The sequence below is a fragment of the Erythrobacter sp. JB1-4 genome (assembly GCF_057365025.1).
On the sequence record NZ_CP200292.1, the window covers coordinates 3042600 to 3099274 of the forward strand.

Sequence of the window (56675 nt, forward strand, 5' to 3'; positions counted from 1 at the left end):
TGCGCGTGGTCGACCCCGCGTGCGGTTCTGGCGTCTTTCTCATCATGGCTTTCGACTATTTGAAAGCGGAATTGCACAAAGCGAATACCAAGCTTGCCGAGCTTGAGGGCAAGGGCATGGCGGGAGGCCTGTTTGACCCGGACAGCGAGATCCTGACGAACAACTTGTTTGGCGTGGATGTGAATTCAGAAAGCGTGGAGATCGCCAAGCTATCGCTTTGGATCAAGACGGCGCGGCGCGGGAAGGTGCTCGACAGCTTGGATGCGAACCTGCGCGTGGGCGATAGCCTGATCGAAGACAGCTCTTATGCGTACCGTGATGAAGGCTTTGTCTGGAAAGAGGCGTTTCCCGACGTTTTTGCCGAAGGCGGCTTTGATGTTGTGCTGGGCAATCCGCCTTATGTGCGCATGGAGCTAATAAAGCCCATGAAGCCATGGCTGGAAAAACGGTATGAAGTGGTCTCAGACCGGGCGGACCTTTACGCCTATTTCTTCGAGCGTGGGATTAAGCTGCTCAAGCCCGGCGGGCGGTTGGGTTATATCAGCAGCGCCACGTTCTTTAAGACCGGGTCTGGCGCGCCCCTACGCGATTTCCTGCGCAAGAACGCGTCAATCGAAAGCGTTGTCGATTTTGGCGATCTCCAGATATTTGAAGGTGTGACAACTTATCCGGCAATCCTGACCATGAGGGCAGGGGGACCACCACAGGCGCACAATCTGCAATTCTGGAATATCGAAACTCTGCCAGAAGATAGCTTTGATGATGCATTTTCAGATGCGCGTGAGCCCTATCCTCAGCAGGCGCTTGAGCGCGGTTCGTGGGAGCTTGAATCTCCAGCCTTGCGCAAGCTTCGGGCGAAAATCACCGATGGAAAGCGGACACTGAAGGAACTCTATGGTGCGCCGCTTTATGGGATCAAAACTGGCCTCAATGAAGCCTTCGTGATCGACACACCGACAAAGGAGCGGCTCTGTGCGGCTGATGCTCGCTCTGTAGAACTCTTGAAGCCCTGGCTCGAAGGAAAGGATTTCAAGAAGTGGCGCACCGAACCAAGGGGGCTATGGGTCATCTACATTCCGATTGGGCGTATAAAGATTGATGACTATCCGGCAATTCGTGATTGGCTTTTGCCGTTCAGGAATCGTCTCGAAAGGCGGGCGACAAAGCAAGCATGGTTTGAGCTGCAGCAAGCTCAAGAGGCGTATACGGCTTCGATGGAGAAGCCTAAGATCATTTATGGGCATTTTCAGCCGGAACCCCTTAACAGCCTTGAGCTAACTGGCGCTTACTCAAATAATAAGAGCTACCTCATCCCAACATCCGACAATTGGCTCTTGGCGCTGATGAATAGCAGGCTTGGCTGGTTTAGTTTCATTTCGCGCACGACAGCGGTTAGGGGGTTTTACGAAGCTACTGCGCAACATATAGAAAAATTGCCAACCCCCGAAGCTTCCGACACTGTCAAAGCCGCGTTGGGCACGCTCGCTGAAACCGCTCAAACCGCCGCTGAAAAGCGTTACAAGCTCCAACAAAGCATCACCCGCCGCATCCCGGACCTTGCCGCTGATCCAGCCCCTGATAAACCAGCGCCAAAGCTCTCCACAAAGCTAAAAGAGTGGTGGGCGCTGCCCGATTTTGCCGCTTTCCAGAAAGAGGTCAAAAAGTGCCTCAAGGCTGAAATCCCACTCAAACAACGCAGCGAATGGGAAGACTGGATCACCCAGACCCGCGATGAGATCGGCGCGCTCACCGCTAAGATCGCTCAAACAGAAGCCGAGATTAACACGCTTGTCTACGAACTCTTCGATCTAACCCCAGAGGAGATCGAATTGCTGGAAGCCAATATCTAAGTAGGCATAAGACACAGCCTCGATCACTATCCCCTCAATGGTGCCGCAGCCTTGCTTGCACAAAAGGCATGCACCCCCAAAACCTACGAACGCCTACAAAAGGGGTTTGAGCATTGGGAACCCATGTGTTCGCATGAAACAATGCAACTGGTACGCGCGCACTGATGCAAACCGTAACACCTCCGATTGGGGCTCAATGGGCAGGTTCAAGACCAGATTTCTCTAAAGGCCTCAGGCCAACACTTTGGCGCCTAACGATTTTTAGAGAAAATGTGGCTCCGAGTTGGAGTATAACTCACCAGGCTTAACCTTCGGAAATATTGTTAAAAAAATGGAAAAGGCGGCCTTCTAACAGTAGCGTTCCCCCAGTTCGTCCCCCGTTGCGTTCTTGTGGAGGCGATAATTCTCTGGATTTGAAATGATAGCGCGAACGATGGAACAATAGGGACTTAAAGTGTGTCGTAGTCTTTAAAGCCCCTCGATTTTTTCATGTCGATCAGTCTCACACTGGCTGTGATCGTTGAGCGCCTCGATCACTTTGCAATTCGCCATTGCTCCACCACCGCAGATTGTCGAGATACGCTCAAGCTCATTTTCTAGGGATTGAAGCTGTGAGATACGCTGTCTGATCAGGGCAAGCTGTGTTTCGGCGATTTCATTGACCGTCGAACAGTCCGTTGTCGGCTCAATTTGAAGGTCGAGCAACTCGCGGATGCTATCTAGAGAGAAGCCGAGATGGCGGGAGTGCCGGATGAAGGTGACCCGCTGAAGGTCTTCTCCTCGATAAATCCTTCTACCTCCAGCGCTACGCTCTGGCTTAGTGATCAATCCAACCTTCTCATAGTAACGGATCGTCGTGATTTTCACGCCTGATTGCTTCGAAAGCTCACCGATAGACAAAGATTGCATAGAGTTATAACTTTCCGCTTGCTTCTACAGTCACTGTAGCTCGTATCAACCTGCCTGTCATCACGACTCAAGGGAAAAGAGCAATGTCAGGCTGCTGCGAAGAGAAAGTGTTTGATGGGCTGTCGCCCGCCTACAAGCGCGCCTTGATTGCGGTTATCGCGATCAATGCAACAATGTTTGTTGTCGAAATGTGGGCTGGCATCACTTCTGGCTCGCAAGCGCTAAAAGCGGATGCGTTGGACTTTGCAGGCGATGCGGCGACTTATACGCTTAGCTTGGCTGTCATCGGCGCATCTGTTCGGACAAGAGCGATGGCCTCGCTTGCGAAGAGCGGATCGTTAGCGATCATCGCTGTCGCTGTGCTGGCCATGACCGCATTGCGATTTGCGGAAGGTGTGCCTCCCCAAGCGCAGACTATGAGCCTCGTCGCTTTACTCGCGCTGGCGGCCAACGTCGCGAGTGTCATCATCCTGCTCAAGTGGCGCGATGGCGACAGCAATGTCCGCTCGGTTTGGTTGTGTTCGCGCAATGACGCGATTGGCAATGTTGCTGTAATCGCGGCTGGCTTTCTTGTTGCCGCAACCGCGAGCGCTTTGCCGGACCTGCTCGTGGCGCTTCTGCTGGCAGGACTGTTTCTGCGATCATCTGTTTCCATCGCTCGGCAAGCATTTGCGGAACTGCGTTCAGGCGAGGCGCAACCCGCGTGCGCGAACGAAGGACAATGAGATGACACATAGCCAGAACAGCCGCATCAAGTCGTTCCTGCAAGACCAATATCGCAGTGCGCGCAGTGCTGAAAATGCTGGCAAGATCGAAGACGCTTGGGATCACTTGGAGCGAGCGCATATCGTCGCCCAAGGGTTGTTCGCACCGCACCTCTACTCGCATTGGCGGATGCTCGCACTTGCTGCAAAAACTAGAGACCTGCGCGAGATTATGGGTCAGCTAGCGCGGCTTGCTCTCGCACCTCTCGGCAATCTCACAGGTCGGCTCCCTGTCGGTAACACAGGCCGCTCCGATGTTAGCGCCTTTGATCACATGGATATTCCATCTGACCTCAAAGCCATTCTTGAAAATCAACCAAAATAACTCCCCAATCAAAGAAACGCTCAAAGGACTTATCGTGACCCCTCGACTTCACACCTTCTCCATACTTTGCGCACTTCCCTTGCTTTCGTTGGCAACCGCGAGCCTAGCGAATGATCATGGCAATTCTTCGCCCCAAGACGAGGGCAACATCGCTCATAAGCACACCGAAGGCCACGACGAGCACGAGGATCATGGGCACGAGGATCATGGGCACGAGGATCATGGGGCTGGGGACCATGATCATGATGGACACGGGCATGAAGACCATAAAGGGCACGATCACGGCGATCACGGCGATCACGGCGATCATGAGGCACACCAGGGTCATGGCGGGCATGGCGACACTTCCGGCATTGTTGTCAGAGGCACTCGCGTTCCGCGCCGGGTGAAGGATCAACCAATCAGGGTTGAGGTCATCGCAAGCGAAGAGATTGTCGAAAAGACCATCATGCGCCCCGGCAACATTGCCACCCTTGTGAATGAAACAGGGGGAGTTCGGGTGCAGGTGACTTCGCCAGCGCTGGGTGCGGCCAATATTCAAATTCAGGGTCTAGAAGGTCGCTACACTCAGCTCTTGGCGGACAACCTTCCACTCTTCGGCGGGCAGGCCTCGGCCCTCGGTCTGCTTCAAATTCCTCCAACTGATCTTGAACAAGTTGAAGTCATCAAAGGATCTGTTTCTGCTCTTTATGGCGCGTCTGCGCTTGGCGGTGTGATCAATCTTATATCCAAGCGACCGGGCAGCGCATTCGAGGCCGAAGTCTTAGCCAACATCACCTCGCGAAATGGGCAGGATTTCACATCGTACCTTGCGACACCTGTGTCCTCCAATCTTGGCGTTTCGCTGACCACAGGCGCACACTTTCAGGCGGCGCAAGATATAGATGGCGACGGTTGGGCTGACATGTCTGGCTTTGATCGCTTCGTCGCGCGTCCTCGCTTTCAATTTGATGGTGAGGATGGCTCTTCCGTCTATCTTACCTTTGGGGCCATGACCGAAGAACGCGTGGGGGGTACCCTGCCCGGACGTACGGTTCCTGACGGCACAAGCTTCGTGCAAGCACAAGATACAGACCGCTTTGATGCGGGGCTGACATTCAGCAAGCCTCTTTCAGCGGATGCAACGCTATCTGTGCGCGGCTCCGCGATGCAGCAAGACCATATCCACCAATTTGGCGATGTAGTGGAAGATGATAAACATGTGGCGTTGTTTGGCGAAAGTTCTGTCACGATCATTGACGGCGCGACATCGCTTGTTGGCGGAGTAGCGTTCCAGTCTGACCGCTATCGCTCCGATACTTTTCCAGCTTTCGACTACACTTTCGACGTGCCCGGCATCTTTGGGCAAGTGGAATATGAGGCATCCCTAGACCTTACCCTTGCAGCGAGCGCACGTGTCGATTTCCATAGCGAATATGGCACACAGTTTAGCCCTCGGTTTTCCGCTCTATACAGGCCGGGTAATTGGACAGTGCGTGGGGCGTTCAGCCGTGGGTTCTTTGCTCCTACACCCTTCGTAGATGAAATTCAGGCAGCGGGCCTATCTCGATTGGAGCCACTCTCAGGCCTTGAAGCTGAGACAGCTCAAACCGCATCATTGGACGTGTCTTATACGGATGGTCCGTGGGAGGCCAACGCGACCCTCTTTGGTGCCAACATCGAGAACGCAACGCGGCTGGACGAGATAGGCCCTGACAGCGTTCAGATCGTCAATATTGACGGCACAACAAACGTACGCGGGACAGAGCTTTTGCTGCGTTTCAGACGCAATGGCTTCATGATCACCGGTAGCTATGTTTATGCAGATGCCACTGAGCCGAACCGGTTTGGACTGGGCCGCAGCCAAGTGCCCCTAACTCCCAAACATACCGCTGGTTTCGTTGCTATCTGGGAGAAACACGATAGCCACCTGCTTGGGTTTGAGGCGTACTACACTGGGACGCAGGCGCTCGAAGACAATCCATTCCGCGAAAGGTCGCGCGACTTCTTCTTTCTGGGCCTCTTGGGTCAAATAACGCGCAGGAATGTGAGCTTTTTCCTCAACGCTGAGAACCTGCTGGATATTCGCCAAACCCGCTATGATCCGCTTTTGTTGCCGCAGCGAGCGCCAAGCGGAGAATGGACTGTTGATGCTTGGGCACCGCTCGAGGGCTTCACTTTGAACGGCGGCATTCGGCTCAAGTTTGGTGGATAGCAGGTAACCTCAGCATCATGTGGCTTGAATGGGTTCTCTTTGGCGTATCGCTGAGTTCGATCACTTCGATCTTTGCGCTCGCTGCTATTGCCGCTTTGCGCAGTGAGTTTCAGTTTTTCCCGCCGCCAAACAAGCGAAGCTGGCAACATCGGATATTCATAACGCTCTTCCGGCTCTTCCTTTACCCGCTCGTTGCGCTGACGGTTATTTCCTTCGAGCCGTTGAGCAATGGTGGCTGGGCGCTGCACTATGGCATCGGTGGCTTCTTGCTCTTGGTCGGTTTCGGACTGGCGGTTTGGATTACGCTGCAAATGGGTTGGCGCAATGCGTTTGGAGAAAAACGCGGATTGGTCACAGGCGGTTGGTTCAAGTTCAACCGAAACCCGGTCTATGTCGCAACTTGGGTGGGGCTCCTAGGCTGGGGTCTGATTGCAAACCAGTGGCCAGTGACAATCCTACTGTTGGCATGGGCGCTTCTCTATGTGCTCGCACCATTCGTAGAAGAGCCTTGGCTCGAAGCTCAATATGGCGCGGCGTATCGTGACTACAAAGCAAAAACGCGGCGGTTTTTCTGATGAATTGGCAACATCGTATCGCAGCCTCGTATCCGCTCATCTCGGGTCTGATCTTCCTTGGTTTGGGATTGATCACGCTCTTCCGACCGGAAATCCTCGAGTACTACGGCATCGGTGCCGATAGCGGCTCAGCACGAACGGCAATTCGCGCAATGATCGGAGGCGGGGAGGTCGGAATTGGGATTGTCATGCTAGGTGGGGGGCGATTGGGCTTCTCGGTCAGTCAAAGATGCACCTTGGCTGCGACGATCTTCTTTTGTGTGGGTCTCGCAAGGCTATTGAGTGCCGGTTTTGAAGGTGATCTGCATCCCACGAGCCAACCACTCAGGGAAGCTTCAATAGAGCTCCTATTGGGCTTCTATGGGGCGTTAGCGGCCGCCATGAATCAAAAGGCCAAATCGAGTCGCTGAATTTGGAATGCTAGCAAGCGGGCGGTTCTTGTTCATGTCACTTCAGAACGCCCTTTCTCCCCCGCCAAGCCTTAGAGCCATAGTCATCATTTCGATTGAACATAGGTCATCTAGGTATTCGAACTCCCTTAGATGCCGTTCAAATGTCTTGTGGTGCATTCCTTTGGGGCGAGAAATGAAATTCCCCCAGCCTTGCTCGCATCCCAGCTTCTTCTGGAGCCGGAACAAAGCTTCAAATGGTCGGTCTCGTGATGAAAGGCGCTGCGATTGGTAACCCAACTGCCAAGCTTGCCGTGAAGCAAAACGATCGCCGCCCGGAGGGAGGTATAGCTTGCCAACCCGAACGCCACGATAAGGGCAGATCATCCACCATCGCTTGCCACCATAATTTGGCCGAGTATGGCAAAGCCGCACAGTTTGTTTGACGTGCTCTTTGTCCTCGCCATCGCCTCGCGTGTAGGACAGCTTGAGCTGTTCTTCGCCTTGCAAGTGCATTCTCGCGACATAGCTGATTGAGCCGCTAGGCTGCCCGCCGCAACTCCAATGTAGAGTGCTTTGTGTGATTGCGCCTTCCTTGGCGTAACCGCTTCTTAGCATCCAAGCTAAATCAATCCGCATAGAAGCATCCGCCGTTGGTCGCCCTCCATAACGACCGGAACCAAATCCACCCATTTCAAGCCTGCCTTTCAGCTCTCGAAGTCTGAGATTTTCCTAGATCATTAGCCAATTCATCCCTCTCATGGGGTTCGCTTCGCTTTTGAGTTTTTCCATTCTGTGCAGATCGACGCTTGCCTCTCGCTGTCTTTGGCCCGGTCGAATGTCCGCCATGCAATTTGCATCGACCTGAGCGATACAGGTCTCGGCGCTTGCAGGCGGTCCCCGCGCGGGTTCTCGCGCCACAGGTTAGGTCGGTCAGGATCGATGGAAAGTCGCCGCCACGATCGCACCATTGCCGCCAAAGCGCTCGCTTTTCATTCTCAGCAGTCATTGCCCCTTTTTTCTGCCTTACGCTTCGACTGCGTGTGCATGCTGGGAAAAGGAATCACGTTTGCTCTTGGTGGCTCGTCAGATTTGTTGTGCGAACCGTGGGGCAGTGCCTTTGCCATCCAGACGGCCGCCTCTCTGAAATGTGCCTCTGCCTTCATAGTCAGCCCAAGCCTCCCATTGATTGCCAAGGGTCAGACCAATTGTCTTGTTCATTATCCGGACCCTCCTGAAAGGAGGGTGGCTCGTGCGTAGGAGACTTATAGGAATCGTTGATGTCTCGTTGAAATGACGTTCAACTCAGCGTTGAACTACCGTTGAAGTCAGCAAACCTCTTGTCTGCGGTTGCAAGAAGTTCTGGAGCATTCTCAGAAATAATGCCCCGAAACGTTTCAACCATGCTTGGTGCGTCTTCAATCAGGTCTTTCCACCAGCGAGAGGCGTTGAGAGTTCTGGCGCGATGTCGCAAGCGAGGGATACCGACAACCGTGGCTTGGCGCGCCAATTTATCGGCTGGGACAGTGAACCAATGAGGCCCATTGGCCTCCCATCTTTCAGCATACTCGACTGGGTTATCTGCATCGCTCGAAAGTGCACTCGCAGCTCTTGTTGCATAACTACCGACGATGGACTCCAGCTCATCCCAAATCACCTTGCTATGCCGAGAGACTGCGATTGGATAGATACGGTTAGCATCGTCTTGGTCATCTTCCTTGAGGTAGTAGGCCCATTCTAGTGCGCCAGAATCTTCTAGGATTTTGACCCGTTCGAAGAAGTCAGCTGCCCCGTTTTCGCCTTCATCTTCTTCTTCATGGGTCGGCTCACGCCAATGATGGGAAAGTGGTCCGCTTTGAATGCGACAAACCTGATGCTTCATGTGAAACTTCCAAATTTGCAAAGAGGCAGTTGCCCCAGCCTTTTCCCGCGAAAACTTTGTCCAGAGAAAGCTGTCATCTACGCCACCATGTTCGGCCAAGTTTTGAAGCGCGTAGAGATCAACAAGCAGCTGGAAGGCCAAGGGGTCGCGCGACATCCGGATGCGTTCAATTACCGATGCTATATTGGTAGCATTCTTACCGAAAGCCTCGCCAACCAACTCCATGGGCAGGAACGCTTTAACCAGCGGGCGCTTGCGTTGCGCATGGAGCTTTCCATCCTTATCGCGAACAAGCCAACCGTCAATTTCCCCAGTGGTCGCAGCGCTTTTCTCCTTGGGCGTTGACGGAAGTTGACCGCTCTCGATCATGCTTACCACTGCCTCAACATGCTTCCGCATTGGTTTGCGTGTTTCAATTGGAGGCAAGTCAATCCTTGGCTTTCGGGTCCCTTTGCCAGAAAGCCATTTCAATAAACCGGCGCTCTCAAGCTTCTTCATTGCCGTGTCGGCCTTGCGCCAATTCAATGAAGTTCGTCTATTGATTGCCTCTCGCGACCATGTGCTAGTGCGATTGTCAGCACCGGTCCCAGCCGCTAGAACAAGATACGCGGCAGCGACATCTACGCCTAGCTCACAAACTAATTTGAATGTTGGAACATCAACCAAAAAGAGATGCCCAAGGTCTTTCGTGCGCTTTCCTTTCTGTGGCGTAGATTGACTGTCAGGCATCTTAAGCCGCAATTCCATCGGTTCCAGCTTCTGCAAGCTTGTTGATGCTTGCGACCTTTACCAATCGCCTTGTGCCTATCGTGACGCATTCAAGCGTGTTGTCCGAAATAAGCTCGTAAGTTTTGGTCTTACCGATACCAAGAGTACGCGCTGCATCTGCAATACTGCAAAGCACGGGTTCCATTTTCAAAGTTCCTCATATTTGTCCCCGCTTGCAACCGCACAAGCACGCCGGAACATGTGTGGAACTTCTTATACAGTATAGGCGAGTCGCTCGCCACGTTCGCGCCAATCCTTCCACAAGAAAGTCGGGGAAAACTGGAGGCTTAATGGGTTCTTTTCAAGTCAAATGCTACTAGGCGCGAGCGGGCATCGAAATAACGGTAGATTCTCCTCGCTCCAGAGAGAATTTCGCCCACGCGTTCATCATTTCACGCCTTTTGTCGAAAAAGTCAGTGCGGCGATAAGCCGCCTCAACTGCCTTCGCCACAGTGTGCGCCAAAGCGGCTTCGGCTACTTCTCCCGGCTGGCTTGTCTGCTCAGCTGCCCAATCACGAAATGTTGAGCGGAAGCCGTGGACAGTGCAGGGCACTTGCATATCCCTGAGCACTTTTGTGAGCGTCATATTGCTAAGTTCTTTGCCCGCACCAGAGGGGAATACCAAATCGGTTCCGGCTTGCTTCATTTTGGCCATATGGCGCAGCAACTCGACTGCCTCCGGTGATAACGGGACGCGATGCAAACGGCGAGCCTTCATACGCTCGGCTGGCACAGTCCAAACTTTTGCATCGAGGTCGATCTCGCTCCATTTAGCACCGCGAACCTCGCCGCTCCTTGCAGCCGTTAGAATAGCCAGCCGAAGGGCTAACGCTCCCATTCCGCGCTTGTCGGCAAGACGCTGCATAAGAGTAGGGAGCTCTGAGTAGGGAAGGGCCTCAAAGTTTCCGCGCTTCGGTTGCGCGGGAAGCCGATCAGCCACCGCTGGACCTAGCGTTCCAATAAACAACGCGCCATCGGGCCGAGCAAAGCGAAGAGTGCGGATTATCAGGCTACGCACTTTTCGTGCGGTTTCGGGCTTGCTTGTCCAAATGGGCCTCAAGCACTGAGCAATGGCATCAGCATCGATGCTTTGGACATGCAGCTTTCCTAGAGCTGGAAAAGCGTAAGTCTTGAGCTGTGATAGGCTTTGTCTGCGCTTGGCATCAGAGATTTTTGCATCGGCAGCTTTAGCTTCAAGGAAGCCAAGGGCAGCTTCGCGGAAAGTGCGCGTCATTTCCTTTGGTGGTCTAAGCGCCAAGTGTGGGTCACGCCCAGCGACTAAAGCTGCCTTTACTAGTGCCGCCTTCTCGCGTGCTTCCCCAAGCGGAACGGCTCTTAGGCTGCCGATACCAAATTCGCGCCTTGCGCCATCATTTTGGATGCGAGCAATCCAGCTCGCCTTTCCAGATTCTGCGCACAAATAGGATCAATCCGTCGCCATCATGGTGCTTTCCCGGCTTCTTCGCCGCTGCCCGAATGTGCGCCTGTGTAAGTCTGCCCAATTCACCCTCGCAGTTAGAGGTTCTCAAATTCCCCCATTTAGTCCCCCATCAATAGCGCGAAATGGCACGGCAAGCAACGAACGCGAGCGCGCCGCTGCGGATAAGTTTGCCTAGAGAATTGGAGGGTTTTCCGGTTGCGAGCGAATGTCAGCGAAGTGGAAAATGGCTCCCCGAGTTGGATTCGAACCAACGACCAAGTGATTAACAGTCACCTACTCTACCGCTGAGCTATCGGGGAGCAGCTTCCCAAGCGGTGTTAAGGGAAGCGAGGACGCGCCTATATGCAGGCCTAGCAAGCTTGGCAAGAGGGCGCGTTTGCTTTTTTGCGCATTCCAGTGGAATCTCTCAAAAATTCAGAACGACGAAAAGGCTAAAGCCCTCAGTCAACCGCGAATTGCTCCGATACGATCCGCTCGGCCAGGGACTGACCTGGATCGAAAAGCAATTCGAGCGCGCTGGAGTGATCGATATCTACGCTGACCTCGGCAATATCGCGAAGTTCCTTTTGGTCTGCCACCGCTGCAACAGGGCGTTTGGCTGGCTCAAGCACGCGCAGTGTAATCCGCATTTCATCAGGCAAAATGGCGCCGCGCCAGCGGCGAGGGCGAAACGGGCTGATCGGGGTAAGGGCGAGCATCGAGCTGTCCAAAGGCAGGATCGGGCCGTTGGCAGACAGGTTATATGCGGTGGAGCCAGCTGGTGTGGAGACAAGGATACCATCGCCCACCAGCTCTTCGATACGCACGCGGCTTCCGACTGTGACTTCGATCTTGGCCGTCTGGCGCGTTTCACGAAGCAGCGAAAGTTCGTTGATGGCGCACATTTTGTGCATCTCGCCATCTTGCGTAACGGCTGTCACCCGCAGCGGTGAAATCGTTTTGCCTCGCGCTTTTTCAAGCCTGCGCGTAACATTCGCCCGCGTCTCAAAACGGTTCATCAGAAAGCCAACGGTGCCTCTGTTCATCCCGTAAGCCGGAACAATCCGCCGCATATCGAGCATGTTGTGGAGCGTGTGCAGCATAAAGCCATCACCGCCCAACACGACCACGGCATCGGCATCGGATAGAGGAACCCAGTCACGCTGGTCGGAAAGCTTTGCGAACGCTTCTTGGGCCCGCGGTGTTTCGGACGCGACCAAAGCGACTTTTTCGAACCTTTTCGCGCCCGCGCCATTCGTCTCGCGCCCGTTTGTATGATCCGATGCACCCATAGCGGCTGCGGTATCCATATGCGTTCTCCGCAAGAATTTGTCTCGCTGCCTTGCCAAGATGCAACGTCCGTAGGAGAGGTTGTATGAGACAAAAGCAACGCGCCCCCCAAAATTCGGCGCTAGTGATGAACCCTGATGTTCCAAAATTGGCCGGATTGCAATCAATCAGCGCAATTGTAAAAGGAAGGGCTAGAGGGCGAGGCGATGGCTAATGCGAAAACATCTAAAGCAGCGCAGCTAGCGGGCTCCTTACGCGGTCCGGTGAGCGGTGAGATCCCGGGTGTGAAGCCTGGAGCACTGGACGCAGACCTACTTCGCGCGCTCGACCGGCGCGAGATTGAGGTACTGTTTCAGCCGCAGTTTTCGTGCCGCACAGGCGCTTTGGTCGGGGCAGAGGCTCTGGCGCGCTGGCAGCATCCGACTTTGGGTACGATTGGGGCGCGCGATCTGTTTGCTATCGCTGAACGTGCGGCATTGGTTGCGCCTTTATCGCGGCATGTGGTGGCGCGGGCGCTGGAAGATGCAGGCGAGTGGCCGCGCGAGCTCACCGTATCGCTCAATATTACGCCCGAGGAATTGGGTGATCCGCGCTTCGCCGCCGACTTTGCGCAGGTGATCGCGAAGAGCGCGATTGAGCCTGAGCGCATTATGCTGGAAATCACTGAAGACGTGCTTTTGCGCAATCTGGAGCAGGCGTCTTCAGCTTTGCGGGCGTTGAGGAAACTGGGTTTCCGCACCGCGCTCGATGATTTTGGCGCTGGCTTTTGCAACTTCCGATACTTGCGCGAACTGCCTTTGGACGCTCTAAAGCTTGATAAGATTATGGTCGATGATGTGCCGGGTGATGCCAAGGCTCTCGCAGTGCTGCGCGCGATCATGCAGCTGGGCAAAGCGCTTGATCTGGATGTCTACGCCGAGGGGATTGAGGACGATGTACAGCGCGCGGCGATTACTTCAGAAGGTTGCGATTATTGGCAAGGCTTCCTGCGCGCTGAGCCGATGAAGAGCGATGAGGTGCTGGCGCTAGCGGCGACAGCGCGGGGCCGGGGGCATGGTTAGGCTCTAGGCAGCTTTCTGACGCTGGTGTTTCCGCACTATGCCTGAAAGCCCCTTGGTCAGCTGGAACAACCCATTGAGGCGGCTTTCCGGGCTGCCCCAGGCGCGGTTGATGACCAGCTTCATATCGGGGCGCAGTTTGGCGGTTTCTTGGCCATTTGCATTGAGGCGGTCGACATAGGCGATTAGGCCGGGGCCATCGGGGAAGTTGTCCTTGTGGAAGGTGACCAGCGTTCCCCGAGCGCCCACGTCGATCTTGGCGATATTGGCCTCGATGGCTTGGTGCTTGATCTCGATCAGCTTGACGAGGTTTTGTGTGGGCGCTGGAAGGTCGCCGAAACGGTCGATCATCTCGGCGGCCATTGCCTCGATCTCGGCCTTGTCATTAGCTTGGTTCAGGCGGCGGTAGAGCGCCATGCGGACGGCCAAGTCGGGCACATAATCCTCGGGGATCATGATGGGTGCGTCCACTGTGATCTGGGGCGAGAAGGCATCTTGCGCTTTCTCAAGGCCCATTTCGCCGGCTTTCGCCGCCATTATCGCGTCCTCCAGCATGGACTGGTAGAGCTCAAAGCCGACCTCGCGGATGTGGCCTGATTGCTCATCGCCTAGCAGGTTGCCTGCGCCTCTGATGTCGAGGTCGTGGGAGGCGAGTTGGAAGCCTGCTCCAAGCGAGTCGAGGTCGCTGAGAACTTTGAGGCGTTTCTCCGCGATTTCAGAGAGTTGTACGTCCTTCTCATAAGTGAGATAGGCATAGGCGCGCAGTTTGGAGCGGCCCACGCGGCCTCTCAATTGGTAGAGTTGGGCGAGCCCAAAGCGATCGGCGCGATGGATAATAATGGTGTTGGCGCTCGGCAGGTCGAGGCCGCTCTCAACAATGGTGGTGGAGAGGAGAACTTCATATTTGCCCTCATAGAACGCGCTCATCCGCTCTTCGATTTCGCCTGCGCCCATTTGGCCGTGGGCGCTGATGGGTTTCACCTCGGGCACGTTTTCGGCGAGCCATTCTTCGACCGCTGCCATATCGGAGATGCGGGGGACCACGATAAAGCTCTGCCCGCCGCGGTGGTGCTCGCGAAGGAGGGCTTCGCGCATGACCATATCGTCCCACTCCATGACGTATGTGCGCACGGCCAAGCGGTCGACCGGAGGGGTCTGAATGGTGGACAGCTCGCGCAGACCCGTCATCGCCATTTGCAGCGTGCGAGGGATGGGCGTTGCGGTGAGGGTGAGCATGTGAACATCGGAGCGCAGCTGTTTGAGCTTCTCCTTGTGGGTGACGCCAAAGCGCTGTTCCTCGTCGACGATCACGAGGCCAAGGTTCTTGAACTCGGTTGATTTGGAGAGGATGGCGTGGGTGCCAACGATGATGTCGATGTTGCCGTTTGCAAGGCCCTCGCGGGTCTCGGTCGTCTCTTTGGAGGAGACAAGGCGCGAGAGGCGGCCAACGTTCAAGGGGAAGCCGGCAAAGCGTTCTTTGAAGTTGGTGTAGTGCTGGCGCGCAAGCAATGTGGTGGGGGCGACCACCGCGACTTGCTGGCCGTTCATGGCCGCGACAAAGGCTGCGCGCAGGGCAACCTCGGTTTTGCCAAAGCCGACGTCTCCGCAAACGAGCCGGTCCATTGGCTTGCCGCTTTCAAGGTCGCGCAGGACATCGGTGATGGCTGCGTCTTGATCGTCGGTCTCCTCCCACGGGAAGCGGTCGACGAATTGGTTGAAGCTGGCTTCCTCGGCTTGGAAAACGGGGGCTTTTTTCAGGGCACGTTCGGCGGCGACTTTCATCAATTCGCCAGCGATTGCGGTGATGCGTTCTTTGAGCTTCGCGCGGCGTTTCTGCCAGGCTTCGCCGCCCAACCGGTCGAGCATTACGGCGTCTTCGGAGGAGCCATAGCGCGAGAGGACTTCGAGGTTTTCAACCGGGATGAAGAGCTTATCGCCGCCCTTGTACTCAAGCTGCACGCAATCGTGCTGGCTCTTGCCGACGGGCACGCCTTCGAGGCCCATATATTTCCCGATGCCGTGTTCGACATGGACGACAAGATCGCCTTTGGTGAGCGCTTGAAGCTCGGCGAGGAAGGCGTCGGAATCCTTGCGCTTCTTCTTGCGGCGCACAAGGCGGTCGCCGAGCACATCTTGCTCTGTGAGGATTTCGAGCTCGTCGCTGGCAAAGCCGGTATCGAGTGGCAGGACCATCGCGGCGATCTTGCCTTTGGCCGCCAATCCTTGCGCTTCCTGCCAGCTTTCGGCGATGACCGAAGGCGCGCCTGCTTCGTCGAGGATCGAGGCAATCCGGGCGCGGCTTCCGGTGGAATAGGCGGCAAATAGGGCCTTCTTGCCGGACTTGAGAATAGCGCTGAAATGCTTGGCAGCGGCTTCGTAGATGTTGTCACCGCGAGCGCGTTCGGGAGAGAAGTCGCGGGCTGCTTTGAAACCGAAGTCGAGAGTTGTGCCGCCCTCTGGCTCGGCGAAGACGCTAGCCTTGTGAGCCTTTGCTTCGGCGATGGCGGTCTTAAACTCGTCTTCGGCGAGGTAGAGTGCGTCTTTGGCCAATGGGCGATAGCTGCCCGACTTCTCGCTGGCGATGCGCTGGCGTTGGTCGTGGTAGTCGGTGATGTCGGAGAGGCGCTCTTCGGCGGCTCCGATAGCTCCAGCGTCCATCACCACCACATCGTCATTGCCAAGGTGGTCGAAGAGTGTCGCGAGCTTCTCCTCAAACAGAGGGAGCCAATGCTCCATCCCCGCAAGCCGCCTGCCATCGCTCACCGCTTCGTAAAGCGGGTCTTGGGTCGCGTTTGCACCGAAGAGCTCACGATAACGGGAGCGGAAACGCTTGATGCTGTCATCGTCGATCAGCGCTTCGGACGCGGGGAGCAAGAGGTGGTCCTGCAAGCGCCCGGTGGACCGCTGAGTGCTCGGGTCAAACAGGCGAAGGCTCTCCAGCTCATCGCCGAAGAAATCGAGCCTCAAACCCTCATCCAAGGAGGAGGGGAAGATGTCGACAATCGACCCGCGCACCGCAAATTCGCCGTGATCGATCACCGTGTCGGTGCGCGAGTAACCTTGCCGGGTGAGAAGGGCGGCGAGGCTGTCATGGCCTATTGTTGTGCCCACTTTAAACTCGCGCACACTCTCGCGGATGCGAAACGGGGTGAGGACGCGCTGCAGCACGGCGTTGGCGGTTGTGACCACCAATTGCGAGGAGCTCGACGGACGCTGCATGCGGAACAGAGCGGACAAACGCGCCGCGCTCACCGAAAGCGCGGGCGAAGCGCGGTCGTAAGGCAGGCAGTCCCATGCAGGGAATTCCAGCACCTCAACCTCAGGCGCAAAGAACCGCGCCGCCTCTGCCACAGACCGCATCGCGGCATCGTCGGGCGCGATGAATACGGCACGCTGCTTCGCTGCTCTTGCAAGGTCGGCCAGCACCAGAGGCTGCGCGCCTCGAGGGAGTGAGGAGAGCGTCAGCGGCGCGTTTGCGGACAGGATGCGGGAAAGGTCAGGCATTTGGGATCAGCTCAATAGCAGTTGGGCCCCGCGAAAGTTCCGAGGGGCCTAACAAGTTTTCAATTGCGAGTGCGCTTAGCTGGGAATATCGACGTAGTCGAGCTTCTGCATTTTCTCGATCATTGCGCCCTGAAACCGCTCCGGCACAGCCTGCGTTTGAAGGCCCCATGCCATCACATCGACGTCGTCTTCAGCGAGCAAATCTTCGAACCAGTTCATCTCTTCCTCGCCCCATTCCGCATGATAGCGATTGAAGAAGCCGCCGATCATATAATCGGCTTCGCGCGTGCCCCTGTGCCAGGCGCGGAATTTGGCGCGAGCTTTTCGGGTTTCTAAGGTGGGCATATCAGACATGGGGGTGAGGTAAGGCACTCGAATGCTGCGCGCAAGCTGCGTATAGGGGCTTGTATGCGGCCCGATGTACTCAACCCTCTGTTTGCAGAAAGTGAAACGCTTGATGGCGTTGGACCTAAGCTTGCCAAGCCTTTGGAGAAGCTCGGGCTCACACGGGTGCGCGATATGCTCTACCATCTGCCAGAGCGGTTTGTGACGCGGCGCGCGATCACTAATCTGGATGAAGCGGGCGAGGGTGAGCAGGTCATCGTTGCTCTGACGCCAACAGAACACCGGGCATCTTACAATCCGGGCAGGGGGCCTTTCCGCGTGCTGGCCCAAGACGAAATCGGCAATATCTGCGCCGTTACCTATTTTGGGCGAGCGTCCTACACGGGCAAAAAGCAACTTCCCGTGGGTGAGAAACGCTGGGTCGCGGGGCGTTTGGATCGCTATGGCGATATGCTTCAGATCGTGCATCCTGACCACGTCGAGGAGACCAGCGACGCCAATATGGGCCGGATGACAGAGCCGGTTTATCGGTTGTCGGAAGGGCTCACCCAGCCGCGCATAGCCTCTCTGGTCGAGCAGTCTTTGGCAAAGGCTCCGGAGCTGCCTGAGTGGATCGAGCCGGGGCAGTTCGGAAAAGAAGGTTGGCCTAGCTGGCAAGAGGCCGTGCGGGAGGCCCATAAGGGGCCGAATGAGTCGGCCCGCAACCGGCTTGCCTATGATGAGCTTTTGGCAAATAGTCTGGCGCTGCTTCTGGTGAAGGCGGACAGCCGACGCCGGAAGGGGCAGGCGCTCCGAGGTGATGGGGGCCTACGCGCTAAGCTCGACCTGCCGTTTGAGATGACGGGAGCGCAGAAACGCTCGGTCTCCGAGATCGAAGGCGACCTCCAGCAAGAGGCCCCCATGTTGCGCCTGCTCCAAGGCGATGTTGGGGCGGGCAAGACCGTGGTTGCTCTCCAGGCGATGCTGGTCGCCAATGAAGCGGGCAAGCAAGCCGCGCTTCTTGCCCCCACTGAAATCCTCGCGCGCCAGCATTATGAGACGCTGCGCAAAATGGCTGCACCCACAGGTGTCGAAGTCGCGCTGCTCACAGGGCGCGCCAAGGGGCGAGAACGCGAAGGGCTACTGATGAGCCTGATGCAGGGGCACATCGACATTCTTGTCGGCACTCATGCAATCTTTCAGGATAGCGTAACGTACAAAGACTTAGGCCTTGTCGTGATCGATGAGCAGCACCGCTTTGGAGTGGCGCAGCGCTTGGCGCTCGCAGGCAAAGGCAAACGCGCACCGCACACGCTCGCCATGACGGCCACACCGATCCCGCGCAGCCTTACCCTCGCGCAATATGGCGAGATGGATGTGAGCCGCTTGGATGAACTTCCGCCCGGTCGCCAAGCCATCGACACGCTGGTCTTTCCGCAAAGCCGGGTCGATGAGATGGTTGCCGCGATGGGCCGCCATCTTGCAGGCGGTCAGCAAGCCTATTGGGTCTGCCCCATGGTGCGCGAGAACGAGATGACCGACATCGCCGCTGCCGAAGCGCGCTATGCTGCGCTGGCTGAGCATTTTGGCGACCAAGTTGTCATGGTCCACGGCCAGCTTCATCCGGATATCAAAGATGCAAACATGGAACGCTTTGCCAGCGGTCAGGCGAAGCTCCTTATCGCCACAACCGTGATCGAAGTCGGCGTTGATGTGCCCAGCGCGACCCTGATGGTGATCGAACAGGCAGAACGCTTTGGCTTGGCGCAGCTCCACCAATTGCGCGGGCGTGTTGGGCGGGGCTCTGAAAAGAGCCGCTGTGTGCTGCTACGCGGCGATGAGCTTTCCGAAACGGGTAAGAAGCGCCTCACCTATGTGAAGGATTCCCAAGACGGGTTTGATCTGGCGGAGAAGGACCTTGAACTGCGCGGCGGTGGTGAATTGCTCGGCACACGCCAATCAGGCGAAGCAGCATTTCGGATTGCTGACCTCGAGCAGGTGCAAAAACTGCTGCCTGCAGCCCATGCTGATGCACGCCTCCTGATGGAACGCGACGGCGGGCTTACTTCGCAAAGGGGAGAGGCAGCCCGAATATTGCTCTATCTGTTTGAGCGCGATTGGGGCGTACAGCTTCTGCGCGGTGGGTGATTTGCGTCAGGAAAGTCGCGCGTTAACAAAGTCTTCGAAGCTTCTGATTAGTACTTCCCCGCCGGAAGGGGACCTATCGATGAAGACTATTCGTTATTCGCGCATCAAGCTTGCAATCATGGCCGCGATGTCATTGCTCTTTGTGTGGGGCGGTATTTGGGCGCTTTTTGTGGGCACGGGAAAACTTTTCTTTGCAGGGCTGATTTTGGCGCCGCTGGGGCTTTACGCTTTGGTTTTCACACTAAAATACCTTGCGGATAATACGATTGTGAAGCTCAGCAAGGCCACGCTTGAATATCACGGCATCTTGGGCACGCGTACGGTTCGCTATGACCATGTGATTAGCGCCGAGATTGAAAGCACAACGGTGAATTTCGTGTCGCAAAGGCATTTGGCGATCAAATCAGCGGATCACACTCTTGGCAAGACACGCATCTCTGAAATGCTGCTTGAGCGCAAAGCGGGCAAGCTGGAAGGCGTTCTTGATGCCATAGTTGCAGCGTCCAATGGGCCAGAGCCACAAGCTCGGCCTGCTCGAAGAATGGAAAACTTGTCACCAGCTCGTGTGCCAAACCCTGCTCAGCAGCGTGCTCAAGGGTTTGGCCGAAAGACAATCTGACGTTTGCCCTGACCACTTTAGGGCCTCTTCGATTACCTTGTGTACTTCAGGCTCTACGCTGTAGCATTGTGAACACCATCCGATTTTCGCGAGCAAAGATCGGTCCGGCCATACTCGTTCCGGGGTGTTCTTGCTCTCATCCTTGATTGCTCTTTTCGAACGTCAGGGGAGGCGAGGTGGGCGGCGCAATTGTCCCCGCGGCTACAATGCAATCAAATCGCAGGCCGTCTGTCCCAAGTTCCCCCAGCATTGAGCGCGCAGGCGCACGAGCCGGAGCTGGTGGATTTGGTCGTAAAGCAGTATGGATTATAAAGGTTTGAATGGTCGCGCTAAGCGGCCCGTTGCTTTAGCTGCTTTACCAGCATTCGTGTGGCATCCTCAATCTGACCCCAGCATAGCTCAAAATCACTTTTCTCGCCATAATAGGGGTCAGCGACGCTGGCACCTGCACCTTGGTCATAAACATCTAAAAGCAAAGACAAATGCGCCTTTGAACCGCGTGGCTGACGAGCTTTGATGCCGGCCATGTTCGCTGTGTCGAGCGCGATGATGTGGGTGAACTTTGAAAAATCTGCATCGCACAGTTGGCGCGCTCTCAAGTCAGAAATGTCGATGCCATTTTGGTGTGCGGCTTCCATAGCGCGCGGGTCTGGCGGGGCATCGATATGATAACCGGCTGTACCCGCTGAATCGATCGTGACCTCAAGCCCGGCTTCTAAGGCCGCGGCTCTAAAAGAGCCTTCAGCCATCGGTGACCGGCAAATATTGCCAAGACACACGAAAAGAACCGCGAGAGCTTCATCTTTTTCCCATTGCATGCTGCACGTTCTAGCATCGCTAACCGAGCTTTCAACCTTGGCGCGGGAAATTTACAGCCAATCCAAAGCATTATGGGCTTTCAGGCTTAATTGGCAGCCACCGCAAAAGGCGCGGTGTTCGCCAATATGTCCTCGGTCATCCGCCTAACATTGACTTTAGCCTTAAGGCGCGCGCCCAATAAAGCGGTGCCCGAAACCTTGCGTTGGACAAACAACGTTTCAATTGGAGGGAAAGCCCAGGTCGCTTTGTCCTGCGCAATCTCCCAACCTTCTTCGCGAAGAAGCGGCACAAAACTTCGGTCGCCAAAATCAAAGGGGGCATCCTCGCGCATTTCGTCGATGACGATGTCGATCATGCGGGCCACGCGCTCAGGGTGACGCTCGGCAACGATGGGCATCATGAAGCCTGCTTCAATGGTCGCTTTGAGCACTTCATCGCGGTTTCCGTTGAGACCCGCCTCAAGCATCCGTCGATAGCCATTTGCGACCTCAGGATCGACCGGTCGGCAAGCGCCAAAGTCCAGCAGAATGATCTCGTCGGTTTCACGACGATAGCGGAAATTGGCAAAGTTTGGATCGGTTTGCATTACGCCAAACTCAAACAGTTCGCGGCTGACAAGGCGCATAAGGCGCTCGCATATAGCATTGATACGCTCAGGCGTTTCGTCTTTGAGACCTTCAATGCCGGTGCCCGCCTCGAAACTCATCGCGAGGATAGACCCGCGGGTGAGTTCTTTGTTGAGCGTTGGCACAACAAAGCCGCTTTCGCCCGCCATTTGTTGGCGATAAAGCTCCATCTGTTCGCCCTCTCGCTCGTAATCGGCTTCTTCGTGAAGCTGTTTTTTGGCGGCGGCAAGCAGCTTCTCAAGCTCGATTTCAGGAGGGGCAAAACCGGCAATCTTGAGCAAGGTCATTACATTATCAACGTCGCTGTCGATGCTTTTGGCAACGCCGGGATATTGGACTTTGATGGCGAGCTCTTGACCATCGCGGGTCATGGCTTTGTGGACTTGACCGATTGAAGCGGCGGCAATGGGGCGCGGATTGAACCATTTAAACTGACGTCGCCAATCGGATCCCCATTCCTTTTTGAGGACGGTGTCGAGCTGTTTTGTCGGCATGAAATTTGCCTGATCACGAAGCCGCGCCAAGATATCGGAGAGCTCTTCCGGAAGGAAGTCGCCTGCATCCATGCTGATCATTTGACCCATTTTCATGGCTGCGCCGCGCATGTGGCTGAGCCGATCCGTCATGCGGGTTACATTGCCTGGGGTTAGCACCAAATCGCGCCGATTGATGCCTTCACCGCTCGCGATGCGGCGCACACCTTCAGCGGCCATACCGCCTGCGACCCCGCCCACAAGCCGGCCGAGCGACCCAATACGCGCAATCCGGCTTGCAGGAACGGCACGTTCACGTGGATCTTTTGAACGCGATACTTGGGATGGTTGGTCAGGCTCGTTATCGGCCACAAATGTCTCTCGAATTGTTTAGATGGGGCTATAACGCGTGATGTGGGAACAAGGTTTCCGCTTTCCAAGTTTGAGTTCTCGTAAGCATCAAACATTTGCCCTAAGCGGGCGCAAACCATCGACAAAGAAGATCCATTAGATGACTGCTCCTTCCTCGCTTACCCCCGCGTCCCGATGGCTTGGCTATGCCGGGCTTTTGCCCCAGATTATATGCCTGGGTCTTGCTGTGAGCGGCCACGAATATGCTTATACGGCGCTGGCTGGTGGCTTCGCCTATGCGGCCGCCATTTTCAGCTTTTTAGGCGGTGTTTGGTGGGGGCAGGCCATTCAGAGCGGAAAAGCGGGAGCTGGCGCTTATGCCATTGCGGTCATGCCGAGTTTGATTGCGGTCGCGTTATTTTTGCCATGGAGTTTTGGCTGGGAGTGGCCGGGACCTGCCCTGCTGTATCTGGGAGCGTTTATCGGTTTTTCTCCGTTAGTGGATCGCGCTCTTCGCTTTGCTGCGCCAGATTTCATGCGGTTGCGGTGGCATTTGTCGCTGGGCCTGGGCGGGTTGACCATTGCGCTTGGGCTCGCCTCGATGCGCTTGATGAGCACAAGTCTCGCTGCTTGAGTTTACAAACCGCCGTCTTCGGATAGTAAACAAGGCTGCAGTTAAACCTGATCAAGGGAGCCGCTATGCTGGCCCGAATTCTCGCCGTTTTTGTCTTCGTGCTTGCCTCGCCAGCCCTTGCTGAACCGGTGAGCTACTTCCAAGTGGAAGGCGTCACATATGACGAGAGCGTGCCTGCCTATGAGGACCATGCAGGCTATGAAATTGGCGAGCGCCCGGTGCGCATGGGCGAGATGGTGCCTTATTTACGCGGGCTTGCCGCAAAGTCGGACCGCATCGTGGTGGAGACGCTTGGCTATTCGCATGAGCGCCGCCCCATTCTCTCATTCATCGTCACCAGCCCTGAAAATCACGCAAACCTTGAAAGCATCCGCCAGACGCACTTGGCACGCCTTGAGGGGCGAGCGGCTTCCGACGCTGCGCCTATGGTGCTTTGGCTGAATTTTGGTGTGCACGGGGCAGAGACTTCGGGGATGGAGGCAGCGGTCCCCGCTCTCTATCACTTTGCAGCAGCGCAAGGTGCAGAGGTTGAAACGCAGCTTGAAAACACTGTTTTGATTTTCACTGTGCCGTTCAATCCAGACGGTCATACACGGCGGATCGACCATGTGGACACCTTCTGGTCTTATGCCGACAATTCCGATCCCAATGATGCAGCGCATGACCTGTGGGTCGAGGCGCGCACCAACCATTACTGGTTCGATCTCAATCGCCAATGGCTGCTGCTCACACAGCCCGAAGCGCAGGCTTGGATCAAGCAATGGCACAAATGGAAGCCGATGCTTTCGGTGGATTATCACGAGATGGGTTCGAACTCGCCTTACTATTTCCACCCGGGCGAAGAGAAGCGCAAGAACCCGTTGATCCCAGACCGTGCGCGCGAGCTTACCTATGGTATTGCAACGCGCCATGCGGCTTATCTGGATGGGGAAAAGCATCTCTACACCACCGAAGAGCGCTTCGATAATTACTATATCGGCAAGGGTTCAACCTATCCGCAGATCAACGGCTCGCTCGGCATATTGTTTGAAGCAGGGGCCGCGCGCGGCGGGGCTATTCAGACAGAGCGCGGCCTTGTCAAAACGGCGCAAAATGTTCGCACGCAGTTCCGCACCGCTTTGACCAGCATCCAAGGCGCATTGGACCTTCGCCAAGAGATTACCGCCTACCAGCGCGATTTCTTCGCTGAGAATGCGCGCAGCGGGTCACGCGGCGGCTGGGTATTTACAGCGGACGGCGATCCAGAGCGGGCCGCGCGCTTTGTGCGGCTTCTCAATATGCACGATATTGAGGTGAGCACGCTTGGTTCAAGTGTGACCGCAGGAGGCCGGACCTTCAACGCGGGTGAAAGCTTCTTTGTCTCTATGGCGCAGACCAATAATCGCATGATCCGGGGCATTTTTGAGCGCGTCACACAATTTGAAGAGAACATCTTCTACGACGTCTCTGGCTGGACCCTGCCGCTGACCTACGACCTCGACTACGCGCAGGTTTCGCGCGCGCCGGCGTTGGCCGCTGAGGCGAGGGGCAACTTCCAGAGCGCCGCTGCACCAGAGCGCGCGCCTTATGGTTATGTCTTTGAATGGTCGCACACTTATGCGCCGCGTGCGCTGAACCGTATTTTGGCGAAAGACATCATGGCAAGAGCCGCGATGGAGGGCACGGTCGTGCGCACCACCAGCGGCGAGGTGACACTGGGGCGCGGGGCGATTTTTGTGCCGCTTGACCGTCAGGAAGTGTCCGAGGAGGAAATCCACGGCGTAATGCAAGAGATTGCTGCCAAGGACGGTGTTCCTGTGTTCGCGGCGACCTCGGGGCTCACCCCGGTGCCGGGACGCGATTTGGGGGCTGCGAATATCTTCCGCGCTTTGGAGGAGCCCAAGGTGGTTCTCGCCTACGGTGACGGCCTTGCCTATTACGATGCAGGCGAAATGTGGTGGACGCTTGATTACGGACACAAAATGCCTGTCACGCTTGTGCGCAAGAGCAATCTGGCCCGCCTTGATTGGAGCGAATACACCCACCTCATTCTGGTCGGCGGCAATGCCTCTTTGAGCAAGCCTGTGACCGAGGGGCTTAAGCGCTGGATCGAAGGGGGCGGTACGCTAGTGGCAACGCGAAGCGCTGCGCATTGGGCTGAGGAACATGTGCTTGGCCGCGAGCATAATGAGGATGAGCACGAGGAAGACAGTGCCCCGCCGCAGCGCCTCAATTTCGATGAACTCGCGTTGCGTGATGCAGAGCATGTGATCGGCGGTGCAGTGTTTGCGGCTGATTTGGATACATCGCACCCGCTGGGCTTTGGCTTTTCGGACCGCGATTTGCCGGTTCACCGCAATGTGACATTCACTTTGCAAACGCCCGATAAGAACCCTTATGCGGTGCCAGTCCAGTATAAGGCTGATCCGCTTTTGTCTGGTTATGCATCGCAGAAACGTCAGGATGAGATCGCTGGGACACCGTCGGTTGTTGCCGAGCGCAAAGGGCGGGGCACGGTTATTTTGATGGCCGACAACCCCGTGTTCCGAGGGACGTATCCGGGCACTGAAAAACTGCTGATGAACTCTTTGTTCTTCTCAAAGCTGATCGACGCACCGCGCGGTGAGTATGAAGAACAAGGCGGGCATGTCCACGGTCAGTAAATCGCGTGCAAAGGTGTGGCGGGGGTGTGGATAGCCTAGGTGGCAAGTGTCCGAATGCTGGCTATAGAAAAGCCCATGACTATGCCGCATCCTGAACAGCAGTATCTCGATCTCATGCGCCAGATTTGGACGCAAGGGAGCGAGCGTCTGGACCGCACTGGGATTGGCACACGCTCGGTTGCAGGGGCGATGCTGCGCTATGATCTCGCCGATGGCGCAATGCCGTTGCTCACCACAAAGCGGGTCTATTGGAAGACCGCAACGCGCGAGATGCTGTGGTTCTTAACCGGTGAGACCAATATACGCCCGCTGGTGCTGCAAGGGGTCAAGATTTGGAATGAGTGGCCCCATGCCCGCTTCGTCAAAGAGACGGGTGAGGATATTGCGCTCGACGACTTTGTGCAGCGCATCGCCGATGATGAGGCGTTTGCGGCAAAATGGGGTGACCTTGGCCCCGTGTATGGCAAGCAATGGGTCGATTGGCCGACCTATAAGAGCCGCGATGATGGGCTGTTTGAAGCTGGCGAAAGCATCAACCAGGTCGCCGACGTGGTCGAAAGCCTGAAGAATAATCCGGGCAGCCGCCGTCACATCATCGAAGGATGGAATGTGGCGGAGCTTGACCAGATGGCGTTGCCGCCATGTCACAAGACTTATCAGTTCCATGTGGCAGACGGACGCCTCAATTGCCTGCTTTACCAACGCTCCTGCGATGTCGCATTGGGCTTGCCGTTTAACCTGTGGTCAGCGGCGCTTTTGAACCGGATGTTGGCGCAGCAGGCGGGGCTTGAACCTGGCGAACTTATCTGGATGGGCGGTGACGTCCACCTTTACCTCAACCATGCGCATTTGATCGAGGAACAACTGAGTCGCGCGCCCTCTGGCAGCCCGACTTTGGAAATCACCAGAAAGCCCGAAACAATTTTCGATTACAAGATCGGGGATTTTCGGGTTGATGATTACGCGCCTTTGCCACCAATCAAGGCTCCTGTTGCGGTCTAATTCACTGCGCTTGACCAAAATTTTCGCAGGGCGCTAACTCCTCCCATCTGCTTTTTCTGGGAGAGAGTTCATGGCCGATCCGGCCTCCAATCGCCCCACGCTTGCTCTTCACGTACCCGAGCCCAAATCACGGCCCGGTGATCCTGTGGACTTTACCGAAGTGCATCTTCCCGAAGCGGGCGCACAGGCCCGTCCTGATGAGGCCACCAAGCCTGAGGATATGAAGGACTTCGCCTATGACCTCGTCCGGGTGCTGGGCGAGGACAATAAGGCGCATGGGCCTTGGAACCCGAAACTCGATCCCGATACACTTCGCACAATGCTCGGCCATATGGCGATGGTGCGCGCGTTTGATGAGCGCATGTTTCGCGGGCAGCGTCAGGGCAAGACCAGCTTCTATATGAAGTGCACTGGCGAAGAGGCGACCAGTGTTTCCTCCTCTATGGCGCTGGCTAGCGACGACATGATCTTCCCAAGCTACCGCCAGCAAGGCATCTTGATTGCGCGCGGCTATCCGCTGATTGAGATGATCAATCAGATTTATTCCAACGCAGGTGACAAGCTCAAAGGCCGCCAGCTGCCGATCATGTATTCAAGCCGCGAGCACAGCTTCTTTTCGATCTCCGGCAACCTCGCAACGCAAACCCCGCAAGCCGTGGGCTGGGCCATGGCAAGCGCGATCAAGGGCGACAGCCGGATTGCGGCGACCTGGGTCGGTGAAGGCTCAACGGCGGAGGGCGATTTTCATTCGGCCTGCACCTTTGCCAGCGTCTACAACGCGCCGGTCATCCTCAATGTGGTCAACAACCAATGGGCGATTTCAAGCTTTAGCGGCTTTGCAGGCGCAGAGCGAACGACCTTCGCCGCGCGCGCTTTGGGGTATGGTATCGCGGGGCTGCGCGTGGACGGAAACGATGCGCTTGCCTGTTTTGCGGCTCAGCAATGGGCGGCCAACCGGGCGAGGGCGAACCAAGGGCCGACCTTGATCGAGTTCTTCACATACCGCGCTGAGGGGCACTCTACGTCGGACGACCCATCAGGTTATCGCAGCGCGCAAGAACGCGAGGAATGGCCTTTGGGTGATCCGGTGATGCGCCTCAAGAACCATCTGATTGCGATTGGCGAGTGGGATGAGGAGCGTCAGCAGGCGATGGACTTAGCCTGCGCCGAAGAGGTCAAGAAAACCACGAAAGAGGCTGAGAAGAACGGCATTTTGGGCCACGGCCTGCACCACCCGTTCCACACGATGTTCGAAGATGTGTTCGAGGAACTGCCCTGGCATCTCGAAGAGCAGGCGGCGCAGGCAACCCGTGAGCGCAAAATCAAATGGCCTGACCATCACCCCAAAGATGGAGCCGGAAAATGAATGCGCCTGTGACAAATGCCGAGGCTGCTGTGACCCCTAGGAAGAATATGATCGAGGCCATCAACGATGCGCTCGACATTATGTTGGCGCGTGATCCCGATGTGATCGTCATGGGCGAGGATGTCGGCTATTTCGGCGGAGTGTTCCGCTGCACCGCTGGCCTTCAGGAAAAGCATGGCAAAACTCGGGTTTTCGACACACCGATCAGCGAATGCGGCATTATCGGGGTTGCTGTGGGCATGGGGGCATACGGTCTTCGCCCGGTCCCCGAAATCCAGTTCGCCGATTATATCTATCCCGGAATTGACCAACTCATCAGCGAAGCAGCGCGGCTGCGCTATCGTTCAGCGACGGAATACATCGCGCCTATGACCGTGCGCTCGCCCTTTGGCGGCGGGATTTTCGGCGGCCAAACCCACTCGCAAAGCCCTGAGAGCATGTTCACCCATGTCGCTGGGCTCAAGACGGTGATCCCGGCAACGCCTTATGATGCAAAGGGCCTGTTGATCAGCGCAATTGAAGACAACGATCCTGTGATCTTCTTTGAGCCAAAGCGCATCTACAACGGTCCCTTCACTGGTTTTTATGACAAGCCGGTGGAGCCTTGGAAAAAGCACCCAGCAAGCGAAGTGCCCGAGGGGTATTACAAAATCCCGCTCGGCAAAGCGCGCCAGGTCCAAGAAGGCGATGCGCTAACCGTGCTCGCCTATGGCACGATGGTTCATGTTGCTGAGGCGGTTGCGAAGGAGAAGGGCGTTGACGCTGATATTCTTGACCTTCGCACGCTTGTGCCCCTCGACATTGAAGCGATTGAGGCATCGGTGAAGAAAACCGGGCGCTGTCTCATCGTCCACGAGGCGACACGCACCAGCGGCTTTGGCGCGGAACTCTCCGCGCTCGTAACCGAGCGCTGTTTCTATCACCTCGAAGCCCCGGTTGAACGCGTCACCGGCTTCGACACACCCTATCCCCACAGCCTCGAATGGGCCTATTTCCCAGGCCCTGTCCGCATTGGCGAGGCAATGGACAAGATCCTCAAGGACTAACGCAAATGGCGAAATTTACCTTCAACATGCCCGATGTGGGCGAGGGCGTTGCGGAAGCTGAGATCGTCGAATGGATGGTCAAAGTGGGCGACACTGTCTGCGAAGACCAGCACCTCGTTGACGTCATGACGGACAAGGCGACCATTGACATTGAAAGCCCGGTTGATGGGACCGTGATAGAGGTCGCGGGCGAGGTCGGCGATGTGGTCGCGGTTGGCTCTATGCTGCTGGTGGTCGAGGTTGAAGGCGAAGATGCGCCTGAAGTTGAGGCAGAAACGGATGCTACACCTGCACCCACTCCTTCTCCGGAGCCTTCACCGGCACCAACCCCCGCACCTGCTCCAACGCCTGTTTCCACTCCGGATCCTGAGCCAAAGCCTGTTGAAACCCAGCCAGCTGCAAAGGTCCTTGCCTCTCCCGCCGTGCGCCAACGCGCTCGCGATTTAGGCATTGACCTTGCCGAAATAAAACCCGCCGACGATGGCCGCGTTCGTCACGGCGACCTCGACCAATTCCTTGCCTACAACGCTGGCGGCGGCTTCTCACCTGCGGCGGCTACCCGCGAAGACGAGGCGATCAAAGTCATCGGCCTACGCAAGCGCATCGCCGCTAATATGAGCGCGGCCAAACGCAACATTCCCCACTTCACCTATGTCGAAGAATGCGATGTAACCGACTTGGAAGCCATGCGCGCAGACCTCAATGGCGCGCGCGGGAGCAAGCCCAAGCTCACCATGATGCCGCTTCTCATCACGGCGTTTTGCAAGGTTCTGCCAAACTATCCGATGATCAATGCACGCTTTGATGATGAAGCGGGCGTTGTAACCCGCCACGGTGCGGTGCATCTTGGCATGGCGACACAGACCGACAATGGCCTGATGGTGCCGGTGATCCGCGATGCACACGCGCGCAATCTGTGGCAGCTTGCGAGCGAGATCGGCCGTCTTGCACAGGCTGCGCGCGATGGGTCTGCGAAGTCTGAGGAGCTTTCGGGTTCCACACTAACGCTTACCTCGCTTGGACCCCTTGGCGGCGTTGCGACCACTCCGGTCATCAACCGCCCCGAGGTCGCCATCATCGGGCCTAACCGCATTATCGAGCGGCCCATGTTCGTGCCCGATGGCGCCAACGGTTCTGGGGCAGGCGAGCGGATTGAGAAGCGCAAGCTGATGAATATCTCGATTTCCTGCGATCACAGGGTGGTCGATGGTTATGATGCAGCGAGCTTTATTCAGGAGGTAAAAGCCCTGATCGAGACGCCAATTTTGCTCCTTTCAGACTAGAGCTGAAAAAAAGCGCTTTTATGCCGAAAGAGGGCGTTGACAGCCTTTCGAACGTGGCCTAGATGCGCGTCTCCCAAGAGGCGCTAGCCGCTTAAATGCGCGGGTGTAGCTCAGTTGGTTAGAGTATCGGCCTGTCACGCCGAGGGTCGCGAGTTCAAGTCTCGTCACTCGCGCCACTTGGGACATTTTTTCAATCAACCGTTTTGGTAAGCGCTGCGAGATTATTCTCGTGCTGTGCTTTGTCGATTTTGTATCGCGAGACGAAGAACAAAGCTGCCAGATAAATGACCAACAGGGCTGGAGCATATAGCGCGCCAAGTGACCACAAGGTCTCTTCAGGGACGCTGCCGGGCTCAGCCGCGTCAGGAAACGCGACCGCCGACAGTATCAGCCCAGCAGCGAGCACACCAAGGCCCTGTGTGCACTTGCGCGTAAAGGTGATGGCTGCGTAATAAACGCCCTCGTTGCGCCGCCCGGTCTTCAGCTGGTTTGATTCCACCAGATCTGCAATCATCGCGTAAGAAACCGTTTGAACCGCTATAATGAAAGCGAGGTCAATCGTGCTTATCGCAACCACCAGCGGGAAAAGAAGAGGGTCCCCATTTTCCGGCATCAGTCCTGCAAGCCGCAGAAGGTAGGGCGCAGGCTGGAGCGTAAATGCCAAAAGCCCAAGCGTGACGGTCGCGCGTTTCTTTCCCCAACGCTTGCTCGCTAAGGGTCCGATAACGAAGGACAATCCAGCGGATACAAAGACCAACGAGGTCCATATGAATATCTGACCCTCGTCAAATCCCCAAAAGTGGTTGAGCATGATAAAGGCAAGACTTGCGTTCAGCCCAGTGGCCACTGAGAACAGCACCGTGGCGCTAAACAACGCGATGAAACTGCGCTCGTTAAGGATCTGAAAAATCTCACGGAACACGAGCGTGAGGCTGAACGGCTCGGTCCTTTTTGCAGGCACTGAAAACGTCGGAATTCGGTGATGGGTGCCAAGCGCTGAGATCAAAATTGCGGCGAAAAGGATCACACCGGCGATCACGCCATAGGTTTCAAAGCCCGCCCGATCGCGAAGCCCCAATGGCCCGGTCAAGATCAAGCCGAACATGATAATGCTCATCATATTGCCGCCGCACCAGCCAAAGAAGATGCGATAGGATTGCAGGCTGGTTCGCTCATCATAGTCGTGCGAAAGTTCTGGCAGGAGCGAGGTGGATGGTGTCTCGTAAAAGGTAATGAAGGTGCGGATTAGGACCGCTAATGCCACGAGATAAAAGAACAGCCCCATTTGAGAGAGTTCAGGCGGGTTCCAGAGGAGGAAATAGCTGAGGCCCACAGGGAGCGCTGCTGCATACATAAAGGGATGCCGCCTGCCCCAGCGTGATCTGAGATTGTCCGACCAATAGCCGACCAAGGGATCGGAAAAGGCATCAAACACCAGCGCGATGAGGATTGCGAGCCCGACAAGGCCGGGCTCTAACCCAACAACCGTGCCGTAAAACAACAGCAGGAAATAGTCGAAGCCATTGTTCTTTATGCCAAATGCAGCGGCGCCAAAGCCATGCATAAGCTTGAGCCATACCGACGGCGGCGCCGGTGTGCCGGGGGCGGCAGAGCTCGCGCCTGCCTTGGCCATGGTTGCCATATGTTTCTCTCCGGGAGAGAAGCTAGGCGCAAGGTGTCAGGCTGGCAACGGTAACAAAAGAAAAACAGCTAATCGCGTTTGACGCCCCATTTGCCGGTTTCCATCCAGATGAGAAAGTTCCCCAGCGGCAAAAGCCAAACCACACCAAGGAAGATGTAGATGACCGTCTGTATCAACCAGTGCCATGTGGCGAGGATATCAGCGAGGTAGACTGCGATCAGGATGCCATAGATCATGAGGCCCAAAAACAGACCTATGATGCCGACAGGTATTCTCCAAGTGGGGGTCTCACGCATTAGTCTAATCCGTACATTCTTGTCGGTGTGATCACCGCGTTTAGGTTCACATCATGTGGCTCGGTCGCAAGTTCCTCGCACAATTGCACGTCCCACGCGAGGCCGATGGCCTTGGCTTTGGGGTGCGCCGCGAGCCACCGGTCATAGTGTCCGCCGCCTTGGCCAAGGCGCTCTAACCTTTCGGTAAAGCCAATTAAAGGTACGAAGACAATGTCGGGCGAGATGATCTTGGCGCCGGTTGCGGGTTGCACAATGCCAAGCGGGCCGGGCTCAAGGTCGCTCTCACCATGCGGATCGGTGTGCTCACGAAATTCCATGCCAGCGCTTTCATCAGCGAAATAGGGCAGGGCAATGCGGTGGCCCGCCTCTTGGAAGAACCGCGCGTAGGCCCCTGTTGGCGCTTCATATTCGGTCGCGTGATAGAGACCGATGGCGGCACCGGCCTTGATTTGAGGCAAGAGAGGGCGGGGCGGCATATTGAACAACAGCCCGCGCACCATATCAGGTTGCGCAGCGACATGCTCGCGGCGGGCTTTGCGTAACGCTTTGCGGAGTTGTGCCTTAGACTTCACCGTTCGCCCTGAGCTTGTCGAAGGGCCGTTCTTCCTTCGTGTTTGTTCTAAGACCGGAGTGCGCGGGCTTCGACAAGCTCAGCCCGAACGGGTGTTAGACAAGAACACTCCGATTGGATCGGTGACGGAACCACCATGGGCCGGACCATGAAATCCACTGACGCGAAAACGTCAGGTGGGCGCCGTATACTCTAGACCCCAGGACGAACCCGTAATCTAAAGAAGGGACAGCTCCCTATGGATTGCTTATAGCCTCAGGGATGTTCGTTGGCTCGTGCCGGGCAGCCCCGCCAAGGCGGTACTTAGGGCGCTTGGACCCGACCTTCAAGCTTGCCCTTCAAGCGCATTGGCGGCGGCTTCTGCGCGGGTTGCGAGTGCTTCAAGCTTTTCCGCCATCGCCTTGGAATGCGCCTCGTTGTCTTCAGGGCTTCCAAAAAGGTCGTGTTGATGGCGTGCTTCTTCCTGAAGCGAGGCAATTTCTGCCTTCAACTTACTGTTTTCTTTGCGCGCATGCTCTTCCGCTTTGCGAAGGGTTTCAATCTCCGCGTGAAGCTCTGCCTTGCCCTTGCTCGCCTTTTCAATGTCCTGCTCGACTTCGGATTTGGCTTTGCGAACAGCGTTCTCCAAATCGTCTTTGGCGCGCCCCAACTCAGCGTTTGCCTGCGCCAATTCGGTACGCGCATCGCCAGCGGACTTTTTCGCTTCATCAAGCTCATCAGCCATGAATAGGGCGGCGAAGACCATGTTGTCTGCTTCTTGCGCCGCGCGGGCCGTGCCCAATTTGGCGTAATTTTCGTCGATAAGAGCGCCAAATTTGCGCACTTTGTCCTCATCAGCCGGATCGCATGCGATCTGGTAGGTGCGCGGGCCGATCTGGATCTTGACCTTATTCACCCTCCAACTCCTCGATCAAAGTGTCCAATTCACCAAGAGTATCAGCCACTTCCTCGCGAAGTTTCTCATGCGCATTGACGAGCGCCATCACCCGGGCCGACCCAGGAGCGTCTGCTTTCTCTTCTGCTTTTGACGACGACTTCATCTCCAGCCGCGCGGCATCGATGCGGGCCATTGCGGCATTTATGCGGGCGATTGCCTGATCGATGCGTGTCGAGCTCATGGGCGCATGAAATACCAAGTTTACAGCGCTTCGCAAAGCTTTGCTTGGCTCTGTTGATAAAAGGTCTCCAAACGGCGGAGTTTTTGTACTGGGCGGGCAAGGGCACGCGTGCAAGTGTTGACCTTGCAAGGTGGCTCAGCGATGGCCTTTTTCAAATAGCGACGCGGGGGCGAATCGGCTCTCGCTCACCGCTTGGAAAAATAGCGATAACGATAAGCGCGTCGCAACTGGCGCGTGGATGCAGGAGCCGTTCAGCACATGTCCATTGATCCAGCACGCCTTCAGCCTATGGCCAATGCCATCCGCGCTTTGTCGATGGATGCAGTGCAGGCCGCGAATTCGGGCCACCCGGGGATGCCGATGGGCATGGCAGATGCCGCGACGGTGCTGTTTGATCGGCATATGAAGTTTGACGCGGCCCGGCCTGATTGGGCGGACCGGGATCGTTTTGTCTTGTCAGCCGGTCATGGATCGATGCTGATCTATTCGCTTTTGAACTTGGCGGGTTACGCGCACCCAACGCGCGAAGAGATTGCCAACTTCCGCCAGCTTGGTTCCCCATGTGCAGGTCACCCGGAAAACTTCCTGCTCGATGGCGTGGAGTGCACCACCGGGCCACTGGGTCAGGGGCTTGCGATGGCGGTCGGCATGGCGATGGCTGAGCGGCATTTGAACGCGAAGTTTGGCGATGATCTGGTCGATCACCGCACTTGGGTGATTGCCGGTGACGGGTGCCTGATGGAAGGCATCAACCACGAGGCGATTGGCCTTGCAGGCCACTTGAAGCTGGGACACCTGAATGTCCTTTGGGATGACAACAACATCACCATTGATGGCGGCACGGATATGTCGACCAGCGAAGACATTTGCGCGCGCTATGAGGCGACGGGATGGCATGTCGTCAAATGCGATGGTCACGATTTCGCAGCCGTAGATGAAGCGCTAGCGGAAGCAAAAGCGGACCCGCGCCCCTCACTGATCGCGTGTAAAACGGTGATCGGCAAAGGCGCTCCAAACAAACAAGGCACCAGCGCCACCCACGGCGCACCGCTTGGCCCCGATGAAATTGCTGCTGCGCGCGAGGTGCTGGGCTGGGATGCGGAGCCGTTTGTGGTTCCTGCCGATATCGAAGCCAATTGGGCAAGCCTTGGTGCCAAAGGCGCAGAGACAAGCGCTGAGTGGGATGCGCGGCTTGCAGCCTCGGCGCACAAGACAGCATTTGAGGCACAAATGGCGGGACCTGCCGCCGGCGCTGATGCAGCTATCGAAGAGTACATTCGCGGGCTCGCCGCGGAGCCCAAGAAGGTTGCGACCCGTAAGGCGAGCGAAATGGCGCTTGGGCCTCTGACGGAGAAATTGCCGCAGTTGATCGGCGGCTCTGCTGACCTTACCGGATCGAACAACACCAAAACCGCGTCGACTGAGCCATTCACCCGCGATGATTATTCGGGCCGCTATGTCTATTACGGCATCCGCGAGTTTGGCATGGCCGCCGCGATGAACGGCATGGCGCTGCATGGCGGTGTGACCCCATATGGCGGCACATTCCTGATCTTCTCTGACTATTGTCGTAATGCAATCCGCCTCTCCGCTTTGCAGCAGGTGGGCGCGATTTACGTCATGACCCATGACAGCATCGGTCTTGGCGAAGATGGCCCGACGCACCAACCGATTGAGCAGGTGATGAGCCTTCGCCTGATCCCGAATCTTTACACCTTTCGTCCGTGTGACACGATTGAAACCGCTGAGTGCTGGGCGCTAGCAGTGAAGTCTACCGAGACGCCGAGCGTCCTTGCGCTCACCCGCCAAGGCTTGCCGCAATTGCGCGGCGATGGCGATGAGGCGTGGAGCGGCGCGGACAACCGGTGTGCCAAAGGCGGCTATCGCCTCCAATCTGCGAAGGCCGCGCGCAAAGTCGTGCTCGTCGCCTCTGGCAGTGAAGTGGCTCTTGCAGCAGATTGTGCAGCCGAGCTTGAGAGCCAAGGCATCGGCACCGATGTTGTCTCCATGCCTTGCACTGAGCTGTTCGACACACAGCCGCAAGCCTACAAATCAGACGTTTTGCCAAGCGATGCGCTAATCGTGTCGATCGAAGCCGGCGTCACCCAAGGCTGGGAGCGCTACACCGGTCTTGGCGGCCTTAACATCGGTATCGACCGTTTCGGAGCCTCCGCGCCCGCCGGTCAGCTTTTTGAAAAATTCGGCCTCACCCCTCAGGCTATTGTTCCCCAAATCCTCAATTCATTGAGCAACTAAGCAGGAAACCCTCACAATGACGACTAAGGTTGCAATTAACGGTTTTGGCCGCATCGGCCGTCTTGTCGCCCGCGCCATCCTTGAGCGCAGCGATGACGATATGGAGCTGGTCTCGATCAATGATCTGGCCGACACTAAGTCGAACGCTCTCCTCTTCCAATACGACTCAACCCATGGCCGTTTCCCCGGCACGGTTGAGGTCGAAGAAGGCGCGATTGTCGTCAACGGTCACCGCATCGCCGTGACCTCAGAGCGTGATCCGGCCAACCTCCCGCATGGTGAGCAGGGTGTGGATATCGTGCTGGAATGCACAGGCTTTTTCCAAAGCGACGAGGCATGCCGTCCGCATTTGGCCGCTGGCGCAAAGCGCGTTCTGATTTCTGCGCCTGCAAAGGGTGTCTCAGCTACCGTCGTTTACGGCGTGAACCACGATGTTCTGACCGCTGACGATGTGATCGTCTCCAACGCAAGCTGCACCACCAACTGCCTCTCGCCGATTGCGAAAGTGCTGAACGACACCGTTGGGATTGAGCGCGGCTTTATGACCACGGTCCACTCCTACACCAATGATCAGCGTATGCTCGACCAGATGCACGGTGATATGCGCCGTGCACGCGGCGGGGCCCAGAATATGATCCCGACGACGACCGGTGCCGCGCGCGCTGTTGGTCTGGTTCTGCCAGAGCTTGCAGGAAAGCTGGACGGGTCTTCGATCCGTGTGCCTACGCCGAACGTCAGCCTCGTTGACCTCGTGTTCCAACCGGGCCGTGACACGACGGCTGAGGAACTCAACGCTGCTCTTAAAGCGGCGGCTGAAGGTCCGATGAAGGGCGTGCTCGATTTCACCACCGACCCGCTAGTGAGCAGCGACTTCAACCACCACCCGGCAAGCTCGACGGTGGACAGCCTTGAGACTTCCGTCATGGAAGGCAAGCTGGCCCGCGTTGTCAGCTGGTATGACAACGAATGGGGCTTCTCCAACCGCATGATCGACACCGCCAAGGTGATGGCGAAGTTTTTGTAAGGTATTAAAAAGCGTCACCCCGGCGCAGGCCGGGGTCCAGAATGCAACTTAGCGAAAGGTCAGCTGGATTCCGGCCTTCGCCGGAATGACGGATACGAGTGATGGCCAAATTCAAAACGCTTGATGACCTCGGTGATGTAACCGGCAAGGTTGCGCTGGTCCGGGTGGACCTGAACCTTCCGATGAAGGACGGTTCTGCCACAGATCTCACGCGTGCCGAGGCGGTAAAGCCGACCATTCTTGAGCTTAGCGAAAAGGGCGCAAAAGTGCTGCTCCTCGCTCACTTCGGCCGTCCCGGAGGCAAGCGCTCTAGCGTTCTTTCGACCAGCATGGTCGTGGGCGATGTCGAAAAGGTGCTGGGCAAAGAGATCATGTTTATCCCTGAGGTCTCCGGTCCCGTGGTGGAGCAGACACTCGGCATCCTTCAGAGCGGCGACATTGGGCTTCTTGAGAACACCCGTTTTTGGCCGGGTGAAGAGGCAAATGATGCGGACTTCGCCAAGGCCATCGCAGCCCACGGCGATTTCTTTGTGAACGACGCCTTCTCCGCCGCGCACCGCGCCCATGCGACTACCGAGGGGATCACCCATCACCTGCCGAGCTACGCTGGCCGTGCGATGGAAAAGGAGTTGAAGGCTCTCGATACAGCGCTTGGTAATCCGGAAGCTCCCGTGGCCGCAGTTGTTGGCGGAGCCAAGGTTTCGACCAAGCTTGCGGTGCTTGAGAACCTCGTGGGCCGGGTGCAGCATCTCATCATAGGCGGCGGGATGGCGAACACCTTCCTCGCTGCGCGCGGGGTTGATGTGGGCAAGAGCCTTTGCGAGCATGATCTCACCGATACTGCCGCCAAAATCATGGACGAGGCCGACCATGCAGGTTGCACCGTGCACCTTCCCTATGACGTTGCTGTCTCAAAGGAATTTGCAGCGAACCCTGCGAGCCTTCGGATATGCAACGTCCACGAGGTCGGTGAGGATGAGATGATCCTCGACATCGGCCCACAGGCGACCGAGGCGCTTGCTGACGTACTCAAAACCTGCCGCACGCTTGTTTGGAACGGTCCGCTTGGCGCTTTTGAAACCGAGCCATTTGATACCGCGACCATGGCTCTTGCCAATCACGTCGCGGCGCTCACGCTTGAGGATTCGCTGATCAGTGTCGCAGGGGAGGGGACACCGTCGCCGCACTTGCTCAAGCAGGTGTCACCGATGATGTGACCTATATTTCCACCGCTGGCGGCGCGTTTCTTGAGTGGATGGAGGGCAAGGTCCTGCCCGGTGTCGCAGCGCTAGAGGCGTAAGATGAGCCGCATTCAAGCTGAACTGGAGGTCGATGAGACACGGCTAATGCGTGCGTGGATGAGCCGTGATCCCGACGAAGTGCGGGCTGTGGTTTCGCGCGGCTGTTTAATGTTGTTCGGGACGCAGCCGCCAGCTCTTCTTGATCGGCCAAGTTTTCTTGCAGGCTTGGACCGAGGCCTTGTGTGCAAAGGCTTTCGCTTTCATGAAGCAACGGTACGCAAATATGGATCTTGCGCCTGGTACTCGGGTCAGGTGGACCTCGAACTTCAAGTGGGCGCGAGCGATTGGTCCGGAACATTCCTCCTTACCGATCTATGGCGGCGCGGGACGATTAAGCGCAGCTGGCAATTGGCTGAGCGTTCGCTTGCTCCAACAGCGCCAGATACGAAATTGTGCGAAGCGATCCGCGCGCTTCAATTGTGGCGTTGACCTAAAGGAGTTTGGTGCATGACCGAACAGAAAACCGAATATGGCTATGGCAATGCCGTGGAATGCAAAGAGGGCGAATTTGCCGGTTGGTATCACTGGAATCATGACCCGTTTGAGACGCGTTCAGGCCCATTCTTTATGCGGCGCGAGGAGGACGGCACATATTTGAGCGCCTTTCGCGCCGAAGACAAACACATGAACGGGGCAGGCTCCATGCACGGCGGTTGCCTGATGACCTTTGCCGACTTTGCACTGTTCGCAATCGCCACCGATGAGATGGCCGATTCAAACGGCGTCACCATGAACCTCTCCAGCGATTTTCTGGGCGGCGCACAGCCCGGCGCCCTTATGGAAGCGCGCGGCGAGATCACGCGGGGAGGGGGCAAAACCCTCTTTATCCGCGGGCTGATCACCGGCGATGGAAAGCCTGTTTTGAGCTTCACCGGCATCATCCGGAAATTCTCCGGGAAAAGCTGAGCGCGACTAGGCGTAGTCGAGGCGTAACTCTAACCAAAAGGGGTGACGTTGTCATTGGACAGCGCCGCCCTTTTTCTTTGGGTTTATGGCCGTGGTAACGGTTGCGACTTAAGGGCTCTCTGGCTAGAGGCCACGCAAGGCTTACGCATAGGAATGCATACGAGGGAAACTCTTCCGATGAATACCCAAGAAATGACCGCCAAAATCGCCACTGGCGCAGGCTTTATCGCTGCTCTGGATCAGTCGGGCGGCTCAACGCCGAAGGCGCTTCGTGGATACGGCGTGGAAGACAATGAGTGGGATGGCGATGAGCAAATGTTCGCCCAAATCCACAACATGCGGTCCCGTGTGATTACAACGCCTTGCTTTTCTTCTGGCAAAGTCATTGGCGCGATCCTGTTTGAGCGTACAATGGACGGCGAAGTGGACGGCAAGACCACAGCAGATGCGTTGAAAGCGCGCGGCATTGTGCCCTTTATCAAAGTTGACCAAGGCCTCGCGGATGAAGCAGACGGCGTGCAACTGATGAAGCCTCTTGATAAGCTGCCAGCCCTTCTCGAAAAGTCGGTTGGTCACGGCATGTTCGGCACCAAAATGCGTTCGGTCATCAAGTCGGCTAACCCTGACGGTATCGCTGCTATTGTCGCTCAGCAATTCGAGGTCGGAAATCAAATCGCTGATGCGGGCCTAATGCCTATGCTTGAGCCTGAATATGACATCACGTCTGATGATCGCGAGGCAGGTGAGGAAATCCTCTTGGCAGAAATCATGAAGGGCCTCGATGCACTTCCAGAAGGCCGTAAGGTGATGCTCAAGCTCTCAATTCCAGTGAAGCCTGGCCATTACACCCCCGCGATTGAGCATCCCGGAGTGCTTCGCGTGGTGGCCTTGTCGGGTGGCTATTCCACCGATGACGCGTGCGAGCATCTGGCGAAGAACCCAGGCATGATTGCAAGCTTTAGCCGCGGTCTTCTCCAAGACCTTCGCAAAGGCCAGTCCGACGGTGAATTTGATGGGGCTCTGGGTAAAGCAATCGATCAAATCCAAGCGGCTAGCGTTGCGGGTTGACAAATATTGAGGGCGAGGTAAATATTTTTCCGCGCCCATGCAGGATGGGCAGGGGAGTTGCCATGCCTTTCCAAAATGACGAGACTTTCACATTCAGCCCTGAAACTGAAGCTATGCTTCGGAGGCGAGCAAGAACAGCAAGCCTGAGTTCCTATGCGATGGTCTATTTTCAGCCGATTGAAGGTGAAATCTGTCAAGGGATAATGGCAACGAACAATGGCGTCGATTGCTATACCTGGATCACGCCGCGGGCCACTTACAATGGACCTATCGTCAGTCAGCTGAACCAGTGGCAGTCGAACGGTATAAGCGAGCTTAGCAGCCCCCTCATCGTTCCTCATAAAAAGCGTCAGCGTTTGATCGCTGAACAGCTCTTCATCTCATCGGGATTGATCGCTGCTGGTCGCCCACTGCTTAATTGTAAAGCTGAAGATGATAGTGCACGCACCCGGTTCCTTCTTGCTGGACTTTCTGAGCTTCGTCGAAGGGTGCTGCTTGAGGGCCGTCCCCCGGGCGGAGAGCTTAAGAATCTTCAGATTTTGCTTGAAGCGGCGGATTGCCCAGAAGTCGACCGACCAAATGTAGATCGGTCCCGGGCTGGCCGCGCCGCGTAAATATCCTTTAACCAGATACCGACAGGGTTTGGCCTCGAATGGGGGCTACAACTCCTGTGCCGAGTCGGAGTTCGTATGTCAGTTGTTCCACTTCTTAGAGAAGATAAGGCGGCGTCTAGAAATGCGCTGTACCGTGCAAGAAAGCGGTATAAGCTTTCCCTTTCGCAAGCCGCTGTCGCGCTACGATTAAGCCCAACGCAAGTCGAGCGCGATGAGCTCAGGGAGACACCGCATCTCGATATTCGGGACGCGGAGCAAGCGTTTGAAGTCTTTATTGCAACGAATAATTCGGCGAAAGACGGCAAGAATTTGCTGTTCGGCTATATGCCACTGCGGGTTGCAAGAGATGTGTTTGATTTGCCAGTCGAGCTTATTGCTGAAAAATACGGTATGTCGCCAAGTCAGTGGCGAAAAATGGAATGCCACGCGCGGACACTTGAACAGGCACAGATTGACGAAATTGAGAAAGATATAGTGTCCCAGTTTGATGGCCTTTGCCGATAAGCAAATTCATCACTAATGGGGTCCTATGAGTGATACTCCTACACAACTTTACTTGATTTCTCCGCTCGATGTAGGCGGCGACTTTCCCGCGCGGTTAGAGCGAGCGCTTGCTACGGGCGAGGGCCTGGTCACAGCATTCCAGTTCCGGGTGAAAGGGCCTGAAGGTGGAATTGGGGACCAGCACGAGGCGGCGCGCCTGGCGCAGCCCTTGTTAGAGATATGCGCGGCTCACGATGTCGCTTTTGTTGTCAACGACAGTGTGCCGCTCGCAAAGCGCCTTAGTGCCGATGGTGTGCATCTGGGCCAAGACGATGGCGATCCCAAAGAGGCACGCGAAGAGCTTGGCCGCGATGTCCAAATCGGTGTGACTTGCCATGCGAGCATGCATATGGCGATGGAGGCAGGCGAAGCGGGTGCAGACTATGTAGCGTTTGGTGCCTTCTTCGAAAGCACCACCAAAGAGAAAGGCGAAGCCGAGCGCCCCACCACCGAGATGATCGAGCAATGGGTGAAGCTCTTTGAACTGCCGGTGGTGGCAATTGGCGGGATCACACCAGAAAACTGCGGACCTCTCGTTGCGGCAGGGGCAGATTTCCTCGCTGTTTCAGGGGCTGTTTGGAACGGCGATGAGGTTCAGTCTATTCAAAGCTTCAAAGACGCAATGGAAGCTGCTGGTACAGGTTTAGCCAACGGCTAAGCCCTACTGCAGCACGCTTCTGCCCGCCGCCTATTGCCGCCGATCAGCAAGCCTTGTGCAAAGCAGATCAGAGCGCTCACCTTTAGCACCGGTCTTGCGCAACTGGTTTTCGCCGACTCGCTCAAACTGCTGACCGTTTTTGGGCCCGGCTGTAAACGTCAAATTGTCGCCGCGAAGGATATACGTCCCAGTGCCCAGATCGTCGCTGTAGCGCGACGCGGTGCTGATCCGAAAGCCTTCTTGCGCCACCACCTCATAAGCCCTGCCTCCAGCATCGCCGGGCAGCGCGCATTCATACTCGCCATGAGGCATAGTGCTTAGCATTCCGCCAGAGGGGGCTGGCGAATGGTCGGTGTGTTTGGTCTGCCCCGCCTGTGAAAACACAGGACCTGCGGTTGCGACAACCGCTCCAGTGACAGCCAACAGAATGATAAATATTGTTCTCATTATCGGTTTCTCAGTCTGTGTGATCGTGGCTTACAGGTTTTCCCTTATCCTCACCAGCGCATTAACCGTAAATCCTTGTTGCTTGCCTTGATCGGGGCGCGCCTCCTCACTGTGCTTGCCGAAGGTGAGCGGACGGGCTATTGGCGCGGTTTGGTTTAGAGCAGTGTTGCGCGCCTCATCACAAGCGCTGCTGTTCTCACATCTTTTGCCCGTTTATTTGCCCAATTTTTTGAAAGCGTTAGTCCCATGAAGATCAGCGGCGTCGACATCCGCCCCGGTAACATCATCGAGTATGAAAAGGGCATCTGGAAAGTTGCCAAGATCCAGCATACGCAGCCGGGCAAAGGCGGCGCTTATATGCAGGTCGAGATGAAGAACCTGCAAGATGGCCGCAAAACCAACGTGCGCTTCCGCAGTGCTGACACGGTTGAGAAGGTGCGCCTCGATACGCAGGACTATCAGTTCCTCTATGAAGATGGCGACATGCTCGTTTTTATGGACACGGTGAATTACGAGCAGATCAATCTGCCAAACGACCTTCTTGGTGATGCGCGCCCGTTCTTGCAGGACGGCATGCAGGTGATGCTTGAGCTTTGGGAAGAAAAGCCGATCAGCGTCCAATTGCCTCAGCAAATCGAGGCGGAAATCGTTGAAGCCGACGCCGTGGTGAAGGGGCAAACCGCTTCATCCAGCTATAAGCCTGCGGTGCTCGACAACGGTGTTCGCATCATGGTCCCGCCCCACATCGGCAGCGGTACGCGCATCATTGTTGATGTGTATGAGCAAACCTACGTCGGTAAGGCGGGCTAATCACTCATGTCGATGTTTTCAGGCATAGTGCGCGTAATGGAACGCGCCGCGCGTAAAGCGGGCGGGCGTTTGCGCCGTGATTTTGGCGAAGTTGAACACTTGCAGGTGAGCCGCAAGGGCCCTGCGGATTTCGTCTCCAAAGCCGATATGCGCGCTGAGCGTGCGATCTATGACGAGTTGCTTCATGCACGGCCCGATTGGGGTTTTGTCATGGAAGAGGCCGGGATCATTGAAGGCTCGCCAGACAAGCCGCGCTGGATTGTCGATCCGCTTGATGGCACCAGCAACTTCCTCCACGGCATCCCGCATTTCGCGATCAGCATTGCGGTGCAAGAGCCGCGCCTTGATCGGACAGGCTGGGATGAAGTCACCGCTGGCGTCATCTACAACCCGATCAGCGATGAGACCTATTGGGCGGAAAAAACACGCGGAGCTTGGCTCCAAGATGCGCGTCTACGTGTGTCTGCACGGCGGCATCTTTCCGATTCACTTATCGCAACCGGCATCCCGTTTCAGGGGCACGGTGACTTCGCTGAGTGGAGCCGCATTTTCGGCGCTATCGGCCCTGAAGTTGCTGGCATTCGTCGTTTCGGCGCTGCCTCGCTTGATCTTGCTTACCTTGCGCAAGGGCGCTTTGATGGGTTTTGGGAAAGCGGGCTGAATGATTGGGATACGGCTGCGGGATGTTTGCTCGTGCGCGAGGCGGGCGGGTTTGTGTCCGACTTTAAGGGCCGGTCAAACCCCATTCACTCCAAGCAAATTTTGGCAGCCAACGATGCTCTGCATTCCAAATTGCACAAAATTCTAGCGGGAAGCTTGCGATAGAGGCCAAGCCTCGCTAACAGCGCGCTTCTGCTTTTTCGCAGGCGTGCCCCTGTGGTGGAATTGGTAGACGCGTTCGACTCAAAATCGAATTCCTAACGGAGTGCCCGTTCGAGTCGGGCCAGGGGCACCACACTCAGCCAGCATGCTGCGTCCAATCCGCAGCCTTGTAGCTGAGGGTGTATGCGACTTTGTCCCTTTATTCGTAGCGCCTTATGACTCATACTATCCGCTCATGCGTGTTGGGGGGATTTATGGCGAAGAAACTTGGGATCATCACCGTTCATGGAATGGGAAAGACCGAAGGACCGACCTTGTCTGACCGATCGCCAAACCCTGATTTTTATCCCAACCCCCTGTTAAAGTCCCTCAACAGACGTCTGAGCGATGACGAGAGCGCCAAGATTGCTTGGGGACATGTGTTCTATCAGGACATTCTTGAAGAGAATGAGACGCGTTACGCCAACAGGATCAAGCCTCTGACGATATGGGACGGCGTGCGTGAGTTCATGATCCATGGATTTTGCGACGCTGCATCTCTTGAATCTCAAAAGCAGGGCAAAGATAGTCCATATTTCCAAGCCCAGAAAAGGATGCTTGCAGTCTTTCGCCAGGTCTTCGCCGAGCTGGAGCCCGATGCCCCTTTGTTCATTATCGCTCAGTCTTTGGGCGGGCAGGTGACCTCTAATTTCCTTTGGGATGCTGGCAATTGTATCCGCCAAGCAGGCAAGCCTTCCACACCGCCTGATGGTATCTGGAGCGATCCGCCCGCGATGGCTTCTGATGAAGAGGAGTTTGCGCGCGGTGGCAGTCTAAAGCGTATATTTACAACCGGTTGCAACATCCCGCTGTTCATTGCCGGGCGCGAGGAGGCCGAGATCAAACCGATTAAGCCCAAGCTGCCTGACTTCGACTGGCTCAACTTTTACGACAAGGCCGATTTTTTGGGATACCCATTGGCACCTTTAAGCGGTGTTCAGCCCGGAGAAGACTGGAAGAGTTACGCTCAATTGGTCAAAGATCATCCAATTCGTGCGGGGCTCTTTGGAGGGTTTAGCCCTACAAGCCATACAAAATATTGGACAGACGGGAGTTTTCTTGCCCCCCTCGTGGAGGAGATCCGGCGCGAGTTGCAATCCGCTTGAATACTTCTCTGGCACCCAATTATGCAGGTCCGATTTTTGCCAGCTTGATCAAAACACTTGCCATGTCACTCACAAATTGAGACATCTGCGCGCACACGCTGATTATGATCGACGCCCCCTCCTATCACGCTATCGCCGCAATGGCTGTTACGGTCTTGATGTTTATCGAGTTCGTACGCGGGCGCCTGTCGATTGAGATCGTTTCTTTGCTCACCATCGCCGTGATTGCGGTAGGGCTGTATTTCTTCCCGCTCCCCGATAACCGGCCGATTGATGGGCTTGCGCTCGCCTTTGGAGGGTTTGGGCATTACGCGCTCATCACCATTTGCGCGCTGATGATCATGGGCCGGGGATTGGTTGTCACCGGGGCCTTGGAGCCTGCGGCGCGCGTTCTTGAGCGGCTTTTTAAATTCAACCTGCAAATCGGCCTGCTGATATCGCTGGTGATTGCGCTGGTGCTTTCGATGTTCGTCAACAACACGCCGGTGTTGGTGTTGATGATCCCGATCTTCGCAGCGCTCGCGGCCAAGGGCGCATTGCCCACCTCAAAGACACTCATGCCTCTGAACGCGGCAAGCCTGATCGGCGGGCTTGCCACCACTGTGGGCACCTCGACCAACATCCTTGTGGTTTCCATCGCGGTGGACCTTGGGATGCGAGAGATTGGCGTCTTTGACTTCACGCCGATTGTGCTGGGCGCTGCGCTGATTGCGCTGCCTTATATGTGGCTGGTTATGCCGCGCCTGCTTAAAGACAATAGCGTTGAAGCAGCCGCAGGGGCCCGCATGTTCCACACCCGGCTAAGGGTTGGAAACGATTCCCTTCTCACCGGAAAAGAGCTCTCAGAGGTTGAAGAAAAGCTCCCATCCGGCATCACATTTCACGGCAATCTCACCGGCCCGTTTCAGCCGCAACAGCGCGTCCACATCTCTGGCACGCACGAGGCTTTGGAAGACGCAACGCGCAAGCTTCGCGGTGAGTTAGCGCCCACTTGGGTGCTTGACCGGATTAAGCGCACGGCCTCGGCCAAGCGCCTTGATCAGATGGTGGTCGAGATGACAGTGACGGCGGATTCGCGCCTGATCACAAGGACGCTGCCATCCTCCGGCATCGCTGACCTGTACGGGGTGGCGGTGCTGGGCATCCACAGGCCCGACCGCCTGCTTGGTGAGCGCGATCAATATTCCGATGGCGGCGATTTGCGTATCGTTGAAGGCGACGTGCTGCTGGTGATGGGGATTGAGCCTGATTTGCAAGAGTTCGCCCGCGCCGATGCGTTGTTGATGCTTGAGGGCGCGCGTGAGCTTCCTCGCCGGTCGAAGGCACTGCTTTCAACGGGCATCATGGGCTTTTCTGTTGTGATGGCGGCCTTGGGCATCCTGCCAATCGCGATCAGCGCTCTTGTCGGCGCGATCCTGATGTTTGTGACGGGCTGTGTGAAGTTTGACCGAGTGGGAAGGGCGCTTTCAGGCCAAGTCATCGTGCTTGTGGCCGCGTCTATCACCATAGGCCGCTTTATCGACGAAAGCGGTGCAGCAGCGTGGCTGGGTGAGAGTTTGTCGCTGGGCCTTGTGTATTTGCCGCCTGCGTTGGTTCTCGCTGCGATCATGGCTTTTGTGACAGTGCTCACCAATTTTGCGTCCAACGCGACCGCCGCGACGGTGGGGACGCCAATCGCGTTTAGCATTGCTGCAACGCTGGGGCTTCCGCCAGAGCCGCTGGTGCTCGCTGTGCTGTTCGGCTGCAATTTGTGTTACGCGACGCCGATTGCCTATCAAACCAACATGCTGATTATGGCAGAGGGCAAATATGAGTTTGCCGACTACATCCGCACAGGCGTGCCTTTGGTGGTGATAATGGTGATGGCGCTCTCTGTGCTGTTGGTGATGAGCTATGGGCTTTAGGGCCTGCTGAAACAGCGTAGATTGAATGGACTTCGTACTCTACGATTACCCAAAGCCCAAAAGCCTCTTCGGGTTGTTGGTTTTTGGCGGCATTATGGCCTACGCTGCTTTCGAGTTCATCACGACGGGCACCTTGGATGTCGATAGGGGCACACAGGGTCGCCTTGGGGGCACATTCGGGGCCCTGTATGTAATTTCAGGGCTTGGGATCGCTTTCATACTGATCACAGACGGTGAAAGCGTCCGGGACTTTCTCTTCAACAACAACAAAATTGAGCTGACCAACGAGGCTGTCAGGATAAAGGGTATGACGTTCCTATATGACCAGATCATAAAGGTTGAGGCCACGCATCGGTTTTTGCTTATTGCTACTACCGCAGGCGAAGAGCGATTTAGACTCAATTGCGCGGATGAAGTTCACGCTAAGATGCAAGCCCAGTTGGATGCACGAGCCTAACTGAGAAACCGGTTTGTAGCGGTCCAACATTTTCCTACACGAGCGCAATCTGCGATGAGGAAAAAATGTTGTCCGCTTCATCTCTCATCTCATTGAATTTCGCGATTAATCAGCCCTCTGGTAATCGATCAAATTTTCGCCTCTGGACAGTGTGCCAAGTGTGCCAAACTTCCCACAGAAAAGGAGGTGCGCAGACTTAGTAAAACCCATGCACAAACAGTTACGGCCACCGAAACAGGCGCGAACCTGCATCGATGGCCGTGTTCTCCTCCCCAGGAGAATTCTGTGATGGAGAGCCGGTTGGCTCCGCCGAGAACTTTAGCTTGGTACGTAAGTGCCCAGCCGGTGGTGCAGGGCGTTGATCTTAGCCAGTTCCTCGCGGTCTTCGGTCCCACGGGCATGGCTCTCAAGCGCGCGGCGCAGGAGTTTCATGTCAGCAGTTGAAAGAAGCGCGCGGGCGCGGGCTGGTTCAGTTTTAGGGGTATCTGTGTCGCTCATCGTGTCTCTCTTCCCAAGGTCCAAAACGGATCGGATGATGAGTTAAGCTAATGACGTGTTGGTTCGGTTCCCGCAAGGTCAGTCTTTGCCGACCTTGCGGGTCCCCTCTCCACCTCGTCAGATGACCAGTTAAGCCGCAGCGAACTGGTTCATCGTGTTGTCTTTGCCGCCTGCTTTGAGGGCTGCTTCACCGGCGAAGTACTCCTTGTGGTCATCGCCAATGTCAGAGCCAGCCATGTTCTGGTGCTTGACGCAGGCAATACTCTGGCGGATCTCTTCGCGCTGTACGTTCTTAACGTAGCCAAGCATCGCTTGCTCACCGAAATACTCTTTGGCGAGGTTGTCGGTGCTGAGCGCAGCGGTGTGATAGGTCGGCAGAGTGATGAGGTGGTGGAAGATACCAGCACGTTTCGCGGCGTCCGCTTGGAAGGTGCGGATCTTCTCATCGGCCTCGATAGCGAGGTCGGTCGCGTCGTAGTCAATGCTCATCAAACGGTCACGCTCGTATGCGGAGACGTCTTTGCCCGCTTCTTCCCAAGCGTCAAACACTTGCTGACGGAAGTTGAGGGTCCAGTTGAACGAAGGCGAGTTGTTGTAAACCAGCTTTGCGTTCGGGACGACTTCGCGAACACGGTCCACCATGCCGGCGATCTGCTCAACGTGGGGCTTCTCGGTTTCGATCCACAGGAGGTCAGCGCCATTCTGAAGCGAGGTTATGCAGTCAAGGACGCAACGATCTTCGCCGGTGCCAGCACGGAACTGATACAGGTTCGATGGAAGACGCTTTGGAGCCAGAAGCTTTCCATCGCGGCTGATGAAAACCTGACCGTTGGTGATGTTGGCTGGGTCAACTTCATCGCAGTCGAGGAAGGCATTGTACTGGTCGCCAAGGTCGCCGGGCTCTTTGCTGAACGCGATTTGCTTGGTGAGGCCAGCGCCGAGCGAGTCGGTGCGGGCAACGATCACGCCGTCTTCAACACCCATCTCAAGGAAGGCGTGGCGGCAAGCGCGGATCTTCTGCAAGAAATCTTCGTGAGGAACAGTCACTTTGCCGTCCTGGTGACCACATTGCTTCTCGTCAGAAACCTGGTTCTCGATTTGGAGCGCACACGCGCCTGCCTCGATCATCTTCTTGGCGAGGAGGTAGGTCGCCTCGGCGTTACCAAAGCCTGCGTCGATATCGGCGATGATCGGAACAACGTGCGTTTCGTAATTGTCGATGTCATTCTGGATTTGCTTGGCTTTCACCTCATCACCAGCATCGCGTGCCGCGTCGAGTTCGCGGAACATACCGCCGAGTTCGCGGGCGTCCGCTTGCTTAAGGAAGGTGTAAAGCTCTTCGATCAACGCAGGAACGGAGGTTTTCTCGTGCATGGATTGGTCGGGAAGGGGACCAAACTCGCTACGGAGCGCGGCGACCATCCAGCCGGAAAGGTAGAGGTAGCGCTGTTTGGTTGTGCCGAAGTGTTTCTTGATCGAAATCATCTTTTGCTGAGCGATAAACCCGTGCCAGCAGCCCAGCGACTGGGTGTAGTGGCTGGTGTCATTGTCATAGGCTTCCATATCGGCGCGCATGATCTTTGCGGTGTATTTCGCAATGTCGAGGCCGGTGGGGAAGCGGTTTTGGATCGCCATGCGAGCGGTCGCTTCTGGATCAATCGCGCTCCAGCTTGGGCCAGCGGCGTTGATCGTGTTGCTCATTTGCGAGATGGTGTTTTGATAAGTCATCGGGGCACCTTGTTCTTAGGAGAGGAGGTATGCCCTCTCTCTTGCCATGGTGCAGCGCAGCGCGACAGGAAAAGTTACAGACTTTATTGTCACTATCCGTGGTAAAGCGCCCGCTCTTGTGTAATGTTGTAAACATATTTACAATGAGTGCATGTCTGAATCATCTCTCCTTGCAGGACCTTCGCTGCGCCGGCTCCGGAAGCGGGAAGGCCTGACCCAGGCGTCTATGGCGGCGTCTCTCGGCATTTCGCCCAGTTACCTCAACCTAATCGAACGCAATCAGCGCCCTCTTTCCGCGCGCGTTCTTGTACAAGTGATCGAGCGGTTTGATTTTGACCCCCGCGATATTCGCGAGGATGAAGCGATTGGCGGCATCGATGGCCTTGCCCGCCGCATGGCTGATAAACGCTTTGCAGACCTCAATATCGATCGCGAGGAATTGCAGGAATTCCTCTCTGCCGCCCCTCAGGCAGCAGCAGCCTTCGCGAGGCTATACGACAATTCGCATCCCGATGACGCTCGGACAGATGACCCGCGTGATGAGGCAAGGCGAGCGGTTGAGCGATGGCAGAACCATTTTGCCGATCTCGACTATGCGGCCGAAGGCCTTGCCGACGAGCTGCGTTTGTCGCGCGGCGATATCAGCGCAGCATTGATCGAACGCCTGAGGGAAAAGCACCGCCTGACAGTGCGTGTTCTGCCCGCTGATGTGGTCCCCGGTCTCGTACACCGCCTCGATCTCCACGCGCGCCAACTTCAAGTCTCAGAGATGCTTGGCGGGGCCGCGCGGCGTTTCCAAATCGCGCGCCAGATCGCAAGTTTGGAGCAACGCGATGCGATTGCAACATTGGTTGAGGGAGCCAAACTCTCATCGCCTGAAGCGCGCGAGATATTGCGCGAACATGTCACTGATTATGTTGCCCAAGCCCTTTTGCTTCCCTATCGCAGGTTCCTGCGCGCGTGTGAGCAGACGGGATATGACCTTTCTATCTTAGCGCGGCGCTTCTCGGTTAGCTTTGATCAACTCGCGCAGCGCCTAACAACCTTGCAGCGGGTAGGTGAGCGAGGCCTTCCTTTTTATTGTGCGCATTTTGACCGTGCAGGAGAGCTGTTGCACTTCACCGCTGGTGCAAGCGGGGCGATTTACCCGCTTGAGGGGATACGCCGACCACAGTGGGTGCCCTATGCCACTTTTGAGCGCAGGGGCGCGTTATTGACGCAGTCTGTCACCTACTCCGAAGGGGAGGCGACCCCGCGCCATTGGTTCAACCTTGCACGCACAATCGAGGATGATGGTGTCGCCTTCTACTCACGGCGCGCGATTGTTTTGGGCCTCGAGGCGCGCTTTTCGGAGAGCCTGATCCAATCACAAGGCATCTCGCTTGGTCCATTGAACGCCGTGGCGGACCTTGCGGCGGGGGCGTAGTTTCCAGCTGGCTGAAGTTGATCCGCTTACCGTCACGTTAACCTCGCAAACGTCGGCAAGGCGGGGGATTACAAAGGCATTGTAAAGTTTACCGACACTTAAACTCTCGTGCGTAAAGAGGGCTTGTTAGGAACCTCTACGGCTAAGGCTCACGCGCGAAATGATCCGTCTATTCAAGCACTACATTCCACATGCGGTCATGCTTCTTGGCATGCTGGATTTTGCGCTTTTGGTGATCGCAAGCGAAACGGCATGGCTCCTGCGCGCTAATCAGATTGGCATGGATCCAGGGCCTATAGAGGGCCGGTGGATACCGCTGATTGGTTCTGCATCTGTTGTGTGGTTGGCGATGATTGCGGTTGGAGTGTACGGGCCGCATTCACTTCTTAGCCTACGCTTCGCAAGCGCGCGGCTTTTGGTCGCGATCAGCCTTGGGATTATCGCCCTTGCTACGATCGATTGGATATTGCCGGGTGAGACGTTTTGGCGTTCGACCTTGCTGTATGCGATGGGGCTTTCGATCCTCGTGCTCGTCGCAGATCGTCTGCTGCTTAACAGTTTCCTTGGTTCATCAGCGTTTCGTCGCCGGGTTATGGTGCTTGGGGCAGGGGGCGTGCACAGCGCCTTCGTGAGTTGGGCGAACGCGCTGAGAGCGGCTTTGCCATAGTATCCTACATTTCGATGGGCGAACCTGAACGCCTCGTTGAAGAAGCGATTGCGCGTGATGCTATCCATGACCTTGGACGCTTTGTCGAAAATCTTGGCGTTAGCGAGGTGGTGTTGGCGCTTGAAGAGCGCCGCAATTCGCTTCCCTTGACTGACCTTTTGCGGATCAAAACCAAGGGGGTGCACGTCAACGATTTCTCGAGCTTTATCGAGCGCGAGACCGGCCGTGTTGATCTTGATACGGTCAATCCCAGTTGGTTGATATTCTCCGACGGGTTCTCAAGCGGGCGTATGCTGTCTGGTGCGTTGAAGCGCGTGTTTGACATTGTCGCAAGCTTGATCCTGCTGCTTTTGACGTTCCCGATTATCGCTCTGTTTGCCCTCATCGTAAAGCTCGACAGCAAAGGCCCTGCGTTCTTCCGGCAAAAGCGTGTCGGCCTGTTTGGTGAGACTTTCTACCTCGTCAAATTGCGAAGCATGCGCACGGACGCCGAGAAGGATGGAGCAAAGTGGGCATCAGAAAACGATGACCGCATCACCCGTGTGGGCCGCTTCATCCGCAAAGTGCGTATTGATGAGCTTCCTCAGACGTGGAGCGTTTTGAAAGGTGAAATGAGCTTTGTCGGCCCGCGCCCAGAAGTGCCTGCATTTGTCGATGATCTTCAAGAGGAAATCCGTTTCTACGGTGAGCGCCACATGGTCAAACCGGGCATTACAGGATGGGCGCAGATCAACTATCCTTATGGCGCCTCGATTGAGGACAGCCGCAAGAAGCTTGAGTACGACCTGTATTACGCCAAAAACTACACGCCTTTCCTTGATTTTGTGATCCTGCTTCAGACGGTTCGCGTCGTTCTGTGGCCTGAAGGGGCGCGCTGATCACATGCAGTGGCTGATCGATCTTGAGCCTATGATTGCGCTCGCCTGTTATTGGATAGGCGGGATTGCAGCGGCGGGTGCAGGCGCTTGGATTGCGCAGGCTGGCGATCGCACGCGGCCTGATCGCAGAGCGGTTTTGGTGGCGCTTGGGGCGACCGTTGTGTGGTGCAGCCTATCGATTGCGGCCCCGTCTGGATCGGTTGCGGTTATCATCGCTGAATCAGCACGCAATCTGGCGCTGCTTGCGGTGATTTTCCAACTGTTTGCAGCCGATGGCCGCGATGAAAGCCTGAAACCAACCCGGCCGGTGATTGTCACGCTCGTCTTGGTCCAGTTCCTCCAACTCATTGTGAATGTGGTGGAAAGCCAAACCACCAACATGCCTCAAGTCATGCAGCTTGCTCATGAAATAAGCGGTCTGTTTAGCATGATGATTGCGATTGGGGCGCTCGTTCTGCTCCACAACCTTTATGCAGGGGCCGCTTCTGCATCGCGCCGGATTATCTTGTGGAGCGGTATTGGGCTGGGCGCCTTTTTTGCCTACGATCTCAACCTTCACACGCTTGCCTATCTTGGCGAAACTGATCCACCTTTCCTGACCTCGCTGCATGGCATTGTGGCAGGCATCATGGCTGTGATGATGGCAATCGGTGCCAATTCGAAGAGTGCGGGCCTTGAGTTCCGACCCTCGCGTGCCGTCACATTTCAGACGCTCTCGCTTCTGATTATTGGCACGTATTTGATCGTTATGGTCCTTGTCACTCGCAGCCTTGCATTGCTTGGAGGAGACGTTGGTCGTGCAAGCCAGATCGCGTTCCTCGTTTTCGCAGTTGCCGCAGCGGCCATGTGGCTCCCGTCGCATCGTGTGAGGCGCTCTGTCAGGGTCATGGCGGCAAAGCATCTGTTTCAGCACCGCTATGATTACCGCGAGGAATGGCTTCGTTTCACCCGCACCATTGGCCATGCCACAAGCGCAGGCAGCAGCTTTCAAGAACGCGCGGTCAAAGCCGTTGCAGATATCACAGACAGCCCTGCAGGCCTTCTCTTGATGCCCAATGAGGAGGCTCAGCTTGAGCTTAATGCTCGTTGGAATTGGGGCACGCTCGATGTTCCAGCGATGGCTAGCGACTTTATGCTTCCAAGCCTTTTGGAGCAGCACAATCACATTCTTGCGCTCGATGAATCGCGCTCTGGGATAGAGTATTTTGGCGAACTTGAGCATATTCCAGATTGGCTCACCGAAGCCGAGGACGCTTGGGCGCTGGTGCCGCTTTTGCACTTTGACCGGCTTGTCGGCGTGATTGTCCTTGCCCGGCCCCGGATCGAGCGGAAACTGGATTGGGAGGATTTTGATCTTCTTCGCGTCGTTGGTCACCAACTGGCGAGCTATCTGGCTGAACAGGCGGGTCAACAAGCGCTCATGGACGCGAGCCGCTTTGATGAATTCAACCGCCGGATGGCGTTCGTCATGCATGACATCAAGAACATCGCAAGCCAGCTTTCCTTGCTTTCGCGCAATGCTCAAAAACATGCTGATAACCCCGATTTTCGCGCCGATATGCTGGTCACCTTGCGGAATTCTTCGGACAAGTTGAACGCTCTGTTGGCGCGTCTGGGCCGGTATGGGTCGGGCCACACGCAAGTCATGGGCGAAGTTGATCTGTCCCAGCTTGCTGCAAAGGTTTGCGAGCGCTTCAAAGGGGGGCACCCGGTCAAGCTTGCAAAAGCTGACAAAGCGGTTGTGCTCGCCGATGCAGAGGCGATTGAGCAAGCCCTTTTGCACATCGTCCAAAACGCTGTCGATGCAAGCGAGCCGGGCGAAGCGGTGATGCTTAACACACACCTTGATGGCCCCAATGGCATGATAGAGGTTGTCGATTCCGGTTCAGGAATGTCGCCTGAGTTCATTCGTACAGGGCTATTCAAGCCCTTCGTTTCATCGAAGCAAGGTGGCTTTGGCATTGGCGCTTTTGAAGCGCGCGAAATGATTAAAGCCATGGGTGGAAGGCTGATGGTGGAATCGCGCGAGAATATTGGATCGCGTTTCTCTGTCAGCTTGCCGGTTCCCGAAGCCGTGCGTGTGCTTGATGCAGGCACTTCGGGTGACACGGCCAATCCCGCAAGCACAATATTGAATAAGCCAATTTCAAATAAGGAAGAGGTCGCCTGATGGCTGACAAGAAACCCGTTCTGCTCGTCATTGAGGATGATGAGGGTCTGCAAGCCCAACTTAAATGGGCTTATGAGGATTTTGAGGTGGTGATCGCAGGCGACCGCGACAGCGCGATTGCGGCGCTTCGCAGCGAGATGCCATCGGTGGTGACGCTCGACCTTGGCCTGCCACCTGACCCTGATGGGACCACGGAAGGGTTTGCCGTGCTTGATGCGATCATGGCGTTGAAGCCTGACACAAAGGTGATCGTCGCCAGTGGTCACGGTGCACGCGAAAGTGCGCTTCAAGCGATCGAGCACGGGGCTTATGATTTCTATCAAAAGCCGGTTGATATCGAGCAGCTTGGTCTGATCGTTCGCCGTGCGTTTAACCTTCACAAAATCGAGGACGAAAACCGCCGTCTCGTTGCCAATGCGAGTGAGGATAAGACGGTTCTTGGCCGCCTGATCACCGGCGCTCCTGAGATGGTGAAGGTTGCCCGCACAATTGAGCGTGTCGCTTCGACCAATGTGTCGGTCATGCTGCTCGGCGCGAGTGGAACAGGTAAGGAACTGCTTGCTCAAGGTCTGCATGATGCCAGCAACCGCGCGGATAAACCATTCATCGCGATCAACTGCGCGGCCATTCCTGAGAACCTTCTCGAAAGTGAGCTTTTCGGGCATGAGAAGGGGGCGTTTACCGGGGCGGTGAAAACCACCGAGGGTAAAATTGAAAGCGCTAATGGCGGCACGCTTTTCCTTGATGAGGTGGGCGATATTCCTTTGCCATTGCAGGTGAAGTTGCTGCGCTTCCTCCAAGAGCGTACGATTGAACGGATCGGTGGCCGTAAGACGATTGCAGTGGACACGCGGATCGTCTGCGCCACCCACCAGAACCTTGAGGGCATGATTGCCCAAGGGACGTTCCGGGAAGACTTGTTTTATCGGCTTGCCGAAATCGTGGTGCGTATTCCCGGTCTTGCGGAACGTCATGGTGATGGGGTGCTGCTTGCAAAAGCATTCCTCAAACGCTTTTCCAAAGAGATGAATCCGGCCGTGACTGGCTTTGCTCCCGATGCGCTCAAAGCCATCGACGGGCATGATTGGCCGGGCAATGTGCGCGAGCTTGAAAACCGGGTGAAGCGCGCGGTGATTATGGCCGATGGCAAGCTTGTGGGCGCTGCTGACCTCGACTTTGAAGGCGGCGAGGATGAGGATCACGAAGTCCTCAACCTCAAATCCGCTCGTGAACAATCCGACCGCCGTGTGATCCGTCATGCGCTGGCTCGTAGTGAAGGCAATATCTCGAGCACAGCCAAGCTTCTCGGGATCAGTCGCCCCACATTGTATGATCTTCTTAAGCAGTATGATCTCCATGTTTAAACCCAAACTCATCATCGCAGGTCTTGCTCTTGCAAGCGCGGGACTGGCCAGTTGTTCGAGCGAGCCAGAGGTGGTTAGCACCTCGGCGCTTCAAGGCAGCG

Annotated in this window: 53 protein-coding genes, 3 tRNA genes, 1 other RNA gene and 3 pseudogenes (2 of these 60 cut by a window edge); 36 read left to right on the forward strand and 24 right to left on the reverse strand. The window is 56.2% G+C overall.

Annotation, left to right across the window (positions count from 1 at the left end; translation table 11 throughout):
* On the forward strand, positions 1-1850 hold the 3' portion of the coding sequence (locus tag AC0V61_RS14195; RefSeq protein WP_486158587.1) for an Eco57I restriction-modification methylase domain-containing protein. The gene continues 1342 nt to the left of window position 1, outside the view; the window shows 1850 of its 3192 coding nt (coding positions 1343-3192); its start codon lies off the left edge, out of view; its stop codon occupies positions 1848-1850.
* Between the two features lie 468 nt (positions 1851-2318).
* Here AC0V61_RS14195 and AC0V61_RS14200 read toward each other — a convergent pair whose 3' ends face one another.
* A complete protein-coding gene (locus AC0V61_RS14200) occupies positions 2319-2759 on the reverse strand; it encodes a MerR family transcriptional regulator (RefSeq protein WP_486158589.1) in 441 nt (146 codons plus the stop codon).
* 83 nt (positions 2760-2842) lie between these two features.
* Between AC0V61_RS14200 and AC0V61_RS14205 the strand changes: the two genes are divergently transcribed.
* Together AC0V61_RS14205 and AC0V61_RS14210 are read left to right on the forward strand one after the other, a co-directional pair.
* A complete protein-coding gene (locus AC0V61_RS14205) occupies positions 2843-3484 on the forward strand; it encodes a cation efflux transmembrane domain-containing protein (RefSeq protein WP_486156472.1) in 642 nt (213 codons plus the stop codon).
* Position 3485: 1 nt separating this feature from the next.
* A complete protein-coding gene (locus AC0V61_RS14210; RefSeq protein WP_486158591.1) occupies positions 3486-3848 on the forward strand; it encodes a DUF3703 domain-containing protein in 363 nt (120 codons plus the stop codon).
* A 103-nt stretch (positions 3849-3951) separates the two neighbouring features.
* On the opposite strand, the gene AC0V61_RS14215 is transcribed toward AC0V61_RS14210, so the two are convergent.
* The gene (locus tag AC0V61_RS14215; protein ID WP_486158593.1) at positions 3952-4185 is read right to left on the reverse strand and encodes a hypothetical protein; all 234 of its coding nucleotides are present in this window, start codon (positions 4183-4185) and stop codon (positions 3952-3954) included.
* Positions 4186-4233: 48 nt separating this feature from the next.
* Between AC0V61_RS14215 and AC0V61_RS14220 the strand changes: the two genes are divergently transcribed.
* The 3 genes from AC0V61_RS14220 to AC0V61_RS14230 are packed head-to-tail and all read left to right on the forward strand — an operon-like array spanning position 4234 to position 7027.
* Complete coding sequence (locus AC0V61_RS14220; RefSeq protein WP_486158594.1) at positions 4234-6042, forward strand: TonB-dependent receptor plug domain-containing protein; 1809 nt, start codon at positions 4234-4236, stop codon at positions 6040-6042.
* Between the two features lie 17 nt (positions 6043-6059).
* Positions 6060-6617 (forward strand): methyltransferase family protein, encoded by a 558-nt coding sequence (locus tag AC0V61_RS14225; RefSeq protein WP_486158596.1) that lies wholly within the window; start codon positions 6060-6062, stop codon positions 6615-6617.
* Positions 6617-7027, forward strand: a complete 411-nt coding sequence (locus AC0V61_RS14230) for a DUF4345 family protein (protein ID WP_486158598.1) — start codon at positions 6617-6619, stop codon at positions 7025-7027. The genes AC0V61_RS14225 and AC0V61_RS14230 overlap by 1 nt, the downstream gene beginning before the upstream one ends.
* A gap of 42 nt (positions 7028-7069) precedes the next feature.
* Here AC0V61_RS14230 and AC0V61_RS14235 read toward each other — a convergent pair whose 3' ends face one another.
* From AC0V61_RS14235 to AC0V61_RS14275, 9 genes and pseudogenes are all read right to left on the reverse strand, one after another.
* Entirely contained in the window at positions 7070-7699 is a 630-nt protein-coding gene (locus tag AC0V61_RS14235; protein ID WP_486158599.1) for a hypothetical protein, read from the reverse strand.
* Between the two features lies 1 nt (position 7700).
* Positions 7701-8015, reverse strand: coding sequence for an HGGxSTG domain-containing protein (locus AC0V61_RS14240; protein ID WP_486158601.1), 315 nt, complete (start codon positions 8013-8015; stop codon positions 7701-7703).
* A 77-nt stretch (positions 8016-8092) separates the two neighbouring features.
* Positions 8093-8227, reverse strand: a complete 135-nt coding sequence (locus tag AC0V61_RS14245) for a hypothetical protein (RefSeq protein WP_486158603.1) — start codon at positions 8225-8227, stop codon at positions 8093-8095.
* A gap of 79 nt (positions 8228-8306) precedes the next feature.
* Entirely contained in the window at positions 8307-9617 is a 1311-nt protein-coding gene (locus tag AC0V61_RS14250) for a hypothetical protein (RefSeq protein ID WP_486158604.1), read from the reverse strand.
* A 1-nt stretch (position 9618) separates the two neighbouring features.
* Positions 9619-9801, reverse strand: a complete 183-nt coding sequence (locus tag AC0V61_RS14255) for a helix-turn-helix domain-containing protein (RefSeq protein WP_486158606.1) — start codon at positions 9799-9801, stop codon at positions 9619-9621.
* A gap of 171 nt (positions 9802-9972) precedes the next feature.
* On the reverse strand, positions 9973-10890 hold the full coding sequence (locus tag AC0V61_RS14260; RefSeq protein WP_486159570.1) for a tyrosine-type recombinase/integrase: 918 nt from the start codon (positions 10888-10890) through the stop codon (positions 9973-9975).
* Positions 10891-10923: 33 nt separating this feature from the next.
* A pseudogene (locus AC0V61_RS14265) lies at positions 10924-11076 on the reverse strand (integrase arm-type DNA-binding domain-containing protein); the annotation flags it as partial.
* A 245-nt stretch (positions 11077-11321) separates the two neighbouring features.
* Positions 11322-11396: transfer RNA gene (locus tag AC0V61_RS14270), tRNA-Asn, on the reverse strand.
* Positions 11397-11537: 141 nt separating this feature from the next.
* On the reverse strand, positions 11538-12368 hold the full coding sequence (locus tag AC0V61_RS14275) for an NAD kinase (RefSeq protein WP_486159572.1): 831 nt from the start codon (positions 12366-12368) through the stop codon (positions 11538-11540).
* A 204-nt stretch (positions 12369-12572) separates the two neighbouring features.
* On the opposite strand from AC0V61_RS14275, the gene AC0V61_RS14280 reads away from it, so the two are divergent.
* The gene (locus AC0V61_RS14280) at positions 12573-13427 is read left to right on the forward strand and encodes an EAL domain-containing protein (RefSeq protein ID WP_486158608.1); all 855 of its coding nucleotides are present in this window, start codon (positions 12573-12575) and stop codon (positions 13425-13427) included.
* A 3-nt stretch (positions 13428-13430) separates the two neighbouring features.
* Here AC0V61_RS14280 and mfd read toward each other — a convergent pair whose 3' ends face one another.
* Both mfd and AC0V61_RS14290 read right to left on the reverse strand, forming a co-directional pair.
* Positions 13431-16928 carry a transcription-repair coupling factor gene (gene mfd, locus AC0V61_RS14285; RefSeq protein ID WP_486158610.1) on the reverse strand — a complete coding sequence of 1166 codons (3498 nt, stop codon included), beginning with the start codon at positions 16926-16928 and terminating at the stop codon, positions 13431-13433.
* A gap of 75 nt (positions 16929-17003) precedes the next feature.
* On the reverse strand, positions 17004-17282 hold the full coding sequence (locus AC0V61_RS14290) for an FAD assembly factor SdhE (protein ID WP_486158612.1): 279 nt from the start codon (positions 17280-17282) through the stop codon (positions 17004-17006).
* Between the two features lie 54 nt (positions 17283-17336).
* Here AC0V61_RS14290 and recG point away from each other — a divergent pair, with 54 nt between their 5' ends.
* Complete coding sequence (gene recG, locus AC0V61_RS14295) at positions 17337-19400, forward strand: ATP-dependent DNA helicase RecG (protein WP_486158614.1); 2064 nt, start codon at positions 17337-17339, stop codon at positions 19398-19400.
* Positions 19401-19479: 79 nt separating this feature from the next.
* Positions 19480-20019: a hypothetical protein gene (locus AC0V61_RS14300; protein ID WP_486158616.1), complete on the forward strand. Its 540-nt coding sequence runs from the start codon at positions 19480-19482 to the stop codon at positions 20017-20019.
* Between the two features lie 329 nt (positions 20020-20348).
* Here AC0V61_RS14300 and AC0V61_RS14305 read toward each other — a convergent pair whose 3' ends face one another.
* Both AC0V61_RS14305 and AC0V61_RS14310 read right to left on the reverse strand, forming a co-directional pair.
* Positions 20349-20837, reverse strand: a complete 489-nt coding sequence (locus AC0V61_RS14305) for a low molecular weight protein-tyrosine-phosphatase (protein ID WP_486158618.1) — start codon at positions 20835-20837, stop codon at positions 20349-20351.
* Positions 20838-20923: 86 nt separating this feature from the next.
* Entirely contained in the window at positions 20924-22309 is a 1386-nt protein-coding gene (locus AC0V61_RS14310; RefSeq protein WP_486158620.1) for an ABC1 kinase family protein, read from the reverse strand.
* A 139-nt stretch (positions 22310-22448) separates the two neighbouring features.
* Here AC0V61_RS14310 and AC0V61_RS14315 point away from each other — a divergent pair, with 139 nt between their 5' ends.
* From AC0V61_RS14315 to AC0V61_RS14345, 7 genes are all read left to right on the forward strand, one after another.
* Complete coding sequence (locus AC0V61_RS14315; protein WP_486158622.1) at positions 22449-22922, forward strand: DUF3429 domain-containing protein; 474 nt, start codon at positions 22449-22451, stop codon at positions 22920-22922.
* Positions 22923-22987: 65 nt separating this feature from the next.
* On the forward strand, positions 22988-25564 hold the full coding sequence (locus tag AC0V61_RS14320; RefSeq protein WP_486158624.1) for a M14 family zinc carboxypeptidase: 2577 nt from the start codon (positions 22988-22990) through the stop codon (positions 25562-25564).
* Between the two features lie 75 nt (positions 25565-25639).
* Entirely contained in the window at positions 25640-26566 is a 927-nt protein-coding gene (gene thyA / locus AC0V61_RS14325) for a thymidylate synthase (RefSeq protein ID WP_486158626.1), read from the forward strand.
* 70 nt (positions 26567-26636) lie between these two features.
* Positions 26637-27932 carry a thiamine pyrophosphate-dependent enzyme gene (locus AC0V61_RS14330; RefSeq protein ID WP_486158628.1) on the forward strand — a complete coding sequence of 432 codons (1296 nt, stop codon included), beginning with the start codon at positions 26637-26639 and terminating at the stop codon, positions 27930-27932.
* Positions 27929-28978: an alpha-ketoacid dehydrogenase subunit beta gene (locus AC0V61_RS14335; RefSeq protein WP_486158630.1), complete on the forward strand. Its 1050-nt coding sequence runs from the start codon at positions 27929-27931 to the stop codon at positions 28976-28978. Before AC0V61_RS14330 ends, AC0V61_RS14335 begins: the two co-directional genes overlap by 4 nt.
* A 5-nt stretch (positions 28979-28983) precedes the next feature.
* Positions 28984-30261: a dihydrolipoamide acetyltransferase family protein gene (locus AC0V61_RS14340; protein ID WP_486158632.1), complete on the forward strand. Its 1278-nt coding sequence runs from the start codon at positions 28984-28986 to the stop codon at positions 30259-30261.
* Between the two features lie 99 nt (positions 30262-30360).
* Positions 30361-30437 (forward strand) — tRNA-Asp (locus tag AC0V61_RS14345).
* Positions 30438-30451: 14 nt separating this feature from the next.
* Here AC0V61_RS14345 and AC0V61_RS14350 read toward each other — a convergent pair.
* From AC0V61_RS14350 to AC0V61_RS14375, 6 genes are all read right to left on the reverse strand, one after another.
* Entirely contained in the window at positions 30452-31903 is a 1452-nt protein-coding gene (locus AC0V61_RS14350) for an MFS transporter (protein ID WP_486158633.1), read from the reverse strand.
* Between the two features lie 68 nt (positions 31904-31971).
* Positions 31972-32199, reverse strand: coding sequence for a DUF2842 domain-containing protein (locus AC0V61_RS14355; protein WP_486158635.1), 228 nt, complete (start codon positions 32197-32199; stop codon positions 31972-31974).
* Positions 32199-32771: a 5-formyltetrahydrofolate cyclo-ligase gene (locus AC0V61_RS14360; protein WP_486158637.1), complete on the reverse strand. Its 573-nt coding sequence runs from the start codon at positions 32769-32771 to the stop codon at positions 32199-32201. The genes AC0V61_RS14355 and AC0V61_RS14360 overlap by 1 nt, the downstream gene beginning before the upstream one ends.
* 123 nt (positions 32772-32894) lie before the next feature.
* A non-coding RNA gene (gene ssrS / locus AC0V61_RS14365) (6S RNA) lies at positions 32895-33062 on the reverse strand.
* 33 nt (positions 33063-33095) lie between these two features.
* Positions 33096-33665 (reverse strand): cell division protein ZapA, encoded by a 570-nt coding sequence (locus tag AC0V61_RS14370; protein WP_486158639.1) that lies wholly within the window; start codon positions 33663-33665, stop codon positions 33096-33098.
* Entirely contained in the window at positions 33658-33888 is a 231-nt protein-coding gene (locus AC0V61_RS14375; protein WP_486158641.1) for a hypothetical protein, read from the reverse strand. Before AC0V61_RS14375 ends, AC0V61_RS14370 begins: the two co-directional genes overlap by 8 nt.
* A 258-nt stretch (positions 33889-34146) precedes the next feature.
* Here AC0V61_RS14375 and tkt point away from each other — a divergent pair, with 258 nt between their 5' ends.
* The 9 genes and pseudogenes from tkt to thiE all read left to right on the forward strand — a co-directional run bounded on the left by tkt (position 34147) and on the right by thiE (position 42258).
* On the forward strand, positions 34147-36144 hold the full coding sequence (tkt, locus tag AC0V61_RS14380; RefSeq protein WP_486158643.1) for a transketolase: 1998 nt from the start codon (positions 34147-34149) through the stop codon (positions 36142-36144).
* A gap of 16 nt (positions 36145-36160) precedes the next feature.
* Entirely contained in the window at positions 36161-37168 is a 1008-nt protein-coding gene (gene gap, locus AC0V61_RS14385) for a type I glyceraldehyde-3-phosphate dehydrogenase (RefSeq protein WP_486158645.1), read from the forward strand.
* A gap of 101 nt (positions 37169-37269) precedes the next feature.
* Positions 37270-38468, forward strand: a pseudogene (locus AC0V61_RS14390) (phosphoglycerate kinase).
* A 1-nt stretch (position 38469) separates the two neighbouring features.
* A complete protein-coding gene (locus tag AC0V61_RS14395; protein ID WP_486158647.1) occupies positions 38470-38898 on the forward strand; it encodes a nuclear transport factor 2 family protein in 429 nt (142 codons plus the stop codon).
* An 18-nt stretch (positions 38899-38916) separates the two neighbouring features.
* Positions 38917-39375: a PaaI family thioesterase gene (locus AC0V61_RS14400; RefSeq protein ID WP_486158649.1), complete on the forward strand. Its 459-nt coding sequence runs from the start codon at positions 38917-38919 to the stop codon at positions 39373-39375.
* 177 nt (positions 39376-39552) lie between these two features.
* On the forward strand, positions 39553-40443 hold the full coding sequence (locus tag AC0V61_RS14405) for a fructose bisphosphate aldolase (protein WP_486158651.1): 891 nt from the start codon (positions 39553-39555) through the stop codon (positions 40441-40443).
* A 62-nt stretch (positions 40444-40505) separates the two neighbouring features.
* Complete coding sequence (locus AC0V61_RS14410) at positions 40506-41057, forward strand: hypothetical protein (RefSeq protein ID WP_486158652.1); 552 nt, start codon at positions 40506-40508, stop codon at positions 41055-41057.
* 75 nt (positions 41058-41132) lie between these two features.
* The gene (locus tag AC0V61_RS14415) at positions 41133-41561 is read left to right on the forward strand and encodes a hypothetical protein (RefSeq protein ID WP_486158654.1); all 429 of its coding nucleotides are present in this window, start codon (positions 41133-41135) and stop codon (positions 41559-41561) included.
* A gap of 25 nt (positions 41562-41586) precedes the next feature.
* Positions 41587-42258: a thiamine phosphate synthase gene (gene thiE, locus AC0V61_RS14420; RefSeq protein ID WP_486158656.1), complete on the forward strand. Its 672-nt coding sequence runs from the start codon at positions 41587-41589 to the stop codon at positions 42256-42258.
* Positions 42259-42288: 30 nt separating this feature from the next.
* Here the strand turns inward: thiE and AC0V61_RS14425 are convergent, their stop codons facing one another.
* A complete protein-coding gene (locus AC0V61_RS14425) occupies positions 42289-42705 on the reverse strand; it encodes an elongation factor P (RefSeq protein WP_486158657.1) in 417 nt (138 codons plus the stop codon).
* A gap of 246 nt (positions 42706-42951) precedes the next feature.
* Between AC0V61_RS14425 and efp the strand changes: the two genes are divergently transcribed.
* From efp to AC0V61_RS14455, 6 genes are all read left to right on the forward strand, one after another.
* Positions 42952-43515 carry an elongation factor P gene (gene efp, locus AC0V61_RS14430; RefSeq protein ID WP_486158658.1) on the forward strand — a complete coding sequence of 188 codons (564 nt, stop codon included), beginning with the start codon at positions 42952-42954 and terminating at the stop codon, positions 43513-43515.
* A gap of 6 nt (positions 43516-43521) precedes the next feature.
* A complete protein-coding gene (locus AC0V61_RS14435) occupies positions 43522-44340 on the forward strand; it encodes an inositol monophosphatase family protein (protein WP_486158659.1) in 819 nt (272 codons plus the stop codon).
* Between the two features lie 45 nt (positions 44341-44385).
* Positions 44386-44470, forward strand: a tRNA-Leu gene (locus tag AC0V61_RS14440).
* Between the two features lie 121 nt (positions 44471-44591).
* Positions 44592-45482 (forward strand): hypothetical protein, encoded by an 891-nt coding sequence (locus tag AC0V61_RS14445; RefSeq protein ID WP_486158661.1) that lies wholly within the window; start codon positions 44592-44594, stop codon positions 45480-45482.
* 104 nt (positions 45483-45586) lie between these two features.
* Positions 45587-47386: an SLC13 family permease gene (locus tag AC0V61_RS14450; protein ID WP_486158663.1), complete on the forward strand. Its 1800-nt coding sequence runs from the start codon at positions 45587-45589 to the stop codon at positions 47384-47386.
* A gap of 25 nt (positions 47387-47411) precedes the next feature.
* Positions 47412-47843 (forward strand): hypothetical protein, encoded by a 432-nt coding sequence (locus AC0V61_RS14455; RefSeq protein WP_486158664.1) that lies wholly within the window; start codon positions 47412-47414, stop codon positions 47841-47843.
* Between the two features lie 318 nt (positions 47844-48161).
* Here AC0V61_RS14455 and AC0V61_RS14460 read toward each other — a convergent pair whose 3' ends face one another.
* Together AC0V61_RS14460 and AC0V61_RS14465 are read right to left on the reverse strand one after the other, a co-directional pair.
* Complete coding sequence (locus AC0V61_RS14460) at positions 48162-48341, reverse strand: hypothetical protein (RefSeq protein ID WP_223070791.1); 180 nt, start codon at positions 48339-48341, stop codon at positions 48162-48164.
* Positions 48342-48470: 129 nt separating this feature from the next.
* Positions 48471-50069 carry an isocitrate lyase gene (locus tag AC0V61_RS14465; RefSeq protein WP_486158666.1) on the reverse strand — a complete coding sequence of 533 codons (1599 nt, stop codon included), beginning with the start codon at positions 50067-50069 and terminating at the stop codon, positions 48471-48473.
* 151 nt (positions 50070-50220) lie between these two features.
* Here AC0V61_RS14465 and AC0V61_RS14470 point away from each other — a divergent pair, with 151 nt between their 5' ends.
* The 5 genes and pseudogenes from AC0V61_RS14470 to AC0V61_RS14490 all read left to right on the forward strand — a co-directional run.
* The gene (locus AC0V61_RS14470) at positions 50221-51495 is read left to right on the forward strand and encodes a helix-turn-helix domain-containing protein (RefSeq protein ID WP_486158668.1); all 1275 of its coding nucleotides are present in this window, start codon (positions 50221-50223) and stop codon (positions 51493-51495) included.
* Between the two features lie 160 nt (positions 51496-51655).
* Positions 51656-53040, forward strand: a pseudogene (locus AC0V61_RS14475) (TIGR03013 family XrtA/PEP-CTERM system glycosyltransferase).
* Positions 53041-53044: 4 nt separating this feature from the next.
* The gene (gene prsK, locus AC0V61_RS14480) at positions 53045-55210 is read left to right on the forward strand and encodes an XrtA/PEP-CTERM system histidine kinase PrsK (protein ID WP_486158670.1); all 2166 of its coding nucleotides are present in this window, start codon (positions 53045-53047) and stop codon (positions 55208-55210) included.
* The gene (prsR, locus tag AC0V61_RS14485) at positions 55210-56574 is read left to right on the forward strand and encodes a PEP-CTERM-box response regulator transcription factor (RefSeq protein ID WP_486158672.1); all 1365 of its coding nucleotides are present in this window, start codon (positions 55210-55212) and stop codon (positions 56572-56574) included. Before prsK ends, prsR begins: the two co-directional genes overlap by 1 nt.
* Positions 56567-56675, forward strand: the beginning of a protein-coding gene (locus AC0V61_RS14490; RefSeq protein WP_486158674.1) for a tetratricopeptide repeat protein. 1367 nt of this gene lie beyond the right edge of the window; 109 of the gene's 1476 nt are visible here — the first part of the coding sequence; the start codon lies at positions 56567-56569; its stop codon lies off the right edge, out of view. The genes prsR and AC0V61_RS14490 overlap by 8 nt, the downstream gene beginning before the upstream one ends.

Coding starts and splice junctions, on each gene's coding strand:
- AC0V61_RS14200 (WP_486158589.1), bottom strand. CDS start 2,759: ATGCAATCTTTGTCTATCGGTGAGCTTTCGAAGCAATCAGGCGTGAAA.
- AC0V61_RS14205 (WP_486156472.1), top strand. CDS start 2,843: ATGTCAGGCTGCTGCGAAGAGAAAGTGTTTGATGGGCTGTCGCCCGCC.
- AC0V61_RS14210 (WP_486158591.1), top strand. CDS start 3,486: ATGACACATAGCCAGAACAGCCGCATCAAGTCGTTCCTGCAAGACCAA.
- AC0V61_RS14215 (WP_486158593.1), bottom strand. CDS start 4,185: ATGCCCGCCATGACCCTGGTGTGCCTCATGATCGCCGTGATCGCCGTG.
- AC0V61_RS14225 (WP_486158596.1), top strand. CDS start 6,060: ATGTGGCTTGAATGGGTTCTCTTTGGCGTATCGCTGAGTTCGATCACT.
- AC0V61_RS14230 (WP_486158598.1), top strand. CDS start 6,617: ATGAATTGGCAACATCGTATCGCAGCCTCGTATCCGCTCATCTCGGGT.
- AC0V61_RS14235 (WP_486158599.1), bottom strand. CDS start 7,699: ATGGGTGGATTTGGTTCCGGTCGTTATGGAGGGCGACCAACGGCGGAT.
- AC0V61_RS14240 (WP_486158601.1), bottom strand. CDS start 8,015: ATGACTGCTGAGAATGAAAAGCGAGCGCTTTGGCGGCAATGGTGCGAT.
- AC0V61_RS14245 (WP_486158603.1), bottom strand. CDS start 8,227: ATGAACAAGACAATTGGTCTGACCCTTGGCAATCAATGGGAGGCTTGG.
- AC0V61_RS14250 (WP_486158604.1), bottom strand. CDS start 9,617: ATGCCTGACAGTCAATCTACGCCACAGAAAGGAAAGCGCACGAAAGAC.
- AC0V61_RS14255 (WP_486158606.1), bottom strand. CDS start 9,801: ATGGAACCCGTGCTTTGCAGTATTGCAGATGCAGCGCGTACTCTTGGT.
- AC0V61_RS14260 (WP_486159570.1), bottom strand. CDS start 10,890: ATGACGCGCACTTTCCGCGAAGCTGCCCTTGGCTTCCTTGAAGCTAAA.
- AC0V61_RS14275 (WP_486159572.1), bottom strand. CDS start 12,368: ATGGGTGCATCGGATCATACAAACGGGCGCGAGACGAATGGCGCGGGC.
- AC0V61_RS14280 (WP_486158608.1), top strand. CDS start 12,573: ATGGCTAATGCGAAAACATCTAAAGCAGCGCAGCTAGCGGGCTCCTTA.
- mfd (WP_486158610.1), bottom strand. CDS start 16,928: ATGCCTGACCTTTCCCGCATCCTGTCCGCAAACGCGCCGCTGACGCTC.
- AC0V61_RS14290 (WP_486158612.1), bottom strand. CDS start 17,282: ATGTCTGATATGCCCACCTTAGAAACCCGAAAAGCTCGCGCCAAATTC.
- recG (WP_486158614.1), top strand. CDS start 17,337: ATGCGGCCCGATGTACTCAACCCTCTGTTTGCAGAAAGTGAAACGCTT.
- AC0V61_RS14300 (WP_486158616.1), top strand. CDS start 19,480: ATGAAGACTATTCGTTATTCGCGCATCAAGCTTGCAATCATGGCCGCG.
- AC0V61_RS14305 (WP_486158618.1), bottom strand. CDS start 20,837: ATGCAATGGGAAAAAGATGAAGCTCTCGCGGTTCTTTTCGTGTGTCTT.
- AC0V61_RS14315 (WP_486158622.1), top strand. CDS start 22,449: ATGACTGCTCCTTCCTCGCTTACCCCCGCGTCCCGATGGCTTGGCTAT.
- AC0V61_RS14320 (WP_486158624.1), top strand. CDS start 22,988: ATGCTGGCCCGAATTCTCGCCGTTTTTGTCTTCGTGCTTGCCTCGCCA.
- thyA (WP_486158626.1), top strand. CDS start 25,640: ATGACTATGCCGCATCCTGAACAGCAGTATCTCGATCTCATGCGCCAG.
- AC0V61_RS14330 (WP_486158628.1), top strand. CDS start 26,637: ATGGCCGATCCGGCCTCCAATCGCCCCACGCTTGCTCTTCACGTACCC.
- AC0V61_RS14335 (WP_486158630.1), top strand. CDS start 27,929: ATGAATGCGCCTGTGACAAATGCCGAGGCTGCTGTGACCCCTAGGAAG.
- AC0V61_RS14340 (WP_486158632.1), top strand. CDS start 28,984: ATGGCGAAATTTACCTTCAACATGCCCGATGTGGGCGAGGGCGTTGCG.
- AC0V61_RS14350 (WP_486158633.1), bottom strand. CDS start 31,903: ATGGCAACCATGGCCAAGGCAGGCGCGAGCTCTGCCGCCCCCGGCACA.
- AC0V61_RS14355 (WP_486158635.1), bottom strand. CDS start 32,199: ATGCGTGAGACCCCCACTTGGAGAATACCTGTCGGCATCATAGGTCTG.
- AC0V61_RS14375 (WP_486158641.1), bottom strand. CDS start 33,888: ATGAGCTCGACACGCATCGATCAGGCAATCGCCCGCATAAATGCCGCA.
- tkt (WP_486158643.1), top strand. CDS start 34,147: ATGTCCATTGATCCAGCACGCCTTCAGCCTATGGCCAATGCCATCCGC.
- gap (WP_486158645.1), top strand. CDS start 36,161: ATGACGACTAAGGTTGCAATTAACGGTTTTGGCCGCATCGGCCGTCTT.
- AC0V61_RS14395 (WP_486158647.1), top strand. CDS start 38,470: ATGAGCCGCATTCAAGCTGAACTGGAGGTCGATGAGACACGGCTAATG.
- AC0V61_RS14400 (WP_486158649.1), top strand. CDS start 38,917: ATGACCGAACAGAAAACCGAATATGGCTATGGCAATGCCGTGGAATGC.
- AC0V61_RS14405 (WP_486158651.1), top strand. CDS start 39,553: ATGAATACCCAAGAAATGACCGCCAAAATCGCCACTGGCGCAGGCTTT.
- AC0V61_RS14410 (WP_486158652.1), top strand. CDS start 40,506: ATGCCTTTCCAAAATGACGAGACTTTCACATTCAGCCCTGAAACTGAA.
- AC0V61_RS14415 (WP_486158654.1), top strand. CDS start 41,133: ATGTCAGTTGTTCCACTTCTTAGAGAAGATAAGGCGGCGTCTAGAAAT.
- thiE (WP_486158656.1), top strand. CDS start 41,587: ATGAGTGATACTCCTACACAACTTTACTTGATTTCTCCGCTCGATGTA.
- AC0V61_RS14425 (WP_486158657.1), bottom strand. CDS start 42,705: ATGAGAACAATATTTATCATTCTGTTGGCTGTCACTGGAGCGGTTGTC.
- efp (WP_486158658.1), top strand. CDS start 42,952: ATGAAGATCAGCGGCGTCGACATCCGCCCCGGTAACATCATCGAGTAT.
- AC0V61_RS14435 (WP_486158659.1), top strand. CDS start 43,522: ATGTCGATGTTTTCAGGCATAGTGCGCGTAATGGAACGCGCCGCGCGT.
- AC0V61_RS14445 (WP_486158661.1), top strand. CDS start 44,592: ATGGCGAAGAAACTTGGGATCATCACCGTTCATGGAATGGGAAAGACC.
- AC0V61_RS14450 (WP_486158663.1), top strand. CDS start 45,587: ATGATCGACGCCCCCTCCTATCACGCTATCGCCGCAATGGCTGTTACG.
- AC0V61_RS14455 (WP_486158664.1), top strand. CDS start 47,412: ATGGACTTCGTACTCTACGATTACCCAAAGCCCAAAAGCCTCTTCGGG.
- AC0V61_RS14460 (WP_223070791.1), bottom strand. CDS start 48,341: ATGAGCGACACAGATACCCCTAAAACTGAACCAGCCCGCGCCCGCGCG.
- AC0V61_RS14465 (WP_486158666.1), bottom strand. CDS start 50,069: ATGACTTATCAAAACACCATCTCGCAAATGAGCAACACGATCAACGCC.
- AC0V61_RS14470 (WP_486158668.1), top strand. CDS start 50,221: ATGTCTGAATCATCTCTCCTTGCAGGACCTTCGCTGCGCCGGCTCCGG.
- prsK (WP_486158670.1), top strand. CDS start 53,045: ATGCAGTGGCTGATCGATCTTGAGCCTATGATTGCGCTCGCCTGTTAT.
- prsR (WP_486158672.1), top strand. CDS start 55,210: ATGGCTGACAAGAAACCCGTTCTGCTCGTCATTGAGGATGATGAGGGT.